The 41,636-nt window shown below is 61.2% G+C and carries 30 protein-coding genes; 8 read left to right on the top strand and 22 right to left on the bottom strand.

What is annotated here, in order from left to right:
* Positions 1-412: 412 nt before the first annotated feature.
* Positions 413-1,096, bottom strand: a complete 684-nt coding sequence (pyrE, locus tag DWZ15_RS08365) for an orotate phosphoribosyltransferase (RefSeq protein WP_118450442.1) — start codon at positions 1,094-1,096, stop codon at positions 413-415.
* A gap of 439 nt (positions 1,097-1,535) precedes the next feature.
* Between pyrE and mgtA the strand changes: the two genes are divergently transcribed.
* Entirely contained in the window at positions 1,536-4,304 is a 2,769-nt protein-coding gene (mgtA, locus tag DWZ15_RS08370) for a magnesium-translocating P-type ATPase (RefSeq protein WP_118450444.1), read from the top strand.
* 110 nt (positions 4,305-4,414) lie between these two features.
* On the opposite strand, the gene DWZ15_RS08375 is transcribed toward mgtA, so the two are convergent.
* The 5 genes from DWZ15_RS08375 to DWZ15_RS08390 form a co-directional block, all read right to left on the bottom strand.
* The gene (locus DWZ15_RS08375; protein WP_158572520.1) at positions 4,415-5,959 is read right to left on the bottom strand and encodes a response regulator transcription factor; all 1,545 of its coding nucleotides are present in this window, start codon (positions 5,957-5,959) and stop codon (positions 4,415-4,417) included.
* A 389-nt stretch (positions 5,960-6,348) separates the two neighbouring features.
* Positions 6,349-7,260, bottom strand: a complete 912-nt coding sequence (locus DWZ15_RS08380) for an ROK family protein (protein ID WP_118450448.1) — start codon at positions 7,258-7,260, stop codon at positions 6,349-6,351.
* 111 nt (positions 7,261-7,371) lie between these two features.
* Positions 7,372-7,560, bottom strand: coding sequence for a DUF5605 domain-containing protein (locus tag DWZ15_RS10830; RefSeq protein ID WP_117778724.1), 189 nt, complete (start codon positions 7,558-7,560; stop codon positions 7,372-7,374).
* A gap of 107 nt (positions 7,561-7,667) precedes the next feature.
* The gene (locus tag DWZ15_RS08385; protein ID WP_118450450.1) at positions 7,668-8,981 is read right to left on the bottom strand and encodes a DUF4038 domain-containing protein; all 1,314 of its coding nucleotides are present in this window, start codon (positions 8,979-8,981) and stop codon (positions 7,668-7,670) included.
* A gap of 208 nt (positions 8,982-9,189) precedes the next feature.
* On the bottom strand, positions 9,190-10,617 hold the full coding sequence (locus DWZ15_RS08390; RefSeq protein ID WP_118450452.1) for a PTS transporter subunit EIIC: 1,428 nt from the start codon (positions 10,615-10,617) through the stop codon (positions 9,190-9,192).
* A gap of 490 nt (positions 10,618-11,107) precedes the next feature.
* Between DWZ15_RS08390 and DWZ15_RS08395 the strand changes: the two genes are divergently transcribed.
* The 6 genes from DWZ15_RS08395 to DWZ15_RS08420 all read left to right on the top strand — a co-directional run bounded on the left by DWZ15_RS08395 (position 11,108) and on the right by DWZ15_RS08420 (position 18,852).
* Complete coding sequence (locus DWZ15_RS08395; RefSeq protein WP_118450453.1) at positions 11,108-12,445, top strand: prolyl oligopeptidase family serine peptidase; 1,338 nt, start codon at positions 11,108-11,110, stop codon at positions 12,443-12,445.
* Positions 12,446-12,711: 266 nt separating this feature from the next.
* Positions 12,712-14,223: a nucleoside hydrolase-like domain-containing protein gene (locus tag DWZ15_RS08400; protein ID WP_118450455.1), complete on the top strand. Its 1,512-nt coding sequence runs from the start codon at positions 12,712-12,714 to the stop codon at positions 14,221-14,223.
* Between the two features lie 331 nt (positions 14,224-14,554).
* Positions 14,555-15,292: a DUF4428 domain-containing protein gene (locus DWZ15_RS08405; protein WP_118450457.1), complete on the top strand. Its 738-nt coding sequence runs from the start codon at positions 14,555-14,557 to the stop codon at positions 15,290-15,292.
* 24 nt (positions 15,293-15,316) lie between these two features.
* Positions 15,317-16,639 carry a hypothetical protein gene (locus tag DWZ15_RS08410; protein ID WP_118450459.1) on the top strand — a complete coding sequence of 441 codons (1,323 nt, stop codon included), beginning with the start codon at positions 15,317-15,319 and terminating at the stop codon, positions 16,637-16,639.
* 48 nt (positions 16,640-16,687) lie between these two features.
* Positions 16,688-17,929 (top strand): SPFH domain-containing protein, encoded by a 1,242-nt coding sequence (locus DWZ15_RS08415; RefSeq protein ID WP_089573532.1) that lies wholly within the window; start codon positions 16,688-16,690, stop codon positions 17,927-17,929.
* A gap of 80 nt (positions 17,930-18,009) precedes the next feature.
* Positions 18,010-18,852 (top strand): hypothetical protein, encoded by an 843-nt coding sequence (locus tag DWZ15_RS08420; protein WP_118237353.1) that lies wholly within the window; start codon positions 18,010-18,012, stop codon positions 18,850-18,852.
* A 191-nt stretch (positions 18,853-19,043) separates the two neighbouring features.
* Here the strand turns inward: DWZ15_RS08420 and DWZ15_RS08425 are convergent, their stop codons facing one another.
* The 13 genes from DWZ15_RS08425 to DWZ15_RS08485 all read right to left on the bottom strand — a co-directional run bounded on the left by DWZ15_RS08425 (position 19,044) and on the right by DWZ15_RS08485 (position 34,844).
* Positions 19,044-19,667 (bottom strand): response regulator transcription factor, encoded by a 624-nt coding sequence (locus tag DWZ15_RS08425; RefSeq protein WP_055252147.1) that lies wholly within the window; start codon positions 19,665-19,667, stop codon positions 19,044-19,046.
* On the bottom strand, positions 19,664-21,157 hold the full coding sequence (locus tag DWZ15_RS08430; protein WP_118450461.1) for a sensor histidine kinase: 1,494 nt from the start codon (positions 21,155-21,157) through the stop codon (positions 19,664-19,666). Before DWZ15_RS08430 ends, DWZ15_RS08425 begins: the two co-directional genes overlap by 4 nt.
* A 2-nt stretch (positions 21,158-21,159) precedes the next feature.
* Positions 21,160-22,959 (bottom strand): histidine kinase N-terminal 7TM domain-containing protein, encoded by a 1,800-nt coding sequence (locus DWZ15_RS08435; RefSeq protein WP_158572521.1) that lies wholly within the window; start codon positions 22,957-22,959, stop codon positions 21,160-21,162.
* A 425-nt stretch (positions 22,960-23,384) separates the two neighbouring features.
* A complete protein-coding gene (locus tag DWZ15_RS08440) occupies positions 23,385-24,815 on the bottom strand; it encodes a 6-phospho-beta-glucosidase (protein ID WP_117634553.1) in 1,431 nt (476 codons plus the stop codon).
* A 345-nt stretch (positions 24,816-25,160) separates the two neighbouring features.
* Entirely contained in the window at positions 25,161-25,805 is a 645-nt protein-coding gene (locus DWZ15_RS08445; RefSeq protein WP_118450465.1) for a DUF4867 family protein, read from the bottom strand.
* A 144-nt stretch (positions 25,806-25,949) separates the two neighbouring features.
* Positions 25,950-26,438 (bottom strand): S-ribosylhomocysteine lyase, encoded by a 489-nt coding sequence (locus tag DWZ15_RS08450; RefSeq protein ID WP_117770240.1) that lies wholly within the window; start codon positions 26,436-26,438, stop codon positions 25,950-25,952.
* 135 nt (positions 26,439-26,573) lie between these two features.
* Positions 26,574-28,064, bottom strand: coding sequence for a glycerol kinase GlpK (locus DWZ15_RS08455; protein ID WP_118450467.1), 1,491 nt, complete (start codon positions 28,062-28,064; stop codon positions 26,574-26,576).
* A 142-nt stretch (positions 28,065-28,206) separates the two neighbouring features.
* Positions 28,207-29,148 (bottom strand): transketolase family protein, encoded by a 942-nt coding sequence (locus DWZ15_RS08460; RefSeq protein WP_118450469.1) that lies wholly within the window; start codon positions 29,146-29,148, stop codon positions 28,207-28,209.
* Positions 29,141-29,977: a transketolase gene (locus DWZ15_RS08465; RefSeq protein ID WP_199580062.1), complete on the bottom strand. Its 837-nt coding sequence runs from the start codon at positions 29,975-29,977 to the stop codon at positions 29,141-29,143. The genes DWZ15_RS08460 and DWZ15_RS08465 overlap by 8 nt, the downstream gene beginning before the upstream one ends.
* A 2-nt stretch (positions 29,978-29,979) precedes the next feature.
* The gene (locus tag DWZ15_RS08470; protein ID WP_117800086.1) at positions 29,980-31,380 is read right to left on the bottom strand and encodes an L-fucose/L-arabinose isomerase family protein; all 1,401 of its coding nucleotides are present in this window, start codon (positions 31,378-31,380) and stop codon (positions 29,980-29,982) included.
* Between the two features lie 257 nt (positions 31,381-31,637).
* Positions 31,638-32,648: a LacI family DNA-binding transcriptional regulator gene (locus DWZ15_RS08475; protein ID WP_118237337.1), complete on the bottom strand. Its 1,011-nt coding sequence runs from the start codon at positions 32,646-32,648 to the stop codon at positions 31,638-31,640.
* Between the two features lie 221 nt (positions 32,649-32,869).
* Positions 32,870-33,844: a nucleoside hydrolase gene (locus DWZ15_RS08480; RefSeq protein ID WP_117564514.1), complete on the bottom strand. Its 975-nt coding sequence runs from the start codon at positions 33,842-33,844 to the stop codon at positions 32,870-32,872.
* Positions 33,845-33,848: 4 nt separating this feature from the next.
* Positions 33,849-34,844, bottom strand: a complete 996-nt coding sequence (locus tag DWZ15_RS08485) for a ribokinase (protein ID WP_118450471.1) — start codon at positions 34,842-34,844, stop codon at positions 33,849-33,851.
* Between the two features lie 187 nt (positions 34,845-35,031).
* On the opposite strand from DWZ15_RS08485, the gene DWZ15_RS08490 reads away from it, so the two are divergent.
* Positions 35,032-37,248, top strand: coding sequence for an acyltransferase family protein (locus DWZ15_RS08490; protein ID WP_117817884.1), 2,217 nt, complete (start codon positions 35,032-35,034; stop codon positions 37,246-37,248).
* Between the two features lie 545 nt (positions 37,249-37,793).
* On the opposite strand, the gene DWZ15_RS08495 is transcribed toward DWZ15_RS08490, so the two are convergent.
* From DWZ15_RS08495 to DWZ15_RS10735, 3 genes are all read right to left on the bottom strand, one after another.
* A complete protein-coding gene (locus DWZ15_RS08495) occupies positions 37,794-38,990 on the bottom strand; it encodes an Nramp family divalent metal transporter (RefSeq protein ID WP_117583711.1) in 1,197 nt (398 codons plus the stop codon).
* Positions 38,991-39,064: 74 nt separating this feature from the next.
* A complete protein-coding gene (locus DWZ15_RS08500; protein ID WP_099432471.1) occupies positions 39,065-40,909 on the bottom strand; it encodes a magnesium transporter in 1,845 nt (614 codons plus the stop codon).
* 474 nt (positions 40,910-41,383) lie between these two features.
* Positions 41,384-41,636 (bottom strand): IS110 family transposase (locus tag DWZ15_RS10735; protein ID WP_233544707.1); only part of this gene is annotated, 253 nt, incomplete at its 5' end.

Below are 41,636 nucleotides of genomic sequence, written 5' to 3' on the forward strand. Positions count from 1 at the left end.
TCAATCTCGGCCGACTATATTTGGCTAATATTTTCCGACGCTAACAGGCTGTCCAATCAAATTGAAGAAATGGAGTGAACCGGTTCGACAGTCAGTATCCATTTGAAGGCCAGGCTCGACAACCTACGCTGCGTAGACATGCGTCAATCGAACGAGCGCGGATTTTTGGACGCTCATCCTGAGTAGTCATTTAAGAACGCCCCAATGACTACTCATTTATGTCTGTCCCCAATGACTACCAAGGCAACGCCGATGTTTTGGCAACGACAGCGAAAACCCGCCAGAGCGAGCAAGGTGCCTTGAAACGAGGCGGCATTGATCTTTCGATCATGCCGCCGAAGTTGAAAGGCAGATTGCCGCTCTGGCGGGTTTGCAGCGTCGAGCCGTTACGCGGGTTGGTAAACCCGCGTAACTACTCCCGAGCTCCGTACTGCTCGTAGTAGGCATCGATGGCGGCCTTGAGCTCGTCGTCGATGACGACCTTGCCGTCGATCTCGTGGTTGTAGAGAGTCTCGACGACCTCGGCCATGGAGACGATGCTCGCGACGGGGAAACCGTACTTGGCCTCGATCTCCTTCTGCGCGGTGGTCACGCCGCCCTTGCCGACCTCCATGCGGTTGAGGGACACGATCAGGCCCTTGATCTCAACGTCGGCGGCAGCCATGACCTTGGGATAGGTCTCGTCGATGGACTTGCCGGAGGTGGTGACGTCCTCGACCATGATCACGCGGTCGCCGTCCTGGGGCTCATAACCCAACAGATTGCCCTTGTCGGCACCGTGGTCCTTGGCCTCCTTGCGGTCGCAGCAGTACTTGACCTCCTTGCCGTAGAGCTCGTGGTAGGCAATGGCGGTCACGACGGCCAGCGGAATGCCCTTGTAGGCCGGTCCAAACAGCACATCAAAGTCGTCGCCAAAGTTATCGTGAATGGCCTGGGCGTAATACTCGCCCAGCTTCTTGAGCTGATAGCCCGTCACGTAGGCGCCGGCGTTCATAAAGAACGGGGACTGACGGCCACTCTTGAGCGTAAAGCTGCCGAACTTAAGAACGTCGGACTCGACCATGAACTTGATGAACTCTTGCTTGTAAGCCTCCATGCGGGCTCCTCTCGTAATCGCGTACGTGCCTTCCAGTTTAGCGCAGGCAGAGCGCATTGCGGGCGCGCTTTGAGCTCACGGCATTCTGTAAAGGCTTTGTCAGAGACGATGATTTTCCGAACAATGGGGTTGACACGGCAAACCCCCTCATCAAGAATACGGGCGGATTAAAAACGGGTACGAGATACCCAAAGCGCGCCGCGCCCGGCCTTAAGGAGGTGTGCCATGGAAGGCAGCCATGGTCGAAAAACCTGCATGTCGCCCTCGGCACGCCGCGAGGATTCCGCACACGCATAAGCGCCAATAGCCGATCGTCAAAACCACCGCAAAGGTGCCTGTCCCCTTTGTGGTGGTTCGTGAGTATGACGTGAGCGACATCTAGGTTTTTTTTGAAGCAAATACGACACGTACGCTAACTCCCTTCAACAAGGAGGACCCTATGCTGATGCTCAAAACCGCCACGGTACTCGAAGCCATCTCCAAGCGCCGCCGCACGGCGCGCCCCGCCGCTCACACCGGCATGTCCAAGAACACCATATTCGCCGCTACCCATAGCGCCGAGGATGCCCTCGTGCTGCTCGACGCCACGGCCGACGGGCTCACCGCCGAGCACGCTGCCGAGCGCCTGGACGCCACCGGGCCCAACACCATCGAGGCGCCGACCAAAACCCTCGCCCGCCGCATCGCCGACGCGTTCATCGATCCCTTCGCCGGCATCCTCGCCGCGCTCGCGCTGGTCTCACTCTACATCGACGTGCTCGCCGTGCCCGAGCCGCAGCGCGACCCCTCCACGGTCATCGTCATCGGCACCATGCTGCTGGTATCGGGTGGCATGAAGTTTATCCAGGAAGCCCGCAGCGGCAATGCGGCCGAGGCCCTCAAGGACCTGGTCTCCAACACCTGCTGCGCCCTGCGCGACGGCAAGCGCCTCGAGATTTCCTTCGACGAGCTCGTCCCCGGCGATGTGATCCGCCTCTCTGCCGGCGATATGGTGCCGGCCGACGCCCGCATCATCGCCGCACGCGACCTGTTTGTGATCGAGTCCGCGCTCACGGGCGAGAGCGAGGCCGTCGAGAAGACCGCTGCCGCCACGGTCATCGGAGGCGCCGACAGCTCCGCGCTGCCACTGTCTGCCTGCAAGAACATCGTCTTTACCGGCACCTCCGTGCAAAACGGCACCGCCATGGCACTTGTCGTTGCCACCGGCTCGGACACCTACCTGGGCGGCATCGCCAAGATGCTCAACGGGCGCGGCGAGAAGAGCGCGTTTGACCGCGGCGTCTCGAGCGTCTCCATGCTGCTCGTACGCCTTATGCTCGTTATGGCGCCGGCCGTCTTTGCCATCAACGCCGCCACCAAGGGCAACGTCATCGACGCGCTGCTGTTCGCCACGAGCGTGGCCGTGGGCATCACGCCGCAGATGCTTCCCGTCATCGTGACCACGAGCCTGTCACAGGGAGCCAAGGACCTCGCTCGTCGCCAGGTTATCGTCAAGGAGCTGCCGGCAATCCAAAACCTGGGCGCCATGGACGTCCTGTGCTGCGACAAGACCGGCACCCTCACCGAAGACCGCATCGTGCTCGAGCGCTACCTCAACACCGATGGCAACGAGGATGCGCGCGTGCTGCGCCATGCGTTTTTGAACAGCTTCTTCCAGACCGGCCTCAAAAACCTTATCGACCTGGCCGTCATCGACCGTGCCGATGTGACGCCCTCGACCGTCGTGCCCGATTCTATGCTGGGCCAGAGCCTGCGCGACCGCTATACCAAGGTCGACGAGGTGCCCTTCGATTTCTCGCGCCGTCGCCTGAGCGTAGTTGTCGCCGACGCCCAGGGCAAAACCCAGATGGTCACCAAGGGAGCTGCCGAGGAAATGCTCGAGATCTGCTCCTTTGTCGAGGTCGATGGCGCCGCCCAGCCGCTTACCGAAGATAAGCTCGCCCAGATTCGCAAGCAGGTCGCCGGGCTCAACGCCGAGGGCCTGCGCGTGATTGCCGTGGCGCAGAAAACCAATCCGCGCTGCGTGGACGAGTTTGACATCGCCGACGAATGCGACATGGTGTTGATGGGCTTTTTGGCCTTCCTCGATCCGCCCAAGGCGAGTGCCGCGGGCGCCGTCGCCACGCTCGAGGCCAAGGGTGTGGCGGTCAAGGTCCTGACCGGCGACAACGACCGTGTCGCCGCCACCGTCTGCGAGCAGATCGGTATCGACGCGAGCAACGTCTTGCTAGGTTCCGAGATCAATGCACTCGATGACGCCGAGCTTGCCGAGCGCGCCGAGAAAACCCATCTGTTCGCCAAGCTCTCGCCGCTGCAGAAGGCGCGCCTGGTGCGCGTCATGCGCGAGCTGCTCGGCCACACCGTGGGCTTTATGGGCGACGGCATCAACGACGCCGCCGCCATGCGCGCGAGCGACTGCGGCATCTCGGTCGATTCGGCCGTCGACATCGCCAAGGAATCCGCCGATATCATCTTGCTTCAGAAGGATCTGGGCGTGCTCGAGCGCGGCATCATCGAAGGCCGCCGCACCTACGGCAACCTGCTCAAGTACCTCAAGACCACGGTGAGCTCCAACTTTGGCAACGTGCTATCCGTGACCGTCGCGAGCCTGTTCTTGCCGTTCTTGCCCATGAGCGCTCTGCAGCTGGTGCTGCTGTCGCTGGTCTACGAGATCGCGTGCATCGCGCTGCCGTGGGACACCGTCGACGACGCCTGGACCGCCCGTCCGCGCGCCTGGGACGCCGCGTCCATTAAGGGCTTTATGCTCGAGCTGGGCCCCGTGAGCTCGCTGTTTGACATCGTGACCTTCGCCGCGCTCTTCTTTGTGGTGTGCCCCGCCACCGTGGGCTCGAGCTGGGCAGAGCTTGCCGCCGCGGGCAACGTCGCGGGCATGGCGGCCTTTACGGCGCTCTTCCAGAGCGGTTGGTTTGTCGAGTCCATGTGGTCGCAGACGCTCGTGGTCCACATGCTGCGCTCCCCGCGCCTGCCACGCCCGCGCGACCACGCCGCGCCCGCGCTGTGCCTCCTCACCGTGCTGGGCCTGGTGCTCGTCACCTGGCTGCCGGCAAGCCCCATCGCCGATGCGCTGGGTCTCATGCCTCTGCCGCCAATCTTCTTCGCGCTGCTCATCGGCATTGTCGCCGCCTACATCGCGCTCACCCAACTGGCCAAGCGCCGCTACATCGCCCGCCACGGCGAACTGCTGTAACTCCACAGGCGCTCCCGTCAAAACCACCACAAAGGTGCCTGTCCCCTTTGTGGTGGTTCGCGCTGGCAGTGGCTGCCCAAAACAGCTAAAAAAGCCCCGTCCCAAATGGGCTAGTCCTTGGGCGCCCAGGACCAGAAAAAGTTGATGAGGGCCACACGTGAGGAGGCGCCGGTCTTTTTGTTGATCGAGGCGATATGACGGTAAAGCGTGGAGCGCGAAAGGAAGAGCGTTGCGGCGATGTCTTGAACACTCTCGTGCGATGCGACCAAGGCCTCCAGAATATCGCGCTCGCGCTGCGTAAGCTCAAAGGCGACGGCGAAGGCATCGAGGCGCTCATCGAGCGTGAGCTCCAGTACCCCTGCGGAAACGGGCTCGCCCCGATCGGACGCGACGCCCGTATCAAAATCGTCGGCAGCAAACGCCAGCTTGCCGGGCACCACAGTGACATTGGTCCGATGTCCAACCTGTCCCAGCAGCGAGATCGCAATACCCACAAACAGCACAAGTCCGGCACCCAACGCCAACAGCACGTTCTGGCTCGAGACAATCGCCACCGCCGGTGCCGTCACGAGCATCGCGCAAACGTTATTGATGACGCGGCCCATGCACGGCCACAGATACGACCAATGCGCATACACCGAAATGGCGGCAAACTTCGCCGTGAAAAACACCACGAAGAAGCCCGCACCCAGATAGAAGATGACGGTGGCGGCAAGTATGTTGGCGCCGTTGGCATCGGTGATAAGCACAGCGAATGAGAGCGTGGACAACATGGCGGCGCAGGTCATGATGATGTTCATACACGAGCGCCCGCGCAGGTCAAATAGGGCGCCGGCGAGCAGAGCGCTCACGCCCATCAGCAAGCGCGACCAATCGCCCAAGTCAACGGACCCGGCGGCGTGCGAGATCGTGAGCCCCGCATTGAGGGCGGCAAACACCCCGGTAAGGCAGGCGGTTGCAATCGTCAGACGCACCACGGCGCGCCGAAAAGCCGCCGTTGACTCGGGATCGTTTTGCCATTTGGCGCCAAACTCCGATGCATCCACCGAAAGCTCGGAGATATCGGGTTCAGGCCCAAACTCAGATTCGCCGCGCAGCTTGGCACGGCGGACGCCGTGGAGGAGCGCCACCTGCGCGACCGCACAGGCAACAAAAACAAACTGCTGCGGAATCCCCGCGGGTATCACCATGTGGCTGAACACCTGAAGCAGGACGCCCAGAGCATATGAAAGCGCCGCCGCGCGCGCCAAGTACGGCGTCCGCGCAAAGCGCCGGGCAAAGTTGGCGTGAGCGGTCGATCCGCAGTAGCCCAGCGTGCAACACGCCATCAAACCGCCGGCAATTACCACCTCAAACCGAACCGCCATAATCATCAGCAGCAATGCCGACACCAGCAGCACGCCCGTGATGTCGCTCGTCGTATCGATCGCGCGGGGGCGGCGATAGTACAGAATAGGACGCACAAAAAAGCCGATTACGCTCGCACCGACGATGAGGGTCTCGTAGGTAGCAACCTCGCTCGGCGGCACAAACTCGGCCACGCGCATGTCGAAGAGGTACTCGCCAGCCAAAAACGTAAAATAGAACAGCGCCAGGCATATAATCTCCCGAATGCCCCAACGCAAATACGCTGTTGTGTCTCCCATACCTTTCATGAATACCCCCCCCCGCAGTCGCTTAATGGCCTGCAAACTCATTCTATTAGAGAACCAGTCCTAATATCGAACCTATCCTCAAAATGTCGCTAATTTGACCCCAACAGCCCACGGCGTAAACCGATTTTGAGCCGCAAGGCCCAGAAGGGGCGCGCACGGCTTGCAGCTCGGCAAGGAGTGTCCCCAACTGCCACTCATTTAAGTACGTCCCCAATGAGTGCAAGTGCCGCAAGTGCCAATCAAATGACGAGAGCGGATAATCTCCCACTTTGAGCCCGCATGCAGGCCAAAAACGGGAGATTATCCACTCTCATTCTGTGGGTAGTCATTGGGGACGTTCTTAAACGACTAGTCAAACAAGAACGTCCCCAATGACTATGTCCAATGCGCTACACCAGGCGCATGGCCTCCTGGACAGCACCGTAAAGGTTGGCGTCGTTGCCGAGCTCGGCCGCCTTTATCTGCGGCACAGGAATGCCGGCAAGGGTCCCTTCGTAACTCGAGAGGGCCAGCGGCATCTGCGCACGCAGGGCATCGACGAGCTCGGGATGGCACGAGATGCCGCCTGCGATCACAAAGACCTCGGGGTCGAGCACGGCCTGCAGGTTGATGAGCTGTCCGTCAAATGCGCGAGCGTAGCGGTCGAGCGCGCGCTGCGCCGCCATGTCGCCATCCGCGATCCACTCAAAGACGCGGCGGCCGTCCACCGGAGAATCCGCAGGCAGGCCCTTCTCGGCAACGGCGGCATCGCGGAGCGCACGCCAACCGCCCGAACCCGCAAAGGAGTTTTCCATGCTCGCAGCAGTCGTGACATCGTTGCGCAAGAAGCTAAACTCGCCCGCAAAGCAATGCGCGCCGCGCAAGACCTTGCCGTCGATAACGATGCCGCCACCGATACCTGTGCCGACAGCGAGCACCACGCCAAAACGCGTCCCGCGCAGAGCGCCAGCCGCATACTCACCGAGTGCACAGCACTTACCGTCGTTATTGACGGCAATCGGCACCCCCAGAGCCTCGCGCATAAGCTTTCCGAGCGGACAGCCATCCATAAACGTGAGCGCACCACCGCGATGGATCGTTCCTGTGACATCTCCCTCGTAGATGCCGCCGGGCGCACTCACGCCCACGGCGCTCACGCGCTCGCGATACGGCTCGACGAGCGAGATCAGCGCCGCGACCGTCTCATCAGCCGTGGTAAAGCCCGTCGGCAGGCTTCCGCGCTCGCGGATGGAAAAATCCTCGCCCAGCACAGCCCATTTAACGGCCGTACCGCCCACATCGATTCCAAAAAACTCCTGCATGTTCACTCCTTACAAGCGTAGCTCCGGACGCGCATCGCCGCGACCATCACAGGGGCTACCCCCCTGCGATGGTCGTGCAGCAAGTCACGCCCGGAGCCGATTATCTCTGTTTTACGCCTCTAATTTGGTCAGGCGAAGCATCATATACTGCTTACTTGGGAGATCGATGCGGAACTTGCCCTCAAAGGTTCCGGGAAGCTCCTCCTCCGTCATGCCCCATGTGTCCACGACACTCACCTTGTATCGAGCGCCCGACTCGCCCTCAAACTCACGAGACCACTCATTTAAGTACGTCCCCAATGAGCGTGGCGGAATGGCTCCCCTTGGCAGCTTGAAGCCGTCATGCAGGAACCATTCCGTCGCAGCCTAATGAAAGGGACTGGGTTGTAAATGTTGGAGAAGAGCCGTTAGCGCCCGGGGGCCAGGATCACCAGCGCGTCGTGCTCAAAGGGATGCTGCGCCACGCGCACGGTGCCGTCACCGTTGTCACGGACGGGCAGCTTTGCGATGCGCTTGTCCTCCATGTCGAGGACCGTCGCCGTCCAGCCACGCGCGCCGTCGAGCTTAAACTTGAGCGCCGTGGTACGCGGCAGGTACGCGACGATGCGATCGCCAACGCGCGCCACACGGATGGACTCGCGCGCGTCGTCGAGGAGCTCCTGCGCCGGAACCACGGCAAGCGCATCGTCACCGGCAGTAGCGCCTAGGCTGGCAAGCACATGCTCGATCGCGCCAAAGTCCCACACACCCGCAAACTGCAGGCACTCTTGCCAGCGGAAGGGCATGTCAAAGCCCTCGCCCAGGACCGAACCCTGGCTGCGCGATGTCTGCCAGTTCCAAACGCCGTGCGCGCCATAGGTCACGCCGGCACTGGCGCCGGCAAGAATCGACGACCATACGCTCGCGCGGCAATCCTGCGCGGTAAAACGCCAGTAGACGTTGCGCGACGCACCCATCTGCTCGTAGCAAGGCTCGGAGTTGACCATCGGCTTTTTGGGATAGTTGGCGATAAAGTCCTGCGGCAGACGCCATGCCTCGGGCTGGCCCTCGTAGTTGTGGCCGGGCTGGAACATGTAAAAGTCCAGACGGCCCAGATACTGCGCCGGAATGGTACGATTGCCGCGGTTGATATGCATGGTGCGCAGCGCCTCGGGCGCGCGCTTGACGACCTCGTCGAGCGCGTCCTCGTAATAGACGATCGCCTCGTCGCCGGCAAAGTCGGTATCGCCCGTCACTACGTAGACGGGGTCGAACTCGCCCAGGTTCTCGACGACGCGGGCAACGTGGGCACGGACCTCCTCACGCGGCATAACCTCGGCGCCGCAACGCTCGGCGATCTTGGCACCCCAGGTACCGGGCACGTAGTTGCACCACATAAGCACGAGCGCCGGACGGATGCCGTGCTCGACGGCAGCACGGCACATGGCGGCGGCGCGGTCCCAATATGCCTGGTTGGGACGGGACCAATCAAAGTGCACGCCGTCCTCGCTGGCATAGGGCCAAATGCCCAGGTCGGGGCAGCAGCGATCCCACTGCGGCAGCGTGTTGATCTGCAGCACGTTCATGCCCTGCTCGGCACGGCGGGTCAGATAGTAGTCCCAGTCGTCCTCGGCGATGCTCGTAAATGCGCTCCAGCACGTATCGGCAAACCAAAAGAACGGTTTGCCCTCGCACAAAAAGCCGTCCTGGCGACCGTTGGCGGTCAGCTTTCCCAAACTCATCTGCATGTCCTTTCGTTTGATAAAGGATTTGCGAACCGCCGGGGGCTTTCGCGATAACCCTGCGCGAAAGCCCCCGGCGCTTGGCAAACCCTCGCGGGCGAAGCTCACCCGCCCCATCAGTCTACCTTGCAAGAAGGGCCCCGCCGGGCTTACGCCTGACGGGGCCCTGTCGTGTAGGTGAGGTCTTATGCGACCGAACGGTTTGGCCTTAGGCCTCCATCTCGGCGAGCTCCTCCTTGGAGAAGCCGGAGACAAAGACGACGGCAGCGGCGATGACAAAGGAGATTGCCATACCAACGATAGCCCAGACGGTGTTCATCTGGCCACCCTGCAGGTAGTTGGTGAAGACCAGGAAGTTGGAGGCACCGCCTGCGAGGTAGTAGGTAACCCCCATGAGGCCGGAGAACACAGCGCCGATAGCACCGCCGATGAACATGCCAAACATGGTGCGACGGAAGCGCATGAGGATGCCGAAGAGCGCGGGCTCGGTGACGCCGCCGGCGATGGCGGAGATGACGTAACCGATGGCGAGAGACTTCTCGTCGGGGTTCTTCATCTTGAGGAAGGCACCGAAGGCGCAGCCCCAGACAGCGGCCATAGCGCAGTTGGTGGAAACGAAGACGAAGGGATCGTAACCGGCAGCGATGATCTGAACCTGGGCGAGCAGGATGACGGGCATGTGCATGCCGCAGACCACGAAGAGCTGCCAGAAGGCGCCGAGGATGGCCATGACGATCAGGATGCCGATGCCGCCAAGGTCAGCAAGGCCGAAGAGGGCGTTGGCGATCAGCGTACCGATCTCGTTGCCGATCGGAGCGAGGACGATGAAGGCAATGGGGATCGTGACGATCATGGTGCAGAACGGCGTGAAGACCGTGGACAGCACGTCGGGCATAACCTTCTTAAAGAACTTCTCGATGAAGTACAGGACGGGCACCGAAAGGATGATCGGCAGGACGGACTGCTGGTAGTTGGCAGCGGCGATCTGGATGCCGTAGACGGAGATGATTCCGCCGCCCTCCTGGGTGGCGACGCTCACCACGGAAGGAGCCATGAGGGCGCCACCGAGCAGCATGCCGAGCACCGGGCTGGCGCCGAGCTTCTTAGCGGCGGCATAGCCCAGGTAGATGGGGATAAAGGTAAACGTTGCCTCGTACAGGGTGGTGTAGAGGAACGTGTAGGTCGGGTCGTCGGCCGAGAGCACACCGAGCATGGTGGGGCCGAGGACGGCCGCGATGGTACGGAACAGACCGCCGGCCATGAGCAGCGGGATGAGCTGGGTCATGGAGCCGGACAGATAGTCGAGGATGATGTTCGGCAGGTTCTTGAGCTCGAACTTCTCCTTGGGAGCATCGAGGTTCTCGTTGACGGCCTCACCCTGCTTGACGCCGGAGATGGCGACGAACTCGGCGAGCACCTTGGGCACGTTCTGGCCGATGATGACCTGGAGCTGGCTGCCGGCGAACTGGCAACCCAGAACACCCTTGACCTTCTTGATCTTCTCCACGTCAACCTTGTTGTTATCCTTGAGCGTCAGACGCAGGCGCGTCATGCAGTTGGTGGCAACGGAAACATTCTCCGCACCGCCCACGAGCTCGAGGACATCGGTGGCAATCTGCTTGTTATCTACTGCCATGGGACCCCTCCCCATATCTTCGTGTGCCTGGTCGTTCGTTCGCAGGCACGCCTTTGGCCCGGCGACTATAACCCCTTACGGTTGCCGGACCCTTGGATACGCTTTTGTAAACAAGGTGTTTACTGAACGTTTACGGGCTTTAGTTTACACGGAGCGCCGAATTTATGGCAATTTTGCCGTCTACAGTCCGGTGAACGGTAGGAAATCGGGGGTGAGCGTATCTGAGCGGCAGTAAATCGTCTCTTTGCCTATGTATTGATATATGGCTATTTACGTGGGATTTTACTTTGAGTTGCCTCTTGATAGCCTGTTAGCCCATCAAGAAAACCCCAGATAGAAACTAGTAAACATATGTTTAGTAGTTCACTGCGTGTTCAATTATGCCGTTTACCGAGTTCATCTGCTTGTTCTACAAATCTGCATTAAACTAAACATGTTTAGTTTGTATTGCCGCACACGTTTAGCTCTCGCGGCACAAGGGAGGCAGCTCATGGAACTCAAATCGTGTACCTACGCAACCGTCACCACCTTGGGCGACTTTGGCCCCTGGATCAGCAAGGTCGTACTCGACCTGCCCTGCACCGTGCGCGCCAACGACATCGACGCGAACACCTTCCATATATATGTAGAGCGTCACGAGCGCTCGGGCGAGGTTCTGATGCGCAAGGAGCGCGGCGCCGACCATGCCGCGCCCTCCGTGGGTTACATCGACATTCTCGCCGCATATCCGTGCGACGAGAACGGACGTAAGCTCGCCGTGGGCACCCATGTGGCACTCGAGGTCGCCGAGCAGCGCCTGACCAAAAAGATCGAAGGCGGCGTCATGGGCTCGCGCATGCTCGATGACCAGCTGCACATCACGCAGCTCGCGGCTCTTCCCGGCAACGATGGTGACGACCCCACCTGCGGCCTGGTCTTTAGCACCTGCCGTGGTGACATCTGCCCCGCGCTCAAAGGCTGGAGCAACGCCACGCAAAAGACCGCCGTCGACGGCATCGCGCTCGAATACGGCTTCTTTGAGCCCAGCTTTAAAGCCGAGGACTCGGCATGCTTCAACCCCTTTGCGCCCGAGGCGACGGTCGTGCCCCAAAAGGCGCCGCTCGTGGTGTATCTGCACGGCGCCGGCGAGGGCAAGGGCGCCACGCAGGGCGAAGGCGCCACGCGCGCCTATATCGGCAACCGCGTGACGGCCATCAGCCAGGCGCAGATCCAGCGCTACTTTGGCGGCTTTGCCTGGGTGCTCGTGCCGCAGTCGCCCACGTTTTGGATGGACAACGGCGTCGAGCAACTTGGTCACTCCAACCAGAGCATCTACTCCTCCGTGCTCAAGGCGTTTATCGACGAGTTTGTCGCCGAGCATGCCGACCGCATCGACACCGACCGCATCGTGGTCGCCGGTCTTTCCAACGGCGGCTTTATGACCCTGCGCCTGTGCGCCGACTACCCCGATTTCTTCGCCGCGGGCCTTCCCTGCTGCGCCCCGTGGTACAACGCAACGGACGAGAACGTGGCCGCGCTCGCCAAGACGCCGCTGTGGTTTACGCATTCCAAGGGCGACGAGCTTGTGTCACCGCAACAGACCGTGCTGCCGCTCACGGCGCGCCTGCGCGATGCCGGCGCCAACGTGCACCTTACGTACTTTAGCCATGTCGAGGACCTGACCGGCGTGTATCGCGAGGCCGACGGCTCGGCCAAAAAGACGTTCAACCACGGCGTGTGGATCCACCAATTCAACGACCTGTGTTATCAAGACTTCGACGGGGGCAACGTACTCATCGACGGCGAGCCGGTGGGCTGCTGGGAGTGGTCGGCCAGGGTTTCGAGGTAACCATCCCATCGGGGGCTCTGACCTTTAGTTTTGTAAACGTCCTCGCGCATGAGCCCCGCTTATCCTGCTCCTTCGGAGCATCGGATAAGCGGGGCTCGCGCTGCGGAATGTTTACAAAACTAAAGGTCAGAGCCCCCTAAGTTAACGTTGTTCGAAACGCTGGTCGGCCGCTTCCGGCGGGCCGCCGGGTCGCGGGCGATGGGGGCGTGGGTCCCGTCTTGCCTTGCGCGTAACTGGCTGAATTGATTTTGATTGGAGCTGTTCCTATGGCCCAAAAGTTGACTCGGGTGATTGTTGCTACCGATATGGAAGTCGACGATATGAACTCGCTCGTTCATTTGGCTCTGTATCTTAATTTGCTTGATGTTGAGGCTGTGGTGTATACGGCTTCGCAGTATCACTTTCTTGGGGATGGGGTTCATACGCTCGGTGAGGTGAATCCGCATTGGCGGACCAAGGGCGTGCGCTCCTATACCTGGGATGTTGTGCCTCATGAGCCCGATCCGCTGGCCGGCGAGCTTCGCGAGTATCGGCCGTTTCCCGAGCATTGGATCGAAAGTCTTTGGAGTAATGAATATGCCCAGGCTTGGCCGCAGTTGCAAGCAAATGCGGCCGCTGCCGGTGAGCCGCCGTTTCCCACGCCCGCCCAGATGATCGAGCGCACCTTTGTGGGAAATGTTGCCTTTGAGGGTGATGTGACTGAGGAAACTGAGGGGTCTCGCGTAATTGCGCAGGCGATTTTAGATGATGATCCGCGTACGTTATGGTTGCTCAGCTGGGGTGGTATGAATACGATCGTTCGCGCCCTCATGAGTATTGCCGAGCGCTATCGCGCCACGCCCGAGTGGCCCGCCGTACAGCAGCGGGTCTATCAGAAGGTGCGCGTGATGGGCGTTGCCGATGGCGTGGGGCAGGATAACTCGTGGCTCGACCATGGGCGCGAGCTCTTTCCCGAGCTCATCTTTTGGCGTACGCCCTATATGTATGGCAACTATTTCGACGCCAAAACAGCTCAGCCCGATACGCTGCCGCTGTTTAAGGCTCCTTGGCCTGCGCAGAACCTCACGCAGGGCAACGGACCCCTCATGGCACGCTATATGCTCTATGGCGATGGTAAGGTCTACGAAAACGAGCCCGAGCGCTTTCAGTTTGGCAAGCATGCCCGTCTGGATTGGGGCCTGGAAGGCATGCCCGCGGTGCAGTTTGAGCGCGGCGATTTTATGGCCGAAGGCGACAGCATGACCTATATTCCGCTGCTGCCGTTTGGCCTGCGCGGTATTGACGACCGCGACTTCGATACGCTACTCGGCCGCATGTTTCTTGATGGACACCCCGATGCGAAGGCGCCCGCCGATTTTGCCTCCATCAGCACGCCCGCAGACGACAATCTCAATCCCTACCTGCGTGCCTATCAGGAAGACTTTGCCGCCCGCGCGCAATGGTGTGCCCATGATCCGGCCATCTGCTCGCATCCGGCGCATGTTGTCGAGGTCACTGCCGACCGCAGCGCCACAGCCGGCGAGCGCGTCAACCTTACAGCGACCATCGTCGACCCCGACGGCAAGGGCTTCGATGCACATTGGGATGTGGCCGTAGACCCATCGAGCTATGCAGGCGTCCAGGATCTGTCGATGTGGCAAGAATGCACGGTAGACACCGCTTTCATCGTGCCCGCCGACGCACGACCCGGCGACCGCTTCGTGCTCACCCTCACCGTCCAGACGCGCGCCGAGCGCCCCTGTACCCGCTACGCCCAGGTCGCCGTGACCGTGGCGTAGCAAGGGCAACGCCCACATTCGACAAAGAGTGTCCCCAGGCGCCAAACGAGCGAGGATTTTTGGACACCCAAACAACGAGAGTGGATAATCTCCCACTTTGAGCCTGCACACAGGCCAAAAACGGGAGATTATCCACTCTCATTCTGTGGCACTCATTGGGGACGTACTTAAATGAGTAGTTTCACTCATTTAAGTACGTCCCCAATGAGTAGGAAAAATGGGCCATGTGTCCCAGTTGTGGAGACTCGTTGAGCCGTCTGGGTATCGTGAAAGATCGCGCACTCCCCCATCATCAAAAGTGACACACGCTACCAGTTGATGGGAGGCAGCCATGGGCTTCTTTGACAAGATGTTCGAGAAGAAAGAGTGCGCGATTTGCGGTACCGAGCTGGGACTTCTAGGTAAGACAAAAATCAATGAAGGCTACCTGTGCAAAGAGTGCGCCGGCAAGCTCTCCCCCTACTTTCACGGCTATCGCTCCAGCACCGCGGACGATATCCGCGAGCAGCTCGCCTACCGCGAGGCCAATGCCGAGCGCCTGGCGTCGTTCAACCCCACGCGCACGCTTTCTGCCGGGCGCACCAATATTATGCTCGATGAGGACGCGGGCCTGCTGATCATCACCTCGCAGAGCCGCTGGCGCGACGCCAATCCCGACATCATCGAGTTCTCGCAGGTACTCGGCTGCGATATGGATATCGACGAGCATCGCACCGAAATCTATCGCGAGACTAAGGACGGCGAGCGCGAGAGCTACAACCCGCCGCGCTACGACCTGGATTACGACTTTAATCTGACCATCCACGTCAACACGCCGTACTTTACCGAGATCGACCTGCGCGTGAACGACTCCACCATCGATCAGCGCGGCTCCATCGAATACCGCGAGGCCAAGCGCCAGGCAACCGAGGTGCGCGACGCGCTGGTGCAGCTGCGCAAGGAGACGCGCGACAGCGTCGTGGCCGCCAAGGCCCCCAAGACCGCGGTGACCTGCCCCTTCTGCGGAGCCACCACCATTCCCGATGCCAGTGGGCGCTGCGAATACTGCGGCGGCGCCATCGGCGCATAGCCTCCGGCACGGAAAGGACCGATCATGGCCTTCGAGAGCGTTAACTATCAGTGCCCTGCCTGCGGTGCCCCCCTGCATTTTGCAAGCGCCGAGCAAAAGCTTGTCTGCGACTACTGTGACTCACGCTTTGAAGTCGAAGAAGTCGAAGTCCTCTATCGCGAGCGCCAGGACAAGGCCGACGCCAAAGCCGATGCGGCAGCCGCAACGCCCAAGTCCGTCGCCGACGATGCCGTGCAGGAGCTCGCCCAAAACGCCGGCTACATCTGCTCGTCGTGCGGCGCCGAGCTCGTGTCCGACGGCACTGTCGCCGTCACCACCTGCCCGTACTGCGGCAACTCCGCCGTGGCGCCCGGCCAGCTCTCTGGCGACTTCTCGCCCGACCTGGTGATCCCGTTTAAGCTCGGGCGCGACGACGTCACGGCCGCACTCAAGGAACACTACAAGGGCAAGATCTTGCTGCCCAAGAGCTTTGTCACCGGCAACCACATCGACGAGGTCCAAGGTGTCTACGTGCCGTTTTGGCTCTACGGCGCCCGCGTTGACGGCGAAGTGTATTTTGACGCGACCAACGAGACCGTGACCGAGGAATCCGACCGCACCGTCACGACCACCGACCACTACGATGCCTACCGCAAGGGAGCCATCTCGTTTAAGCGCGTGCCCGTCGACGGATCGTCCAAGATGCCCGACGGCCACATGGACGCCATCGAGCCGTTTGACTACGACGCGCTGCGTCCGTTCTCGGTCGCATATATGCCCGGCTACATCGCCAACCGTTACGACGAGGACTGCGAGACCTGCAAGGCGCGCGCCGAGCGCCGTATGGAAGAAAGTACGATCTCGGCCCTGCGCGAGACTGTCGTCGACGAATACGACGATGCCACGGTCGAAAGCAAGCAGCTCGACTACACCTGGGAAGACAGCGACTACGCCCTGTTCCCCGTCTGGATGCTCTCCACCTCGTGGAACGGCAAGAGCTACCTGTTTGCCATGAACGGCCAGACCGGCCGCTTGGTCGGCGAGCTCCCCTGCTCCAAGCCCAAGCTCGCCATCGCCTCGGTGCTGTTCTTTGTGATCGGATTTGTCCTCTCCCAGATTCTCTTTATGGGCGAGAACGCCTTCGATCCGGATTACCTCGCCTTTGATATCGAGGGCATCCTCATCAACATCATCGCGCCGCTGATCATCGTGATTATCGGAGACGTGCTACTGGTAGGCCAGCTCAAGACGGCCAACGAGGCCACCCACGCCGACGAGTACTGCGGCGAGCTCGACCTGACCGAGAAGCACGACACCTTCAGCCACACCGAGACCACCGTTGTCATGAAAGACGACAAGGACGACTAAGCAATCCAACCAATACCACCCGGCCTTTGACGAGAAAGGAAGATCACCATGGGACTCTTGAAAGCTGGATTGGGAGCTGCCGGCGGCGTCATGGCCGACCAGTGGAAGGAATTTATCTACTGCGAATCGATGCCTGCTGACGTCTTGGCCTGCAAGGGCAGCAAACGCACCGGTGGCCGCAGCTCCAACACGCGCGGCGAGGACAACGTCATCTCCAACGGCTCCGTCATCGCCGTCAACGACGGCCAGGGCATGCTCGTGGTGCAAAACGGCAAGATCATCGAAGTCGCACTGGAGCCCGGTGAGTTCGTCTTCGATACCGGCAGCGAGCCGAGCGTCTTTAGCGGCAACCTGGGCGATTCCATCAAGGAGACCTTCGCCAATATCGGCAGCCGCTTTACCTTTGGCGGCGACGCGGGCAAGGACCAGCGCGTCTACTTCATCAACACCAAGGAGATCATCGGCAACAAGTACGGCACCGCCTCGCCCGTGCCCTTCCGCGTGGTCGATAACAACATTGGCCTGGACGTTGACATCTCCGTGCGCTGCAACGGCGAGTACTCGTACCGCATCACCAACCCGCTGCTGTTCTACACCAACGTGTGCGGCAACGTGACCGATAGCTACACGCGCGACAAGATCGACAGCCAGCTTAAGTCCGAGCTGCTCACCGCCCTGCAGCCCGCCTTTGCCAAGATCTCGGAAATGGGCATCCGCTACAGCGCCATCCCCGGCCACACCACCGAGCTCGCCCGCGCGCTCAACGAGGTCCTCTCTGCCGACTGGCGTGACCTGCGCGGCGTCGAGATCGTGAGCTTTGGCGTCAACTCCATCGCTGCCTCGCAAGAGGACGAGCAGATGATCAAGGACCTGCAGAAAGCCGCCGTCATGCGCGATCCCACTATGGCGGCAGCCAACATTGCCAGCGCCCAGAGCGACGCAATGCGCGCGGCAGCCGCCAATCCCAACGGCGCGATGGCAGGCTTTATGGGCATGGGCATGGCAGGTGGCATGGGCGGCATGAACGCCAGCCAGCTGTTCGCCGCCGGCCAGGCACAGCAGCAGGCCGCCCCGCAGCCGGCTCCGGCACCCGCTCCCGCACCGGCTCCTGCCGCTGCCCCCGCGGCCGGCACATGGACCTGCAGCTGCGGCGCCACCAACACCGGCAAGTTCTGCTCCGAGTGCGGCAGTCCCGCACCCGCCCCGGCACCGGCCAAGTGGTTCTGCCCCAACTGCGGCAGCGAAAACGGCGGCAAGTTCTGCAGCAACTGCGGAACGCCCAGGCCCTAGCCCCTCTATCTGGTAATTGGCGGGGGATCCGCCACCCCCGCATTTGCTTCTATGGGTTTCGTTCGATAAAGGAGGACACCATGAAGACAACGTTCAAAAAGTCCGTACTCGCATTTCTGACATGCGTCCTTGCGCTCGCCTTTGCCCTGACGGGCTGCAGCGGCGGCGGCAAAGACCCCAAGGCAAACTTCGTCGGCAGCTGGGAACTCTCGGGTGGAACCCTGGAGGGCGAAGAACTGACCGATGAGTACATGAAGATGCTCGAGGATTGGGGTGTGCACTGCGTCCTGATTCTCGATGAGGACGGTACAGGTGCCCTCGACCTGTTCCTTGAAGTCGTCGACCTTAAATGGGAGGCAAAGGACGCCACCACCGTAACCATCACCGCCGAAGACGAGTCGCATGACATGAAGCTCAAGGACGGCAAGCTCATCCTCGAAGAGGATGACGGCAATCTTGTCTTTACCAAGTCCGACAAGGACCTGTCCGGCACGGTGAAGAAGGATCGCGAGGCGGCCGAGAAGGAAGAAGAGATCGACGAGGCCGTCGAAGACGACGACGTCCAGAAGATTGAAATCTCCCCCGCCGTCACCGTTGCCGATGACGACCTGTGCACCATCACCATCACCGAGAAGTTCAAGGACGAGTGGGACGACATCGGTTTTGTCGTCAACATCACCAACAAGAGCGACAAGGACCTGACCTTCTACGCCCCCAGCGGCAAGACCAACGTCAACGGCACCATGAAGGAACCCTGGTTCTCGGCTCACCTGATGCCCGGCACCAACGCCACCGAGGAATTCACGTTCTCGAGCGGCGAGCTTGACAGCCTTGACGACCTGGTCAACACGACCATCGGCATCGACGCCTACCTGACCGATTCCTACGAGGACGTCGCCTCCTACAGCGCAACCATCGCGTAGCGGCACGTAACATCAGCCGCGGATTGGCGGACACATCCGCGCACACCAGACGGGGCCGCAGGAGATGATCCTGCGGCCCCGTCGCTTTATGCCGACAGCACTGCCCATACAAGCAGGCCGCCCGCCGTTTTTAGATGCGAAACGGTGGGCGGCCTATCCTTGCGGTGCCGGAACACGGGTGAGCGCGTCGATTACGGGCGCTCCATGTTGGGAACGATGCTACCCTCGGTCACCGCATGCACGGCCAGGCGCATGATGTTGTCGTAGCCGGTCTTGCTCAGGATCTCCGAGATGCGGCGCTTGATGGTGCCCTCGCTCATAAACAGCTCGGCCGCGATCTCGCGACGACTTTTGCCCTCGCAGGCAAGGCGCAAAATCGATAGCTCGACATCGTCGAGGGCTGCTGTACCCGAAAAAATGCTCTCGGGCGGCTTGGGAAACGTGCAGTAGCCAGCCAACGTGGAGCGCATCACGGCGAACAGCTCGTCGATACCGACGTTCTTGTACACAAAGCTATCGACGCCCGCCTCGCGGGCCTGATCGACAAAGGTGATCTCGGGCATGCCTGTCATGATAATGATGCGACACTCGGGCAGCTGCTCCTTGATGCGTGCCGCCGCCACGATGCCGTTTGAATCGTGTTCGGTGCACACGTCCATCAGTATCATGTCCGGGCGCTCCTTGAGCGCGACACCCAAGGCCTCGGAGGCATCGGCGATCGCGGCAACGACGGTCATATCGGGCTGGTCGCCAACGGAGCGCGCCAGGCTCTCGCGCAGGATGGCCTGATCTTCGACAATTAACACGCGGATCATGAGTTTCTCCTTTGGGACGTGTCGTTGGCGTTAAGCGGAATGGATACCGTAAGCGTAAAGGGCGGGGTGGCGTGGACCTCTAGTCTGCCACCCAGATCTTGCGCGACATGCCTCATACCTGGGATTCCCGTTCCCTCGCGATACGATACGGGGGCCGGGGACCCGTCGTTAGAAATCGTCATGTGCGCGACGGCGTCAGCATCCGTCCTCTCCTGCCACAAGCGCACATGGACCCGATGCGCCTGCGCATGCTTGGTGGCGTTGGTCGAGGCCTCGCGGATAATCTGCAAAAAGGCAGCGGCGACACGCGCGTCCTCAGGCAGCGCACCCTCAACATCGATCTGCACGCTCACCAGGCCAAAAGCATGGACGATATCGCCCAGTTGCTCTGCCGGTTCGGTGTCGCCCCCGCTGCGCAGATCGGCAGCGATTGAGCGCAGCAGCGGGTCGATCTGCTCGAGCGACTCGTCGTCCAAGCGCCCCTCCTCCAAATAGCGATGGAGGATGGACAGACGCTGCCCGATCACGTCGTGCACGCGAGCGCGCATACGCAGATAGGCCGCATTGTCAGCAACCTTTTTGACTTCTTCGATCTGGGCCTGGAGCTCTTGGCCCGCAAGCTCAAGCAGGTGGTTGGCCTGCGCCAGGCGGTCATGCGCATGCGCATACTCTGTCACATCCAGACCGATTATGCGCTCGAACGAACGGCCCGAGACCATAACGCCATCGCACACAAACAGGCGAATCTCGGCGGGAGAAACCTCGACCACCGCACGCGCCTCACCAAAGCGGTCCAGGTTGATCCGCACGCGGTTCTTACCGCCTTCGGGCATTTGCATGCTGAGCTTGCGCAGGTCGTTCCATGTACCGCTCATATCGCCTAGGTCGGTGGGCATATGAAGCTCCACCAGGTTTTTACGCATGCAGCGGTTCATGAGCAGTGGACGGCCCCTCGAGTCCAGATACAGGATGCCCACGGGAATCACGTTGATGGTTTCGATCGTCGAGAACGCGGTGATATCCTCCTGGCGGTTACGGACGTCCATCAAGAGCGCCGCGACGGAACGGAACAGGAAGAACGCTCCCTCTGCGATAAGGACAACGGCCCACACCGAGCCCATGGCAAAAACCACCGGCGGTGTCACGGCGCCAACAAGCAGCAGCTCGGCCAGCATGACAGGGCGACGATAGTGCACCATAAGGACCACGCCATAGGCAAAGATCGCGGCATTGAGCCACAGCACTCCGCCCATTGCCCTGGCGCAAACGTCAAGCGGCGCCACCAGATACGAGCCAGACGACGCGAATAAGATGAGCGCCGAAATCATCAGGTGAAGCACAAGGCTCGTCTCGTAGGCGCAAATCACCTTACGGTTATAGGACGAGCGGCGCGATGCGATGAGCGGGACGTGGATCATCTGCAGACACGCAGCCAGGGCAAAGACAACATCGAGCGCAACGATTTGGGGAAGGATGAACGAAATCTGCATCGTCACTCACCCGCCCTCGGCATCAAGACGATCATACGCAGCTGGCCGGGCTCGCCCTCAAGGCGGTATGCCACGTTGCGCCCTTGCAGAGCGCTTTCGAGCTCTTGCGCAGCGGGCGTCTGCGAAAGATCTTCATCATCGTTGGAAAATAGCGTGGCGCGCAGCTCGACACTGCACCGGTCATGGTCGCCCAAGTGATACATAAGCGCCGGATGGTCGGTGGTGTAGGCAAAAAACGCAAAGTCATACACGCAGTCGTACAGGGCGCTTACCGTACTGGCGTGCATCGGGCGTCGTATGGCGATAATCGAGGCGCAATCGACATCGATGGTGCGCAGGTCGCTTGCGAGCTCGTTGGCAATGAGTTGAATGCGGTCGCGATCAAAACCGCTCTCCCCGTGCTGCGCCAACGTGAGCGACCCTTTGCGCTTGCAATAGGCGACGAGCATCTTGGCGCGCTGCAGCATGCGGTAACGCTCGTGTGAAGACGCCTCGTCGGTCAACGGTGGCAGCGAGCTCAGCAGGTCGTACATCTCTTCGAACGCGCGGGCAAGCGCCTGGTCCACGTCTTGGACCAGCAAGGTCTCGGCCTCTTGATCTGCCAGATGCGTCTTAAGATCGTAGTCGGCCGTGAGCAGCTCATTTTGGCGCTGCAGCTCCATGCGACGATGTGCCAGTTCACGGTTAAGCTCGTTGAGCTCCGACACGTCTTGGGCAAGCAGGGCCGATCCGCCCAGCAGTGGAAAGGCGCGATACATTACATCGGGATCGGACGCCACGGCAAAGGCGTGAGCGTGCCCGTGTTCCTGGGTCCGCAACTCCTCGCGCACGCCTACCGGCATTGGCTTTGACGCCGGCGTGGCATAGACTTCCTGCAGGTCGCGCGTTAGAACTTTGAGGTCGAGCGGCAAGGTGTCGAAGATGCCGGCGATGTCGTGATACGACGGAATGACACCGCAATCGAGACAGATTTCCATCGCCACCACGCACAGGACGCAGTAGACAAGTGAAAAATTAAGCCTCCATGCCCAGGGCACACGCAGCGCATATGAAATGGCAAAGAACGCGCCGCCCAATAGGACAAGCGCGGCCGTGCCCGAGAAACGCTGAATACGAAAAGACGAGGACCGTCCTACCAAGATAAAAAAGGCAACGAAGTTAAAGGCTGTCCATACCAGAACGGTACCGTAGCCCCAACCATATGTGTAATCGTTGCTCCAGGTTCCACTCGATCGATCGAAATGGAAGACCTGCTGATGAACATCGTTAGTAAGCACAAAGCCGATAAGCAGGACAGCCATGACCCACAAAACGGTGCGGTACCGACGCCCCATACGATGCTGTTCCAAACCCGCGAGGCGCAGACCGCACAGCTGGTAGATCAGCGGAATGAGCGTCATGGGCACGTAGTACAGGTACCACAGCACGGTGGCATAGAACGGCGTGAACGACTTATATTTGAGGATGACCTCGATCATCCACAGGGCACAAATGGCGGCGATGGCAACAAGGCGGCGGCGCAAGACGTAGTCCAAGCAGCGTAGGTACGCCAACACACCCCAGATTGAAAATGCAATTGCGGCGACAAGCAGCGGGAGAGAGCTCGAGTGGACGAGCGCATCCACGACCTCTTCGGACACCTCGCTATAGGCGGGCACGGTGTTGGAAAGCTTGGGGTCGGAGGCGAACAGTGCCGGCAAGACTGCCAAAAGCATAAGGAACAGCGCGGTAATGGCGCCGGCGATAACAAAGACGCGGTGGCGATACACGCCATGCGATATGCCAACAAGGAATCGCGGCATGGCGAAGAGCCTGCCGCCCCTAAGATCCGCCACGGGCGCGGATCGGGCGGTCGCGTGGCCGATATGTCGCTCGCGGGTACCCATAGTGCTTTTAGTGTACCGACAGGCGGGCCCAAAAAGCGGGCCACATGTCCCAAAATCCGCCGACGGCGAGGGACGTCGCCAGCGACTAGTCGTTTAAGAACGTCCCCAATGACTAAGACAAAACGAGCGAGGATTTTTGGACGCCCAAATGGCGAGAGTGGATAATCTCCCACTTTGAGCCCACAAACAGGCTAAAAACGGGAGATTATCCACTCTCATTCTGCGGGCACTCATTTAAGTACGTCCCCAATGAGTGCTTTCACTTCTTTTAACAAAACGCCTGGCGGGCATTAACTGCTCGCCGGGCGTTTTGGTTAGGAGGCTATGGTTGTTGGGAAGCCTTAGGCCAGGTCCTCGCCGTTCGTCTCGATGACGTGTTTGTACCAGTCGAAGCTCTTCTTTTTGGAACGCTTGAGGGTGCCGTTGCCCGCATCATCGCGGTCGACATAGATAAAGCCGTAGCGCTTGGACATCTCGCCCGTGCCGGCAGACACCAGGTCGATTGGGCCCCAGGTGGTGTAGCCCAGCAGGTCAACGCCGTCCTCGGTCACCGCATCGCGCATCGCGGCGATATGCTGGCGCAGGTAGTCGATACGGTAGTCGTCGTTGATGGAGCCATCCTCCTCGACAACATCCTTGGCGCCCAGGCCGTTCTCGACCACAAACAGCGGCTTCTGATAACGGTCGTACAGGTCGTTGAGGGTGATGCGGAAGCCCAGCGGATCGATGGCCCAGCCCCACTGGCTCTCCTGCAGGTAGGGGTTCTTGGCGCCGGCGAAGGCGTTGCCCTGGGTGCGCTCGACATCGGGGTTATCGGCACCGGCGGAGCAACGGGTGCTGTAATAGCTAAAGCTGATGAAGTCGACGGTGTTGGCGGCCAGGATCTCGCGGTCCTCATCCGTCATGCCCACATCGATGCCCAAACGCTCGAGCTTCTTGACGGCATAGGCCGGGTAGTAGCCGCGGCTCTGAACGTCGACGAAGAAATAGTTGCTCTGGTTGTCAATCTGCGCTTGGCGCACATCGCCCGGACGGCAGCTGTAGGGGTAGTAGCTACCTGCGGCAAGCATGCAACCGATCTTGACCTCAGGGTCGATCTCGTGAGCGATCTTGGTTGCCCAAGCGCTGGCGACGAGCTCGTTGTGGGCGGCCAGGTACTCGACGGCCTCCTTGTTCTCGCCCTCCTCAAAGACCAGACCGGCACCCATAAACGGCAGGTGCAAGATCATATTGATCTCGTTGAAGGTAAGCCAGTACTTTACCAGGCCCTTGTAGCGGGTGAAGATCGTGGTCGCGAGGTTCTTGTAGAAGTCGATGAGCTTGCGGTTGCGCCAGCCGCCGTACTCCTTGATGAGGTGAATCGGGCAGTCGAAGTGCGTGATGGTCACGAGCGGCTCAATGCCGTGCGCCTGACACTCGCGGAACACGTCCTCGTAGAAGGCCAGGCCGGCCTCGTTGGGCTCAGTCTCGTCGCCGTTGGGGAAGATGCGGGTCCAGGCCAGGCTCATGCGGAAGGTCTTAAAGCCCATCTCGGCAAAGAGGGCGATGTCCTCCTTGTAGTGGTGATAGAAATCGATGCCGGTCTGCGCGGGGTAGTAATAGCCGTCCTCGAAGTCGAGCATCTTGCGCTGGCCGGAGACCACCGCATAGCGCTCGGGGCCGTGCGGCGCCACGTCCACGTTGGCCAGGCCGCGGCCATCCACGTCGTAAGCGCCCTCGCACTGGTTGGCAGCCGTCGCGCCGCCCCACAGGAAGTCTTTACGGAAAGCCATGCATCAATCCTTTCACACGCTGTTTGTCGTGGTTTCAGTATCCCCGTAAGCAGCGCGCTACTCAACGGCAACGACGCAGGCCGACACTTCTTTTCGCACACGGCGGCCCGGCAGCCGCCCCTGCCTGACACTTTCTGATACCGCCGCCCCAAACCACCACAAAGGGGACAGGCACCTTTGTGGTGGTTGGGGACGGTTTGTCTCGATCTGTAACAGGTAGGCAGCCAAAACCGGGCTTGGTGTTACAGATCGAGATTTTCGGGCAGCCCCCCCGCAGTTTGTCTAAATCTGTAACAGGTAGAGACGATTTAGCCCGCTAGATGTTACAAATCGAGACGGAAGATGCTAGTCACAGGCGATGTCGAGGTTCTTGCCGACGAGGCCCACGTAGCCGCCCTCGGCAGCCTTGGGACTATCTGCGTGGCAGAGAACCCACTTGTCGGCCTTCCAGTAGCAGTAGCTGTCACCGGCGGCAGGCATGTCGGCTGCGGCCTCGGGGCGCGGGCCATTGGTGCCCGCCGGCAGCGCCACCATCACCTGGAAGCCGCCGTCGTCGACCATGCAGGGCGTGTAGTGGAGCGTGGTGTTGAAGACTTCGACGACCGTACCCGCCGGCACGCGGAACGCCTTGACGCACGCGGTGTCGAGCTTGCCGCCCTCAATCTCCCAGCGATGCGCCACGAGCAGGATAAAGTCGCGGGCGCCCAGGTTAAACTCGCTGGCGCGGTGATACTCCAGGCAGTTGAGCTGCGTGTTGTGGCCGTTGCACCAGCCGAGCTGGAAGGGGCGGCCGCCAAACATGAGAAAGCCCAGTTTATCGGCACCCTTGACGCTCTCGAGCTCCGGCGCGCTTGCTACGTACTTGCTGCCTTCGGGGATGGGCGTGGCAGAGAGCGCCTCGAGCACGAGCAACGTGAGCTCGGACGGAACGTCATCCCAAACGTTGCCATAGGATTTGAACTCGGGATCGTTGACAGAATAGATGTGCATGTTCGCTCCTGTTCGTAAATGTGACTATACGAACATTCTAGAACAAACATGAGCGATTTTGAACGCTCGTCCCGACCACTCAACAAAAAGGCGCCCCCGCATAAGCGAAGGCGCCCAATGCGCGCGCTTTGGGCGATAAAGCCCTTACGCCTGCTGATAATGCAGGTGCTTCTCATCGATATCGGCCAGGTCGCGGTCGAGATAGCGACGCGCGAGCCAGTTTGCCATGGGGAGGTTCTGGTCCAGATAGTTACCGCACTCCTCGGGAGCGGCACCGGGGACATCGCCCTCAAAGCCGGCGACAAACTCGAACAGCTCACGCACGAGCGGCAGGATCTCCTCGCTCGTCACCTCGCCAAACACGACGAGGTAAAAGCCCGTGCGGCAGCCCATGGGACCAAAGTAGACAATGCGGCTCGACCACTCGGCATGGTTGCGAAGGAACGTCGCGCCCAGGTGCTCGATGGTGTGGCACTCGGCCGTGTTCATGACCGGCTCCTTGTTGGGCGTGGTCAGGCGCAGATCAAAGGTGGTGACGGCGGCGCCGGTCGCCGGATCGCGGTCGATGCGGCTCACATACACGCCGGGCTCGAGCAGCAGATGGTCAACGGAAAAACTCGCGATACGCTCCATGGCAGTTCCTCTCGGTAGTCAATTTAGGACGGGGCTCTTTTAGCTGGTTCGAATGATCGCACCAATCATACCAGTCAAAAAAGCCCCGTCCCAAATGAGCTACCCGGGAATAGCCTGCGGGCGCCGCGCAGCCGCCTAGGCAGTGTAGGCGATGGTCGCGTCGACGGCATGGCGCCAGCCGGCGATCTTTTTGGCTCGCACGTCGGCAGGCATGGCAGGCTCCACGATGTCGCGGGCGCCGTAGACGTCGACGACATCGCGCGTGTACATGCCCAGCGCAATGCCGCAGGCCCAGGCCGCACCCAGGCCGCTCATCTCGTCGTTGCTCGCAATGCGGATGGGCGAGCCGACCAGGTCGCTCTCAAACTGCATCAGGTACGCGTCGCGCGTGGGACCGCCGTCAACACGAAGCTCGGCCAGCGCCGCACCCGAATCCTCGACCATCGCATCGATGACGTCGAAGATCTGATAGGCGATCGACTCATCGGCGGCCTTTACGAACTCCGCACGGCCCGTGGTGCGCGTCATGCCAAAGACGCAGCCCTCGGCATCGCTCGCCCAGTGCGGCGCGCCCAGGCCAGTGAACGCCGGCACAAGGTAGACACGGCTCGCCGGATTGGCGGCGTAGCACAGGTCGGTGACTTCCTCGGGATTGTTGATGAGCTCCAGGTCGTCGCGCAGCCACGTCTTGACGGCGCCGGCGTAGCTCACGTTGCCCTCGAGCACATACTCGGTCACGCCGTCCATACGCCACGCAAGCGAGCTCGAAAGCCCGTGCGAGCTGGCAACGAACTCGACGCCGACGTTCATCATGACCGAGCTGCCGGTGCCATAGGTCGCCTTGGCCATGCCGCGGCTGTGGCAGCCCTGGGCAAACAAGGCGGCATGGCTGTCGCCGAGCACACCGTGAATGGGCACGGGCGCCGGCAAAAAGCCGCCCAGGTCCGTTGTACCGAACAGGCCATCGGAATCGGTCACCTGCGGCAGGCACGCCGGATTGACACCAAAGGCCTCGCACACCGGCTCGCTCCAGCAGCCACGGCGCAGGTCAAAAAGCTGCGTGCGGCTGGCATTGGACCAGTCGCAGCGGAACTCCGCGCCACCCGTGAGCGTCCAGACCACCCAGGCATCGATGGTGCCCAGGCACAGCTCGCCCGCCGCCGCGGCCTCGGCAGCCGCGGGAACGTTCGCGAGGATCCAGGCCATCTTGCCCGCCGGATAGTAGGGCGAGAGCACCAGACCCGTCGTGTCACGCACCAGCTCGGCCACGCCTTCGCGCGCAGCCAGCTCGTCGCACAGCTCGCGGGCGCGGGCGCACTGCCACACCACGGCATCGCACAGCGGCTCGCCCGTCGTGCGGCTCCAGGCAACGGTGGTCTCGCGCTGGTTGGAAATGCCAACGCCGGCGATGTCTGCCGGATCGACCCCGGTCTCCTCCACCACGGTGCGTGCCACAGCCAGCACGTTGGCGGCGATCTCGGCCGGGTCGTGGCTCACCCAGCCGGCCTCGTTGACAATCTGGCGATGTGAGCGGTCGGCGCGATGGATCAGATGGCCGCCCTCGTCCACCAGCAGCGCCTTAGTACCCTGTGTGGACTGATCGATTCCGATGATGTATTTGCTCATGTACTCTCCTGTCTCCCCCGTCGATTCAAAACTAAAACCCGACGGACAAGGAGCGAGTGGCCGACCGGCTCATGAGAGCGCAGCCGGCCTGCTCAGAATTCAACCTAAAAGGATTGGTGCAAACCTGTCCCCGATGCACCAATTACTCTGCGGGAAGGACCTCGGCGACCGTCTTGGCGATTCCCTCGCCCGTCAGGCCGTAGTGCGCAAAGACCTCGGGGCTCGTGCCGGTGATGACCGGCGCATCGGGCAGGGAGAGGCACTTGACCGGACACGGGCAATGCTCGCCCACGACCTGCGCGACCATGGAACCCAGGCCGCCGAAGGGGCTGTGCTCCTCGACGGTCACGACGGCGCGCGTGGCACCGGCGGCCTCGATCACAGCCTCAGCATCGAGCGGCTTGACGCAATACATGTCGAGTACCGTTGCCGAGATGCCCTGCTCGGCCAGCAGATCGGCGGCGTCCACGGCATGGCGGACCATCTCGCCGGTGGCGACAATCGTCACATCGGCGCCGCGACGCACCCAAGTGGCGCGATCCATCTGGAACGGGCACTCGTCCTCGGTGTACACGTCCTCCACCGGGTTGCGGCCCACGCGGATGTAGGCCGGCTTGTTGTCGGCGACCAGGGCACGCACGAGCTCGGCGGTCTGGAATCGATCGCTCGGCAGATACACGCGCATGTTGGGAATCGCGCTCATGGCGGCGATATCCTGCGCGGAGTGATGGCTCATGCCTAAGGCGCCGTAGGACACGCCGCCCGAGATGCCGATGAGCTTGACGTTGGTGTTGGAGTACGAAACGTCGACCTTGCACTGCTCATACGAGCGCGTGGTCACAAAGGACGCCGGCGAGGCGGCCCAGGCCTTCTTGCCGCACGAGGCCATACCGGCGGCGATACTCACCAGGTCCTGCTCGGCGATGCCGACCTCAATGGACTGCTGGGGATACTGATCGAAGAACGGCGTGAGCGATGCGGAGCCGCGGGAGTCGGAGCACAGGACGACGATGTCTTTATCGGTTGCGGCGGCCTCGAGCAGCGTGTCGCAGATAGCCTTGCGGTTGGCGATCTTGTTAGCCATTGATAGCCTCCTTATGGGCAGCGAAATCGGCGATGATCTGGACATATTCCTCATCGTTGGGCAGGTGATGATGCCAGGCGGCCTTGTCCTCCATAACCGGCGAGCCGTAGCCCTTCACCGTGTTGAGGATGATGACCGTGGGCTTACCCTTGGTCTCGGCGGCCAGCGTCAGCGCGGCGTCGATGGCCTGGACGTCGTTGCCCGGAATGGACAGCACGTTCCAACCGAAGGCGGCCCAGCGCTCCTCCTGCGAGTCCTGCTTCATGACGTCCTCGGTGCTGCCGCTGATCTGCAGGCGGTTGCGGTCCACGAGCGCGCACAGGTTATCGAGCTGGTAGTTGCCGCCGCTCATGGCGCCCTCCCAGACCGAGCCCTCGGCAAGCTCGCCGTCGCCCATGATGGTGTAGACGCGGTAGTCGCGGCCATCCATCTTGCCGGCAAGCGCCATCCCGACGGCCACGGGCAGGCCATGACCCAGCGAGCCCGAGTTCATCTCGATGCCCTTGAGCTTGTTGTTGGGGTGGCCGATGTAGGGGCTGCCGAACTTAGAGAAGCGGGCCTTGACGTCGTCGAGGTCCAGATAGCCCTCGTGGCAGAGCACCGCGTAGTAGGCCTCCATGGCGTGGCCCTTGGAGAGTACGAAGCGATCGCGGTTGGGATCGTCGACGGTCTCGGGAGAAATGTTGAGGTGGTTGGCATAGAGGGTCATCAGCGCATCGATGACCGACATGTCGCCGCCGATGTGCCCGCCAGCGCCAGCCATGATGATATCGACGCAATCGCGTCGAAGGTCCCAACGCAGGGACTCAAGCTCTTCGATAGTTGCCATTTCTACTCTCCTCGCAGGTAAGCTTTGACGTCTTCTTCGATGGGGTCGTACAGGTCGGGGACAATGCCGATGTACTTGCACGCCTCGTAGAGCACCGGCACCACGTTGGCGTGAATGGCGACGCAGTGGTGGATGTAGGGACCCTCGACGATCTTGGCCTCGAGGCGCTTGAGGTTGTCGACCTCGACCCACAGGTAGGTGCCCATGCCGGCCGGGCCGTCGATGCCGCGGGCGTTGCCCAGCAGCAGCGAGTACTCGCCGTTGTCGCCGTCAAAGCGGGCAAGGGTGAGGTCGCCGTGCTTGGCCTCGGCCGTCAGCGCGCCGGGGTGATCGAAGGCCAGCGGATAGGTGAGCTTGGGCTTGACGGCCGCGCAGCTGCAGGGCCAGGGGCCGCAGTGCTGCAGCAGCTCGCCGTTCTCGTTATCGGGATGACGCACGGTCCAGTCGGCGAACATGCCGCGGTGACGGCCCAGGTCGGCGGCCTCGACCATCAGCGCGGTGATAGCGCCATGGATGTCGGTCTCGCAGACGATGGGGATGCCCATCTCGTTGAGGATTGCGTTGGCGGCGCAGGGCATAATGCCCAACTCGTCCTGCAGGGCGTTCCAGCACTGGATGGCGCCGGCGTTGCAGCCGTACTTCTCGACCAGGCGCTTCATGGCAATGGCGAGTCCTGCGACCGCAGGAACCTTGTCTTCGGGGATGCAGATCTCAAAGCTGTCACCAATGTGGGCGAGCATGGTTGCCATGGCCTGCTCGTCAGCCTGGGCGTCGCGCACGGCCTGGACAAGCTCGGTCATGGGGATGGGCGAAAGCTGGATGTTGAACTTCTCGAGCAGCTCGCCCTCGTTGCACATGGTCGACCAGAAATCGAACGGACGGGTGGCCATCTGCAGAATGCGGGTGTGCTTGAAAGTCTTGACCACGTTGCACACGGCCAAAAAGTCCCAGACACCGCGCTCGAACTCGGGATCAGTCAGACGGCAGTTGGTCATGTAGGTGAAGGGAACCTGGAAGCGACGCAGGACCTTGCCGGTGGCGAACAGGCCGCACTGGCTATCGCGCAGACGGGTGCCGTCGGGCTCGGGGCGCTCGTCGCGCGGACCCCACAGCAGCACGGGCAAGCCGAGCTCGCGGGCAAGGCGGGCGCAGACATACTCGGTACCAAAGTTGGCGTGGCAGAGCATGATGCCGTCGACGCCCTCGGCGCGGAACTTCTCGACGATAGGCGCGATATGGCTGTCGTCGAACAGCAGGCCCTCGTCGTTGATGTCGTCGATATCCACAATCTCGACGCCGATCTCGCGCAGGCGATCAGCCGTAAGGCCGCGATACTTGATCGCGTCCGGCGCGCTAAAGATGCTACGGCGCGTGGGCACAAAACCGAGCTTGATCTTATCCATGTACGTCCTCCCCTAGTCACATGTTCAGTAAACAGACGCATGTTTCGTTTTGTTCTGTTTACTAAATGTTTTACTCTTCTGTTTAGAAGTTTAGCGCGAAATACCCGTAGACGGTAGAGAAATCAGCCTAAACGGTATGTAAACAATCTGAACATACAAGGGAAACAAAAAGAGGACCCCGAAGGATCCTCTTCTGAATGGCACTATGTTAACTGCCCTAGCGAGCTTTGGCACGCTGCAGGCAATGCCGTCTCCGCCTAGATTTCGCGCACGCTCTGGCGCTCGACAAAATAGGTCGACACGGCCGTTTTGCAGGTGTAGCTCTTGGGATTGCGGATGTTGCCCACCAGGCGGCGCACCGCGATCTCACCCACCTCGTGCTTGGGAACATGCACCGTGGTGAGCGGCGGGTTGGAAAAAGCGCCCAGAGATAGGTCGTCAAAGCCGATGATCGAGACATCCTCGGGCACGCAAATGCCGTGCTCGTTGAACGCGCGCATGGCACCCACGGCGAGCACGTCGTTCTCGGCAAAGAAAGCCGTCGGCAGGTCGTCGTGCGAGGCATTGTCGAGCCACGCGCCCATGTCGCGATAAGCGCCCTCGAGCGTGGTGCCCAGCGTGACGCGCCATGCCGGATTGGCCTCGAGGTCCGCATCCTCAAGCGCTTGGCGATAGCCGCGCTCGCGGTCCTTAAAGTTGCGGATACGAAGGTCGCCCGCCAGATAGCCGATTTGCTTGTGACCTTTCTCGATAAGGTAGTCCACGGCACGCAGCACCGAATCGGTATTGGCAATGACCACGGCATCAAAGTACTGGCGGTCGCTCCAGCCATCGAGCACAATCAGGTGGGCGGCGGCGTTAGCGAACAGGGCGTAGTCCTCCTCGCCCAACTCCGTACCCATTAGTACAATAGCGGCGGCCGGATCGGCAATCAGGCCCTCGACCTGCGGACGCACGGCGTCTAGGTCGCTAAAGTCGAGCGAGACAAAGCTCGTGCTCATGCCGTGGCGACGCGCCTGGCGCTCCACGCCCTCGATGACCGCGGGGTGGAAGGTGCTCTCGTCCAGGATGGCGCCCGTCTTGCGCGCGAGCACAAACTGGATGCTCTCGAGCTGCGTCGACTGCTGATAGCCGAGCGACTGCGCGCACTCCAGGATGACTTTGGCGGTCTCCTCGCTCACGCTGCGCTTGCGGTTGAGCGCGTTGGACACGGTTGCGGGCGAAAAACCGGTGATGCGGCTGATCTCGCGAACACTTGCTTTGGCCATTGTTCCCCCTAGCAACGGTCGTGGCGGAGCATCGTGGCCTGACCGCCCCGTGACTCGACAACTAAACGACCGCAAATTCAATCTAAACAGAATAGTAAATGTTTAATAGCTAGTTTAGCCTGTTGTCAAGCGAAGCGACGCGACTATTCCCCCAACGGGCGTATTTACTCGGTAGCTAAAAAAGCCCGTCCCAAATTGACTACATGGGGCGTGAAAATCATTTAGCCCAGGACACGAGCCATACGGGCCTTGAACTCGGACAGGAAGCGCGGGGCGTCCACGGTGAGCGCCACGAGCGCGCTCTTATCCGGATCGGACAGACGGTGCTCGTCACAGATAGTGCGGCCGCGGTACTCGCCCAGCAGGTCGACACGAAGATTGCAGCCGAGCGCACCCACGAGCGTGGGATCAATCGCCACGGCAACCGCCAGCGGATCGTGCAGCGCGCAGCCGCCCAGGTAGGGCGCGTTCATTTCGTACGAACCGATATAGTGCTCGACCATGCTCGCAAACGCGCAGCCAGCCATAGTGCCCGAGCCCGTCCAGCCGGCAACGTCGCGACGTGTGAGCACCACGCGGTGCGTCACATCCAAGCCCACCATGGTGAGCTTGCGGCCCGAGCGCAACACGGCGTCGGCAGCCTCGGGGTCGCCCGCCATGTTGGCCTCGGCGCCCGCGCTCACGTTGCCGGGCACGGTAAGCGCACCGCCCATCACGACCACGCGGCCGATGGACATCATCGCCGCCGCATCGCGCTCCAGGGCAAGCGCCAGATTGGTGAGCGGGCCGGTCGCAACGTAGACCAGATCGGGACCATAGGTACGCGCGGCATCAATCAGGTAATCGACCGCCGCATTGCCATCGGCCGACGTCGCGCCCACTGGCTCGTACGGCGAAGCGGGCACGCTTGCGCCGCCAATACCGTTCTTGCCGTGGATAAGCGTGGTGGACGCCGGCGGCGTGTAGGGTTCGGTCGCCTTCATGGGACGATCGGCGCCCAGGTACACCGGCACCTCGGGACGACCCAACAGGTCGAGCACCGCCAAGCAGTTGTGCGCCGACTGCTCGACGCGCACGTTACCAAAGCACGTGGTGATGCCGACGAGCTCCACCTCGGGGCTTGCGATGGCATAGGCGAGCGCCATCGCATCATCCACACCCATATCCAGATCAAGGATCAGCTTCTTGGTTGCCATTGTTCTACTCCGCTTCTCCGTCTACATCCAAACCGTCTAAACCAAACTTGTGCTCGACTTCCGTACGCGTGGGAATCGATTGCTGAGCGCCCAGGCGCGACACCGTCACCGCCGAGGCGCGAGCACCCGCGGCCATGCACTCAAAGAGCGGCAGGCCCTCCAGACGAGCTGCAGCAAGCGCACCAATAAACGTATCGCCCGCGGCCGTCGTATCGACCACCGCGCTCGAAAGCGCCGGCATGCGCAGCGGCTCACCGCCATCGCCGAGCGTAACCGAGCCGGCGCCGCCCAGCGTGATGACCGCGGCGCCGGCGCCCTTGTCGAGCAGCGCATTGAGCGCGGCGACGCAACTCGCATCATCTGTGGGCAGAATGCCCGTCAGCATCTGGCACTCGGTCTCGTTGGGGCAGACCAAGTCGACCGCAGGCCACGCTCCTGCCGGCAAATCGCAGGCGGGCGCAGGGTTAAAGACCGTATAGAACCCCAGCTCGTGAGCGCAAGCAAGCGCCTCGGCCGTCGCTGCAAGGTCACATTCGCCCTGGGCGATAAAGACGCTTCCGGCAGCCGGGGCAAACTCGCTGGCATCGCCGTCGAGCTCGTCGGCCACCAAGCGCCTCAGTGCGCGGGCAACGTCCTCGCCCGCAAGCGCATGGTTGGCGCCCGGCGACAGCACGATGCGGTTGTCGCTCTCGCAGCGAATGATAGTCGCGGTACCGGTCTCCACGTCATCGCGACGCGCCACAAACTCAACGCCCACGCCGGCATCCTGGAGCCCTGCCACCAGCGCATCGCCAAAGGTATCGCGCCCAACAGCGCCAATCATGCACGTGCGCGCACCCATGCGCGCAGCAGCGACGGCCTGGTTAGCGCCCTTGCCACCAGCGTTGGTGATAAAACCGCTGCCACCGACTGTCTCGCCCGCACGCGGCATGCGCTCGCACGCCACCGAAAGGTCCATGTTCATGCTGCCGAACACCGCAACGATGCTGTGATCCGCCATGGAAACCTCCTCGTCTTCAGGCTTTACGCCCACCGTCGACCAACGATTGTGCACTCTCGCACCCCCTATAACTTTAGTTCACTTTGATGTGGACGCGCGCTTGAGCTTGCGCCAGCAGCAAGCATTCACAGGGGCAGGCAGCTACAATGAATACGTGCTGATTATTCTCGTCATTGGATGATGTTTTATGGAACAATTCTCGCAATCGGGCTCGCGCGGTCGACGCCGCACGGGCAACGAGCCGGCGCCGCACGAACGCGTGAAGGGCGAGCGCCGTGCCAACGAGCCGCGACGCACCGCGAGCCCCCATCGCGCTTCTGCCAACAACGCGGGCCGCGCCAACACTCCCGCCGCGGAGCAGACGCCTGCTCGCCCCAAGTCCCGCTACATCCCTGCGCTCGACGGTCTGCGCACGCTTGCCGTCGTCGCGGTGGTGCTCTATCACCTCAACCTCACGTGGGCTCAGGGCGGCCTGCTTGGCGTCACGATCTTCTTTGTGCTTTCGGGCTATCTGATCACGCGCTTGCTGCTCAACGAAGTCGCTAAGACCGGCCGTATCGACCTTAAGAGCTTCTGGATTCGCCGCATCCGTCGCCTGGTCCCCGCCGTGGTAACGGTAGTGTTCGTGACCTGCGCGCTGTGCACCATCTTTAACCACGTGATGCTCACCAAGATGCGCCCTGACATCCTGCCGTCGCTGCTGTTCTTCAACAACTGGTGGCAGATTGCCCAAAACGTCTCGTACTTCAATGCCCTGGGCGATCCCTCGCCGCTTACGCACTTTTGGTCGCTCGCCATCGAGGAACAGTTCTACCTGGTTTGGCCCCCGCTGCTGCTCGCTATGGTATCCATGCACATGAGCAAGCCCAACACGCGCCGCATGGTTCTGGGACTGGCTGCTGTCTCCGCCATCGCCATGATGGTGCTCTATAACCCCGCCGCCGACCCCAGCCGCGTGTACTACGGCACCGACACCCGCGTCTTCTCGCTGCTGCTGGGCGCCTGGATGGCCTTTATCCCCGATCGCGACCTGGCGCCGGTGTGTCTCGCTCATCGTTTGGGGCTCAATCGCCTGGCTGGCGCCGCCAAGCACGGCAAGAACGCCGAAAGCAAGCATGACGCTACGACCGACGGCGCAGCCGAGACCGTCCCGGCACAGCCGAGCGCCCTCGTGCGCTTTTGGTCCTCGCCCGCATCCATCGATGTGTTGGGCGTCGTGGGTCTGGTTGGCCTTGCCGCCATGGTCGCGCTCACCAACGGCTACACCGCGTTCCAGTATCGCGGCGGCACGCTGTTATGCTCCATCCTCACGCTCATGGTCATCGCGGCCTGCGTGCAGCCCCAGGGAATGGTTGCCCGCGCGCTGTCCGCCGAGCCGCTCGTGTGGGTTGGCAAGCGCTCGTACAGCATCTACCTGTGGCACTATCCGCTACTGTTGCTCATGAACCCGGTCGCCAACATCAACGATACGCCGTGGTGGCAGTACATTTTGCAGGTGTTGTTGGTGGTCGCCGTAGCCGAATGCTCATATCGCTTTATCGAGACGCCGTTTAGAAAGGGTGCCTTTGGGCGCACCGTATCCGAATTCCGCGACGGCACCACCACGCCCGCCAACTGGGTGCGCGCTCATATTCCCGTGTGCGCCACTTGCGGGATTGTGCTTGTTATCGCGCTGGGCGGCCTGATTTTTGTGCCGGAGACCTCCGCACTGAGCGGTGAGGGCGCCGAAGTCCTCAACAAGGAAGCCAAAAACACCGCGCCCACCGACCAGCAGGCGGCCGACGGCACCGACAAGGACAACGACGGCTTCCCCGACGGATCCTACGACCTGCTGATGATCGGTGACTCCGTGTCGCTGCGCGCCGTTGATTCCTTTGACGGCGTGTTCCCCCACAGTCACATCGATGCCGAAAAGGGCCGCCAGTTTGATGCGGGCCGCGCGACATTTGAGGGCTATCTCCAACAGAACCTTGCCGGCAAGATCGTGGTCTTTGCACTGGGCACCAACGGCTTGGTAACCGACGACCAGATCGACGCCATCATGACCGATGCAGGAGATAAGCGTATTGTGGTGTTTGTGAACACGCGCAGCCCGCAGCCGTGGGTTGGCTCTACCAACCAGGCCATCGCCAACGCTGCTACGCGCTACAAGAACGTGCGCGTTATCGACTGGTACGGATACAGTGCCAATCGCAACGACCTGTTCGATGGCGATGGCACGCACCTGTCGACCACTGGCGTGACTGAGTACCTCAACTTGATCCACGATGCAGTCAAGAAGGACCTGCCCGTGCATCCCGAGGATCACGTCAACGATCCGCAGCCGGCAGCCGTCAAGTCTGCCACCGACGCGCTCGTCAATGCGCTCGCTCTCAAGCCGCACAAGCTGGGCACCGACAAGTAACCTGCAGCGCAAACTTCCCACATCCGGAGGGGGTGCCTGCCACGGCAGGCACCCCCTCCGGCAGTTAGGGACGTTCCTTATATGCCGGCACCCAGGGACACTCCTGACACAGCCGAGGAACGCCCTCCTTGCGACCGAATTCTGGGCGCCTCGCCACCCCGGACGTTGTTTCCAAGCCCACACCCGCAGCAAACAACCCAAAATCACTCTTTTCGAGCCGACTCCAAGAGGTCGTGGACAAAAAGTGGCAAATATGAGTACTGTTACCATTTTAGTAGCAGGCAAAACCACCCAAAATGGCGCTCATGCGGTAGCGCACGACCCTTCCAGTTGACCAGAATGGCCGGCTTAGGACTTGGAGACCCGCTTTTAATAAACAGATTCTTAACTATGTTCATTATTTTCTTGGTCGTAAATGCTATCGGCAAGGCAACAGTACTCATATTTGGCATTTTTTGTCCACTGCCATATAACTAACGCCCTATAGCGGGCAAAAAACAGGCCGCAGTCCATCGCTGCGGCCTGTTTGGAGTCCAAAAGAGGCGCTAAGCGCTGTAACCCATCGCCTGCAGAACAAACATGACGACCGTCAGCACCGTAATCACACCGATAGTCGCCCAAGTGAGCACATTCCACACGCGGCCATTGCGGTTGGCGCCCATAATGTGACGGTCGGCAGCGATAACCACCTGGAACACCAGAACCACGGGCAGTAGCACGCCATTGATGACCTGCGAGGTCATCATGATCTGGAACAGATCGACGCCGGGCATGAGCACCAGCACGGCAGAGATGCCAATGATGGCAGTAATGATGCCGCGATAGACCGGGGCCTCGTCCCAGCTGCGGTCGGCACCGCGCTCCCAGCCAAATGCCTCGCAGATAGCGCTCGACGTAACGCCCGGCAGCACGCAGGCAGCCAAGAAGCTCGCCGCGACCAGGCCCGAGGCAAACAGTACCGTAGACCACTGACCCGCAATAGGCTCCAGCGCGCGGGCAGCATCGGCAGCATCGCTAATCTGAATACCCGCCGGGAACAACACCGTGCCGGTCGTGATGATAATAAAGCCGGCAATGATATCGGCAGCAAGCGAGCCGCTCACGGTATCGATGCGCTGCAGCACGATATCGTCCTCGCCCGCGTTCTTATCGACCACGTTGTTCTGCGCCAAGAAAATCATCCACGGCGCGATGGTGGTACCGATCGTTGCGACCACGAGCGACACGTAGCTGGGGTCATTTTGAATGTTGGGCACGACCAGGTCGACCGCGACCTCACCCCAGTTGGGGCCAGCCATAAACGCGGCGACAATATAGGTCACGAACACGCAGCTCACCAGCAGCAGAATCTTCTCGATGCGCTGGAAACTCCCCGACATGGTAAGCATCCACACCAGCAGCGCCACCAACGGCACCGAGATGCTCGCCGGCACGCCAAAGAGGGCAAGGCCGCTCGCAATACCCGCAAACTCCGAAATGGTCACAGCCGTGTTGGCGATCAACAGCGCCGCCATAGCAAGTACACTCTTGCGCACGCCAAAGCGCTCGCGAATGAGCGATGCCAGGCCCTTGCCCGTCACGCAGCCGCAACGCGCCGCGGTCTCCTGCGTCACGATGAGCAGCACAGTCATGACGGGAAGCATCCAGAGCATCTTGTAGCCATAGCTGGCACCCGCACTGGAATACGTTGCAATGCCGCCGGCGTCATTGCCCGAAAGCGCCGCCAGCAGACCGGGACCCATAGCGCCAAAGATGGCCGCGATGGTCAGCTTTTGCTTGGTGCCCGACTTTTGCTTGGTATTTTGCACGCGACCACCTAGCCCATGACTGACATGGCGAGCAGCACCGCGGCGATGCAATACGCCACACACGAGATCATGACGGCAATAACGTTCATGGCGGTGCCCGACGTGTTGAGGTCATGCTCGTCACGCCAGAACAGCACCATCAGGTAAATCACAGCACTCATGTTGCCAACCAGGCAAATGATGGCGGCAATGTTAAAGCAGCCGGTAAAGAGCTGCTCCTCAAACATAGAGGCATCGGGGAATGCAGCGGTGCGCACCAGCTGGGCGCACAGGTAGGTCACGAGTGACAGAATCAGGCCCATGCCCGTGCTCTGGAAGAAGAATCCCAGATACGGCTTGGGCTCGTCGTCGTGACCGTCATACTCCAGGAAGTAGTTCTTGACGAACGACACCATGCGCGAGGCCGCCAGCAGCACGAGCGGCATGGCGCACATGGGGAACACCACCAGATGCGCGGAGCCGAGCGCCGTTCCCAGCACGGTCGCCATGATGCACGACGCGATGCCCCATACAACAACCCAGTACTGGCGATGCACGAACCAGCTGAGCACGTTCGTCGAGTCGTCCGACGCGCTATCGCCCGAGCCGACACCGGCGATCTGCAGGTCCTCCTGATGCTCCTCGGCGATAACGTCCATGGCGTCGTCGAAGGTCACGATACCAAGGATATGACGGTTCTCGTCGCAGACAGGGATGGCAACCAGGTCGTACTTGGTCATCTCGTCCGTCACGTCTTCCTGGTCCTCGTCGGGCGACACATAGACCAGGTCGCGATAGGCCAACTGACCCAGCGTGGCGTCGCGGTCGGCTACGATCAGCGTGCGCAGCGAAAGCACGCCGGTCAGCATGCCACTCGGATCCTCGGTATAGACGTAATAGACGCTCTCGAAGTCCTCGTCGAGCTCGCGAATCGCCTCGATGGCGTCACCGACCGTTGCCGTAGCGGGCAGGGAGACAAACTCCGAGGTCATGATGCGGCCGGCGGTGTTGTCCTCATACCCCAGCAGGTTACGAATCGCCTTCTCCTCCTTGACGCCCATCAGGCGCAGGAGTTTCTCGGCCTTCTCGTAATCAAGCTCGTCGATCAGGTCGGCAGCGTCGTCCGGGTCCATCATGGCCAGCATCGACGATGCGTCGGTGTCGGACAGGCCCTCGAGCATCTCGGTCATAAGCTCGTCGTCATCGAACTCCGAGATGGCCTCGGCGGCCTGGGCAGTATCGAGCTGCGCAAACACCTGCGCACGCAAGCGCGGGTCGAGCTGCTCGATAATGTCGGCGATGTCGGCAGGGTGCAGCTCGCCGAGCGTCTTGTGCGACACCGAGAGTTGAATGTTCTTGGTCGAGCGGTCGAGCAGGTCCATGTAGGACCAGGCGATAATGTCCTCGCTGAGCGGCTTGCCCAGGTGCTTCATAAAGCCCTCGACGACGTGCTCGAGCGCGGGGCTGATTGCACGCAGCAGACCGCGGGCGCCGACCTCGGCACCCAGCAGGCGCAGCTGATTTTCGCCCGACATGGAAAACTTGATGTCGTTGACGCGCACGACCTTCATGCCCTGCGTGTCGACGATCTGCTTATTGAGAACGTCGCGCGCCAGCAGGAGCTCGGTCGGCTGCAGGTACGAGAAGCGAATATTGGTGGCAGACGTATTGAGATACACGCCCGTCTCGTCGATGCGGTCGACCCATTTGCGCCAGCTGATCATGAACGGCGTCTTGCCGGGACCGCGGAACGCGAGCGACGTCACGTGCGGAAAAACTTCGCCGGTTGCAATGCCAAAATCGTTGACCACGCCGAGCTTTTCGCCGTCGACGTCCAAGACTGGCAATTTGAGCATCTCACTCAGATAATTCAATGGTGCTCCCCATCATTATTCCTCCGGACGCGGCCGCGCGTGCGGCGTCCGGGGGCTTCTGGATATGTATACGCATGCGCGGGCGGCACGCCGCTCGACGCTTACACCCCGTGCATGCGCAAAAAGCACCTGCATGGGGTCATCGACTGTATGGTCGAGGTTTGGATTTCACCTGTAACCTTTCTCTTGACCCTCATTAACCGCAGTAACTATAGCATCAGCATCGCCCTGCGGCATCGAATTTATGCGCTGCACATTGCAGGCATACCAAACGCTGACGTATCCGTGACATAGCCATTGGGTGTTCCTATAGTTTTGTCAACCGTCGGGGCTACTCCCGGTAGGGCACCCGGTCGCGCATCACGGCGTATATCGCCCTGAGCCGCTTCCTCGCGACGGCCTTGAGCGCCCTGCCGTGGCCCATGCCCCGCGCCCTGCAGGCCCGGTAGTACTCGCCGTAGCGCCCCGACGACCTCACCAGGTGTTGCACGAGAAGATCAGCAGGGACTTGAGCCTCGCGTCGCCGCGCCTGGACGCCCTGACCGACCTCACCGACGTGCCGGAGCTCCTCACCCTCGGGGCTATGCCGCAGTACGAGGCCAGGTGGTCGTGGTCCGGGAACCTCCCGATGTCGACCGACACCGCGAGCTGCGCCGCGGTCCTCGGGCCGATGCCGGGCACGGTTGTTAGCGCTAATCTAAAATTGACCACTTTCGCAAACGCATCT

Source organism: Collinsella sp. AF29-7AC (assembly GCF_003475665.1).
Taxonomy (GTDB): domain Bacteria; phylum Actinomycetota; class Coriobacteriia; order Coriobacteriales; family Coriobacteriaceae; genus Collinsella.

Coding starts and splice junctions, on each gene's coding strand:
- pyrE (WP_118450442.1), bottom strand. CDS start 1,096: ATGGAGGCTTACAAGCAAGAGTTCATCAAGTTCATGGTCGAGTCCGAC.
- mgtA (WP_118450444.1), top strand. CDS start 1,536: ATGCTGATGCTCAAAACCGCCACGGTACTCGAAGCCATCTCCAAGCGC.
- DWZ15_RS08375 (WP_158572520.1), bottom strand. CDS start 5,959: ATGAAAGGTATGGGAGACACAACAGCGTATTTGCGTTGGGGCATTCGG.
- DWZ15_RS08380 (WP_118450448.1), bottom strand. CDS start 7,260: ATGCAGGAGTTTTTTGGAATCGATGTGGGCGGTACGGCCGTTAAATGG.
- DWZ15_RS08385 (WP_118450450.1), bottom strand. CDS start 8,981: ATGAGTTTGGGAAAGCTGACCGCCAACGGTCGCCAGGACGGCTTTTTG.
- DWZ15_RS08390 (WP_118450452.1), bottom strand. CDS start 10,617: ATGGCAGTAGATAACAAGCAGATTGCCACCGATGTCCTCGAGCTCGTG.
- DWZ15_RS08395 (WP_118450453.1), top strand. CDS start 11,108: ATGGAACTCAAATCGTGTACCTACGCAACCGTCACCACCTTGGGCGAC.
- DWZ15_RS08400 (WP_118450455.1), top strand. CDS start 12,712: ATGGCCCAAAAGTTGACTCGGGTGATTGTTGCTACCGATATGGAAGTC.
- DWZ15_RS08405 (WP_118450457.1), top strand. CDS start 14,555: ATGGGCTTCTTTGACAAGATGTTCGAGAAGAAAGAGTGCGCGATTTGC.
- DWZ15_RS08410 (WP_118450459.1), top strand. CDS start 15,317: ATGGCCTTCGAGAGCGTTAACTATCAGTGCCCTGCCTGCGGTGCCCCC.
- DWZ15_RS08415 (WP_089573532.1), top strand. CDS start 16,688: ATGGGACTCTTGAAAGCTGGATTGGGAGCTGCCGGCGGCGTCATGGCC.
- DWZ15_RS08420 (WP_118237353.1), top strand. CDS start 18,010: ATGAAGACAACGTTCAAAAAGTCCGTACTCGCATTTCTGACATGCGTC.
- DWZ15_RS08425 (WP_055252147.1), bottom strand. CDS start 19,667: ATGATCCGCGTGTTAATTGTCGAAGATCAGGCCATCCTGCGCGAGAGC.
- DWZ15_RS08430 (WP_118450461.1), bottom strand. CDS start 21,157: ATGCAGATTTCGTTCATCCTTCCCCAAATCGTTGCGCTCGATGTTGTC.
- DWZ15_RS08435 (WP_158572521.1), bottom strand. CDS start 22,959: ATGCCGCGATTCCTTGTTGGCATATCGCATGGCGTGTATCGCCACCGC.
- DWZ15_RS08440 (WP_117634553.1), bottom strand. CDS start 24,815: ATGGCTTTCCGTAAAGACTTCCTGTGGGGCGGCGCGACGGCTGCCAAC.
- DWZ15_RS08445 (WP_118450465.1), bottom strand. CDS start 25,805: ATGCACATCTATTCTGTCAACGATCCCGAGTTCAAATCCTATGGCAAC.
- DWZ15_RS08450 (WP_117770240.1), bottom strand. CDS start 26,438: ATGGAGCGTATCGCGAGTTTTTCCGTTGACCATCTGCTGCTCGAGCCC.
- DWZ15_RS08455 (WP_118450467.1), bottom strand. CDS start 28,064: ATGAGCAAATACATCATCGGAATCGATCAGTCCACACAGGGTACTAAG.
- DWZ15_RS08460 (WP_118450469.1), bottom strand. CDS start 29,148: ATGGCTAACAAGATCGCCAACCGCAAGGCTATCTGCGACACGCTGCTC.
- DWZ15_RS08465 (WP_199580062.1), bottom strand. CDS start 29,977: ATGGCAACTATCGAAGAGCTTGAGTCCCTGCGTTGGGACCTTCGACGC.
- DWZ15_RS08470 (WP_117800086.1), bottom strand. CDS start 31,380: ATGGATAAGATCAAGCTCGGTTTTGTGCCCACGCGCCGTAGCATCTTT.
- DWZ15_RS08475 (WP_118237337.1), bottom strand. CDS start 32,648: ATGGCCAAAGCAAGTGTTCGCGAGATCAGCCGCATCACCGGTTTTTCG.
- DWZ15_RS08480 (WP_117564514.1), bottom strand. CDS start 33,844: ATGGCAACCAAGAAGCTGATCCTTGATCTGGATATGGGTGTGGATGAT.
- DWZ15_RS08485 (WP_118450471.1), bottom strand. CDS start 34,844: ATGGCGGATCACAGCATCGTTGCGGTGTTCGGCAGCATGAACATGGAC.
- DWZ15_RS08490 (WP_117817884.1), top strand. CDS start 35,032: ATGGAACAATTCTCGCAATCGGGCTCGCGCGGTCGACGCCGCACGGGC.
- DWZ15_RS08495 (WP_117583711.1), bottom strand. CDS start 38,990: ATGGGTCCCGGTCTGCTGGCGGCGCTTTCGGGCAATGACGCCGGCGGC.